The following is a 57,671-nucleotide window of genomic DNA, read 5'->3' on the forward strand; positions in this document are numbered from 1 at the left end:
TGCTCAAACAGCCGACTCTTTGCGCTTCTTCTAAGGCTGTTTCAATATCAACATTTTCCTGCGTCAGCGCTTGGACTTGAGCCGCCCCTTTGAGATATTTGGCCAAGTTACGCGCTTCGCTTGTTACCTGTTTCAGGGTATCCACATCAGGATTGGCAGCAATTTCTTTCTGGATAAACTTTTGGTGCGATTCTGGCAGTTTTTCCATTTCCTTCACCAATGGGGCGATGTAGCGCGGCGGAAGGGTGTTATCTGCGGCTTTTTCTCTGACAGATTCAGGTAATAAATCTGAGGACATAGCTGTCCATTCATCGCTGAGTTGACGCACTTCGCGCCTGGTGATGCGATCGCCTTTTTGGGCGGCTTCACTCACCATCTGTTGCACTTCTGGCGATGCTTTGGAGGTTTCAACAAATGCCCGTTTACTGAAGTTATTCACAGAACCGGGGTCGAGTTTACCGTCTTCAATCAGAGTATCGGCACTATTGGCCAGTTGAATCCAGGCGTAAGCTTGACTTTTGCTGATTTCCCGCTCTTTTAGCCATCGCAGAAAGCCAGTACCGCGCCCATCACCACCCACTTTCTCTCTGTCGCGGATAGCCCGTAAAATTCGTCCCCGCCAGATTTCAGTTTGCAAATCAAAGCGATCGCATACCTGCCAAGCTATTTCTAGCTGCTGTTGAAAATCAGACTCTAGAATCTGTTCATCTTCTGGATCGGGCAGTTCAAAGCTGATATCTGCTGGCTGTAGTAAAGCAGCAGCAAGGTCGTTGATGGAGTCGGTGTCTTGCACGATTGATGATAACTAGTGGATGCGATCGGCTTATTATGCCATAATCTGCGGACTATCACTTAAGGGGGAGTACGGTATTTTGAATTACTACACATATAGTAGGAAGGGGTAAACCACCTCAGTAAGGTCTTTAATTAATCAGAGAGAATAAAAATAAAACGATGAACCAGGTAGACTACCTCCGCATTAGTTTAATCGATCGCTGTAATTTTCGTTGTCAATACTGTATGCCAGAGGGAGTAGAACTGGACTATATTCTCAAGCAACAGCTGTTAACTGATGAAGAGTTGCTCACCTTAATTAAAGAAGTATTTATTCCAGTAGGCTTTAATCGGTTTCGTTTGACAGGGGGTGAACCCTTATTGCGTCCGCGTGTGGTGGATTTGGTCAGTGCGATCGCAACTTTACCCCAAACTCAAGACCTTTCAATGACCACCAACGGGTTTTTGCTGGCTCCGATGGCACAAAACCTCTACAATGCTGGTCTGCGACGAATTAATATCAGTCTAGACTCTCTTCATCCTGACACTTTTGACCAAATTATCGGTAATCAGGGCCGTTCTCGTTGGCAACAAGTTTGGCAGGGCATTCAAGCTGCCCACCACGTCGGATTCGACCCACTGAAGCTGAATGTGGTAGTGATTCCTGGCGTTAATGACCATGAAATTCTAGATTTAGCTGCCCTGACAATTGATAAACAGTGGCACGTTCGATTTATTGAATTTATGCCTATTGGTAATGTGGATTTGTTTGGCGATCGGGGTTGGGTATCTTCAGCCGATTTACGGCAACAAATCCGCGATCGCTGGGGCTTGACAGAATCTCAAGTTCGTGGGGCTGGCCCTGCTGATGTTTTTCAAATTCCTGGTGCGAAGGGGACACTAGGATTTATTAGTCAGATGTCAGAATGTTTTTGCGATCGCTGTAACCGGATGCGCCTGAGTGCTGATGGCTGGCTGCGTCCCTGTTTATTGAATGAAACTGGTCAAATAGATTTAAAAACTGCTCTGCGTTCTGGCACTAGCACCGCTCAATTACAAGAGCAGGTGAGGCATTTACTTGGAATGAAGCCAGAAATTAACTTTAAAGGACGCGATTCGGGGATTGTCGGTACATATACTCGCACTATGTCACAAATTGGCGGATAGTAATTGGTCATTTGTCCCTTGCAAATAACTAAGGACAAATGACTAAGGACAAATGACTATTACGCTTGTCGTGAGTAGTATTCCACCACAAGTAGTTCATTAACTTGTAGTGCCACCCATTCGCGCTCAATAACACTGTTGACTTTACCAACCAACTTATTTTTGTCAAACTCCAAATGACTGGGGAGGTTTGCCAAACCGGGATATTGCAAGTTAGCTTCCACCAACTTCCGTGATTGTGCCCGATCCCTGACTGCAATTACTTCTCCAGGACGGCATTGGTAGCTGGCAATATTCACCACACGACCATTAACAGTTACGTGACCGTGATTCACCAATTGACGAGCGGCTGGGATAGTCGGGGCTATACCCAAGCGGAAAACGGTATTATCCAAGCGCATTTCTAACAATTGCAGCAGGACTTGTCCGGTAGAACCAGTAACACGTCTGGCTTTCCGCACATAGCGGAGCAATTGCTTTTCAGTCAAACCGTAGTTGAAGCGGAGCTTTTGCTTTTCTTCTAGACGGATGGCATACTCAGAGCGTTTTTTACGGTTCTGACCATGCATACCAGGCGGGTAAGCGCGTCTGGCGCTTTTACGAGTCAATCCTGGTAGGTCGCCTAAGCGACGGACAATTCTGAGGCGTGGCCCTCTATATCGGGACATGAGTTTCCTTAATCTAATCCTGTTTAAACTTTACCCAAACATTCTATGTTGACATACCACTGATTAAAAATCAGGGGATTCTTGGTTTTTGAAGCTGCTTGCCTTGGTATGACGTATCCTACCAGAGTAGAGGCTTCAACTTTTGTGCTAGTTGCTTTAAGTCGGTACCGACGTACTAGCTTCCAAGCTTGAATTCCGACCTGTCACGCCGTACTTCTGCCAATAAGTTTTTTGTTTTTATTTAGTTTCGTAGGCTACTCAATCATCAGATTGGTGTACGCAGTATTCTTACTCTGAAATACTTTTTACGTTGCCTACTTATCTTTCAAACAGTTATATTAACACAATTTCCGGCACAATTAATTATGTCTATACTTTGCTCACGCTGAAATTATTGAATTACAGAGGATTTTTAAAATATTTGAGTTAGCATAACTTTGGGTGTTTGGAGAATGGCAATGTCAATGAGCAACAAAGCGGTTAATAGAGGTAAGAACAAACAAGCCAGTTCCACCTCCAGAAGTTTAATAGTACCAGTTTTGGCTATAGCTGGATGGTTGACAACGATCTTACCCAATCCAGCGATCGCTGCTTCCTACAGCAATGATTATAGTAACTGTGCAGGTCGTCTCCTAAAAGTGGGCGTAACGGCAGAAGCGGCATCACAAGCTTGTGCAGCTGCACTGCGTCCAACTGATTTGGCTGCTTGCGTGGTTAAAATTGATAAGGAAACCCAAATTGCTGCGACAGATGCACTTTCTTCTTGTGGGAAGGCCCGGCGACCTGAAGAGTTAGCTACCTGTGTAGTCGGTGTCAGTTTAAGTACTAAGGAAGAAGCTAATCCGGCAGTTTTAAATTACTGTGGACGTAGTTTGTTACCCGTGCGCTTTGGGCAGTGTGTGGTTGGCTTGCGTAGTCAAATCGATGTTCCTCCTGCTCAAGTCTTGGATACTTGTATTAGTGCTGATGATAGTGTTATCGGTGCTTCATCTTCAACACCACCAACCATCATTCCTGCGGGATCAAGTATCGAGACCGTTCCATTTCCAACGCAACAGACTGTTCCAGCACAACCGACTGTTCCAACGCAACCAGGCACTAATTAAACTACAGTGCTTTGTAATTGCTGAGAATATAGGTTAATTATTGATACTCCCCCGTTTATAAAACGGGGGATTCTTGGGTGAAAAGGGAGCTACTGCTTAACCCCTCGCCAAGAATCTTGACCGTATGCCCTACGGCTGCAAGTCCACGTTGCATCACTACCATAGCGGCAGCAACGTCTCTATCAGTTTGGAATCCACACTCACCACAAAGATGAATTCTCTGATTTAAATCTTTTTTGCCCGTGTGGTGGTTGCAGTTGGGACAGGTTTGGCTAGTGCCGTTAGGATTAACCTTGGCAAAATATACCCTTGGAGTTAAAACTAGCTTGACTGAACAATACCTTTGCCAATTTACGAGGGTTCAACGCCTGTAGAAACGTTATGAATCCGTCCCAAAGAAGTAATCTTGGCAAAAATCTGGGTTAATAAAATAGGCTCAGGCATTTCCGGAAGCATTTTTAAGATTTCACGGACATATCGAAAACCACGATAATGAGTCTTCAGGTCAATAATGCCAGAGTCGGGATTAAGGAGACGAAAATCCAAGAGAAGATGATGGGACAAGTTGACCATGAAAAATGCTAAATTAACAGCATTAGTCACAGCAGTTTGGCTTAAGTTCATGAAATCTTCCAGTCCCCAAAACTGCTTGGCATCACGGAAATTAAACTCGATTTGGAAGCGCAATTTGTAGTAATCTATTATTTTTTCGTAGGACAACTTTAGGTCACTAGAAAATAGAATTACATGACTACGAGCATGAGTTTTAAGATTAATTTTAACTAAAATAACTACATTTAGTGCTTGGGCAAATTCCTTGTGAAGGAGAGTGCATTGATAAACATCAGTTTGAATTTCATCCTCTATGCTACTTTTACGCAAATACTTATCAGGTATGTTATGGTAGTCAATCTTATCACCGTATTTACGACGAGAGCGTTTATGGGAGTCAGGATGTTGATATGGGATATACAATGCAGAATCGTGGCGCAACTTAGAAATTATGTGTAAGTTAACAAGACGTGCCATCTGCAAAGCATTATTGTTACCAAAATGCCCATCTAGCACTAAGTAAGTAAGCGGCACAAATCCAGCTAATAATTTGAACAGCGAATTAATCATCTTTTGAATTCGCACTAATTCAGATGTTAAAATCACCTCGGCTTTATTCTTATTCTTACTTCCTTTTGGTCGTCCACGCTTACGTTTTTCTTTAGGCTTTATTTCTGAGGCTAATGTTGAACTACTTTTTTCTACATCGCTCTTAATCACCTGTTCTATTTGAATGGGAAATGAGTGCCTTTGTTCAACACTTACTAATGATAATGTAAAGAAAGACAGTCCTAATATCGGTTTACTTACTAGGCTGGAAAAGAATCTATCCAAACCATAAGTTTTTTTACCTGATTTACTCACTACAACTTCATCTCCTGCAAGCAAATACACCTCATTTGCACGGAATAAATGCTTACGGAAAAATAGCCAAAACAACGTCGCCCAAGGTATTACTGTCTGAAAGAATCTTAATATCGTCCGATAACTACCACCAGTGCCTGCCCAACGCGAGATTCCCAACATCGTGACTCGCCCGCTCATCGTTAACATAGCCAGGATTATTTGGTTAAATTGCCGCATTGTTGTCGCGTTGATCTGCGGTAGCAGGCATTGTAGCAGTGATAAGATATCAGGCATGGGCTGCTTGTAGTGTTTGATTTATCGTTGTGAGAGACAATAAATCTACTACGAAATGCCCTACCTCTTCATACTCTTATTTTGGCAATGGTATTGCTGAAGAAACAATATTTATATAATAAAATCCGTCATAATTGCTTTACGCTTGCAAATTATGCAAACTAAATACTTACAATACAAAAGTCACAAGCAGTTTTGTGACTTTTATACTATTAGTACAGTATGACAATGTAAATAGACCAATCATCCCCCTACTTTTAAGTAAGGGACAAAAGCGGTGAAAAGCTTATAAAGTAAGCTTTTTGAGTTTTGCGTAGTGCTACTAGTCTTCTTTTTCACCAAAAACCGTCTGTAAGACGACTGCAATACCACCGTCTTGATGATATTTATCTGCCCAAGCACGGATAATTTCATCCAATTCTTCCATAGCTTGCTCCATTTTTTCAGGGAGAATATCAAGTTCTTCTAATAAGCGCATGGCATTTCGTCGCCGTTCTGCCCAATTTTTCATCATGCGGAAATACCGAGCGGTATCTTCTACCATGATGTAAGTGCGTTCTTGATCGTCTGCTGGGGCGTAAAAAGGACGAGTAAGTGCGTAGAAGGGCATTCCCCAAGGAGAATCTATGCGTGTTACTGTGCCTGAGTAGAGTAGACGACGCTTGATATGCTCACCTAAAGCTTCACTCAAAGGCATTTGGTGTTCGGTTGGCAAGTCTTCTTGCGATCGCCTGTGCAAAAACTCGATCAAATCCAGAAACTCAAAAGAGCTAACTAACTGGGCATCTGGTAAGTTACTTGGCAGTTTTTGCTCAATTTGTCTTTTTTCTTCACTTGTCAGACTTGTACCAGGTACGCGCGATCGCCCCGGTTGCCAAGGATACTTTTCTAGCCAGACGTAAGGCAATTGAATCAAATAGCGAGGTTCTTGAGAACCCAACATTTTTAACAGTTTGCCTTCTGTTAGTGCCTGTCTGACTTCTTCTACAATAATTTTTACTCGTTTCGGCTCTAAGTGGTGCAGATGCCCTGTCATTCGCAGGTTTTGTCCCTGCTCTAGATAGGTCATGTAAATTGCACACTTTGCTGCTGTTGCGGCTGCGTCTAAAAATGCCCCATGCCTGTGCCCACTCGTCCGCATGGCACTAAAAGCCAGATAAAGCATGATCTGATCCATCGCACTGGGGTCAAGACGTTTGATCAGATCTATGTCGTTACTCATATTACAGACAATTGAATAGCACGTTTACAGAGTTTTTAATCGATTGAGAATAAGGTAGTATACACCTGGCTGAAGCCTATTTTTCACTTCAGACTATATTAGTATGCGATAACCATGAAATCGGCGGTAGTGCAAACTACCATTTTCGCATATTTTCTAGTACACAGGCAGATTAAGTCGTTGTTACCATAACTGTCTCTGCATCTGACTGGAAAATTATAGATATCACTAAGTCCAGCTTGACGGCGGTTTACTTCCCAAAAGTTAACTGTGTTGCAAATAATCTACAAAGCTTTTAACTTCTCTGGGATTATTCTCATCTTTCAAGAGCAACTAGATCAAACTGCTTATACCTAATTATGGCACTATGCCGACTCGGAGTAAAAACTAGTTTGCGCGGTTCATCTGGGGTATTTGTTACTCGAAAAAGATGGTTTTATTCAGCTTTGGTGAATTATTTGTAGTACACAGATGGTCGGAGATCGTTGGGAGTAATCTCAAAAGCAACCGCTTACCAGGTGTAGCAACATTCAGAGGTTGAGCCAAATGGCTCGTTGGGAACTATCATTTCGTTCACAACCTCCTGTGATGTCTCGGCAGTATAAGCCGTTGGCTTGAGGGAAGATAGTAGACATCAAGTAGATCAATTAATTCCAATTTTAAAGTACCTATTGTTCTTTCAAATATCGCTTTTTATCATACCATTGTTTTCTGCTTTTGGAACAAAATTATGTGTTTTAAAGTTTATAAATTATGACTATTTAAATATTTTATATTCTGACTAAATCAAGATTTGATGATATTTCTCTTTTGACTTTTAAATTCAGGTCTTATTTATTTTATTGTGTTGATGATTTGACACAGAAAGCTGCGATTGATTCAGACTGAATCGCATAGCCATGAGGCTTTTTTGCTCGTGTTAATCAACGAAAAATTAGTTAATAGGCATATATATAATAAAACATATTGGATTCATTTTGATGATTATTTAGAGATTGTTTTTCAATGAAATTATATTTTTTTCATGAAAGAATTTTAAAATTCCATGATTTAACTAATTCATCGGCTACTTGAAAGCATATTTTGACAGCGCTGTTTTATATACTTGAGAGACTGTAATGGCGTAGATAGGTGTTACTAAAAAAAGACAAGAATCCGCAGGCAACTACGATATCAGCATCTTTCTCTAAGTATCTAGGCGATACCTACGGTGGGCTACGCCTACGCAGACTAAGTTGACTAGTACACAAAGGCATTAATAAAGATACCATCTCGTCAAACTCAAAAACATATAAACGAGGCATTTTGAATTTCGCCTTACTCGCAGGGCTTTTCGTAGGATAAAAGGACTGGCTGTTTTATGGGCGCGATCGCTCCATGTATTCATGTACCTTAAAAAACGGGTTACTCTCAACCCTTCTACGACTTTTTCATCTTCTAGTTCCAAAATATACTGCAATGGTCTTCACTCCTTGCAAATTTCCTGTTTGAGCAAGTACTTGCGCTCAATTGCTTGAGTCAGTACTACTCGTACTGCTTATATATACGTGTTTTCCCTATCTGTATCAGGCTAAATTGCTAAAAATATATTACAAGTCAAGTTATTTTGATTACTCTTCGCTCAACGAGAGTGGTTCTCAATTGCATGGAATACATACCTAAGGGATTTGCAAGAAAATAAGATACCAATTAAACGGGGAAAATTGTGATATCCCATTTAGGTAGAGTTTCGGAAGGTTGCCAGAAGGTTTGGTAGTGTTCTAACTCTTGTGAGAGAACCTTGATTCCTTTTTCATAGGTTGCTTCAACACGGTGAACAATGGGTGCAATCCCTTTCCAAGTCATATTGGAAGCCCACTTGATGGCAACTTCAATCGAATCCAGAATTGCGCCATTCCAATAGTTCTCTAGGGCTGCCCAACACCTCTCTATGGGATTGTACTTGCTATGGTACGGAGGATAGTAAATCAGTCGGATTCTTAAATTAATTGCTTGAGACAGTTCAACCATACGTTTGATAAACTGTGTGCGGTTACTGCGAGTTGCTGCACCACCATCAAGGTCAATCACCCATTCATCATAATCTTGGTAATCGTGTTGATTCTCATACCACCAAGCAGTTAAACAATCGACAATAAAATCACTGGTTTCAGCCGACTGACCTAAGTAAATCGTAAGCTTTTCACTGTGTGTGTTGAGAATGCCAAAAGGAACTAAGACTGCCTCCCACTGTGTATCGTGGTCATCCGCAGCTTTTGCTTCCAGTGTCCGAGCTTTACCACCTCTGGAAAGATTGCCAATCTTCACCTTGGCTTTAGTATCGATAGAGACTCGCAACGATTTGGGATTCTCATCCGATGCCTGATTTTCCTGAAACACATTGTCGAAAATGGCATCTGTTTGCGGAATCTTTTTCAAGGGCTTTGTTTTTTGTGTTTTTTTAGGCGATACCCCAAGCTATTAAGAATCTTCCCCAGAGTTTGACGAGACGGCAATTGACTGTGGTCATAACCTATTTCACTGATTAATGCTTCTCGTACCGCTCTGGCACTGATACGAGCATATAGAAAGGTCGATTGAAATTTTGGAGCTTGGGCTTGAGCATCTACCAAAGAACAAATATCTGCTTCTAAATTGGGCAGAATCTCAACACTATTATGTCGTCCCCTTGCATGATAGTTATCCACACAGACTATCCCTGTCCGCCGTTCATGCAAGCCAAGTTGTACACAGGAGCGATTCCATCCTAAAACTGTTTCTGCAATGCGTGCTGAACTATCGAAGTAATCTTCAGTAACTTTTGCCATGAAGTCTCTTTTACAGCTGCCAGTTAGTTTCTTGGCTGCATCTTTGAAGGTAGATTTTATGGTGTCGGTAAGCATGAACCCTGTGATTCCAATTCTAGAAATTCAGAGCAAACGCGGGCAGATCCGCGCCTCCTATTCTTCTAGAATGACTGGTATTTTATTTTCTTGCAAGCCCCTAATCCCCGGATTCGTGGGTTGGGTTGAGTGTAAGCGTTATCCAACAAAGCCTTAATAATGTTGGGTTTCGTTCCTCAACCCAACCTTCCTGTCTGTCCCATTAAATTTGAGAGATAAGAGAACAAACCGCGATCGCGCAGCGTCTCGCAGAGAAGGAAGAGGGAAAGAAGAGAAATTGAAGAATTTATCTACTCGTCAAAATTAATGACATGAACCACTACTGGTCTATCGCATTAGTTATGAGTGGTAAATACGTTTGTAGTGAGGACTTTAGTCCTCAAATATTCAAGCACTAAAGTGCTTACTACAAACCTATCAAAACTTTTGCGATAGACCACTACGCCAGTTTTAGTTTTTAGCCTTAACCCAAGCGTATTGTATTAAGTATTATCTGCACCTATCCGGCAGTCCTAAATTATCCGTGAAAAATTAAGATCCCCGAATTCTAAAAAGAATTCGGGGATCTTGGGCAGATTAGCGTCAGGATTGATGGTGAAAGTGATAGAAGGTAAACTAGCACCCATTACACCCAAACTGATTAAACTCGCCATTTAATTCGTGTTACTGGAGGGTTTCGCCTGATTTCGCATCGTTTCTAGGCTGAAAGCAGCTGCGCCAAAGGTTACTAACAACACTCCCAGAATTTGCACAATCTCTAAATTTTCTTGAATGATTAACCCAGCAAAAATCACGGTTAAAACTGGGATGCTACCACCGATAATCGCCGATCGCGAAGCACCTAGTTTACTGATACCAACATTGTTCAGCAAATAACCAGCAAGAGTCAGCACACCCAAGATAAATGCGCTTAAAACCAGTTCTAGCATTTTAGATGAGTCAAAAACTATCAAGTTCCAATTGCTTGGCAAAGGTAGCATCAAGCAGATAAAACTCAACAACAACATGGTAGCGAAGTTAATTAAGGTAAAAGTCACGGGATGCAGTTTGCTAGCACATACCCGCGTCAGAATTATGTAGGCAGCAAAAGCTACGCCGGAAAGAAGGGCGGTGCTGCCTCCTAGTGAAGGATTACCCATACTGGTGTTGGGAGAACCTCCTAAAACTAACAATTCACCGCAGCAAATGGCTGCGATCGCACCGAAGCGGAATGTGGTAGGCCGATCGCGGAACAGAAACCACGACAATAACCCACTAACCATCGGATAGATAAAGAACAGTGCGATCGCCATTCCAGTTGTGACTTGAGCGATCGCAATGTAGATTAGCACCTGAGACAAGAACAAAAAGCACCCACTCACAACCGACAATAGCAAAATCCGCTTGGTAGCTGTATTAGCTGCTGTGGGATTTCCTCGCACAGAAGCGGCCAAGTTTTCTAAATCTTGCCATAGTGTTGGATGCAACATGGGAGACAGCAATACCATCAGTGGTACTACTACCATAAATCGGAGCGTCAAAATCAACAGAGTATTGCCCAAAGTCGGCGGTAGCAGGCGTTCTACATCTACTACTCCAAAAATTTGGGAACCTTCATGGAAAATAACCTTGATGGCTATGTTGTAAAGCGACGATATCACTGCTGATAAGACAATCAACAAGAAACCGACTTGCAACTGCGAAAAGCCGGAAGAATTAGGCGATCGCGATTCTGAGGGTTTTGCTGGTGGTTGCGGCTCTAGCGCAGTCGAAGGTGGAGATTTGGGTTTGCTCTGCGACACTCTGCGGATCACAGAATTTGGTTCAGTAGCGTTTCTTCTTCGTAAGGGTTGAGGTTGTATTGCTTCTGGCTTTGGCACAGATACAATAGGAGGCTCTGGTGTTGTTTCGCTTTCTGACAAATCCTTATTGAGGACAGAAATGGGTTCAGAAGCGTTTTCCTGCGATGGCGGAACTACAGGAGCAGTAGGCTCTGATGTCGTTTCTCTTGCCGACAAGTCTTTGATAGGGACAGCAATCGGGTTCGCGGTGTTTTCTCTAACAACGGGAGATTCTGATGTTGTTTCTCTTTCCGACAAGTCATTGCTAGGGACAGAAATCGGGTTCGCAGCACTTTCTCTAACAATGGGAGGCTCTGATGTTATTTCTCTTTCCAACAAGTCTTTGATGGAGACAGAAATTGTATTCGCGGTGTTTTCTCTAACAACGGGAGGCTCTAATGTGGTTTCTCTTTCTTCTAAAAATTGATCCGGGATCGCGGAAATTGGCTCAGAGGAATTTTTTACTACTTCGCTAAAGGTTGGTGGGGATGTCTCAGAAGGATTGTTTTTTTCTGGCTCAGTAAACTGTATAACAGTAGGCTTACCTGCTGCTGGTTTGCGTGAAGTTTCTTCTATAGTTTTTTCTAGTTCTCCATGCAGGCGGTTAACAAACTCCGCCAAAATCGTTTCCCCTTGCTGTTGCTGGCTATACATCCGTGACAACTGTTGGGAAAGATTACTTTGATAGTTTTTTAGCTCCTGTTGCAGCGAGTTAAAAGTAACAGTAACGGTGTCATCCAGGCTGTCAAACATGTGTTCGACTTTTTCATTGATTTCACCTACTACATTGCTGCTCACTTCAGCGGACTTCAGCGCAGCTTGTTCGTAAGACTTACCCTCTATGCTTTGGTTAGCTAAATTTGTCAGAGAGGATTGCAGTTGTGAAGATATATGTTTTGCCAGAACTTCTGCCAGTTGACGAATTAAGACTTGCTGTTCGGTGATTTGGCGCACTTGTTGTAAATGCTCTTTTTCCTCTACCAAGCCTTGAATCTCATCGGATAACCGATTTTTTTCTGACTGAAGTCGCTTTACATCTTCCTGCAACGCTCTGAGGACATTCTGCTGAAGATTTTCTAAGTCTTCAACTACAGCCCAAAGAGCATTTTCTGCTGCTCTAGATAGCTCGCCTCTGACTCTTGGGTTTTCTGGTTGCTTCTCGAATCGCCCCATTAGCTTCTAACCTCTAACACCTTGACGATAAAGCTGCTTCCGGTACGCTTTATTGGCGCTCATCCTAATTTCCTGTATTTTGTCAGATAAATTAAAAATTTTAACAGCACTTCCGCATTTCAACGTAATTCTGTCATACTGAACACAACTTGGCAAAGCACCAAATGTACCTTGCTGCTTAATAATCAGTATTTTTTCAGCATTGATTAAGTATTTAGCCATTCGATTTTGGACTCCGGTTTTCCTCAGTCGAACGATTTTAGATTGTCGTATGGCTGTAACTAGCTTGAAATGATACCTTTTTTATTTTTGATCCGTTTCATGTACATCAATATAATATTTGCTAATGAGATTTTTACTTTTAAATAAATCTCACTCCAAATAAATATTTATCAAAACAGAATTCAGGAGTCAGAATGGGCTAAACGCCCCGCTACCGCTAACAGAATTAATTCTGTACGACTGGCGGATAGCGCAGCGTAAAGCCTTCTCTTTCAGAGACTCTAACGCGAATTCTGAATTCTGTATTCTTCTTCAGTGTTTTGCTACCAATAGTAATTGTCAAAGACTTGTAGATGCGTGTGCTTCGGCGGAAAGTTATCTGCCTTGCGAAACTATTTGTAAATTTCTGTGGAATGTAACTTGTGTGACAGTTTATATCTCTAAATGGAGATTAAAGTATCTTTCTGTGGAAATTCAAAGTTACGCTATCCCCTGCACAACATTCTAATGAATGAGCAGCAATTCTGCAAAAACATGCTTTTTTGGCATTGTTGCAGTCTAGGTTATACATTGAGTAGATTTAGTAGATGAAAAGTTAGGAAAAGATTAATAATTCTTAGCGGAATAAAATTCGGGCGATGCTAAAAATGGCAGCGCTAAGTAAAGCACTCACAGGGATTGTAATTAGCCATGCAGCAGCAATACCTTTTAGTGTTTGGAACTTAATCGACTTAATATTTTGCACTAGTCCAATACCAACGACACCGCCGACGAGAGCGTGGGAAGTGGAGACTGGTAAACCTAGCCGGGAAGCGATGAGGATGGTGGTAGCAGTAGCAAGTTCGGCACAAAATCCACTACTAGGTTGCAAGGCAATAATGTTTTCGCCAATAGTGGCGATGACTTTTTTACCCCAAACAGCTAAACCACCAACAATACCAGCACCGCCAAGGATTAAAATCCAAAGGGGAATGGTAAGACCATCTGTAGGTACGCTACCAGTGCGATTGATGTAGACGATCGCAGCTAAAGGAGCGATCGCATTTCCCACATCATTAGAACCGTGAGCAAAGGCGACAAAGCAAGCACTTAGTAGTTGGAATCGGGCGAATAATCTTTCTACAGGATTTGGAAGTATTTCTCCCTTGTCTCTCTTATCTCCCAATTGTCGCCAACTAATGATTGTGAGTCCAACAGCTGCTACTGCACCCGTTAAAAGCGGGATGTCATGAGAAGGGATTGTAAAACCAACTTGCTCAATTACAAAATTGGTTAGCGGTTCAGTCAGCGATGGTAATACAATTACGCCGAATACACCTAGCAGCGCAGTACTCAACCAGGGAATCCATTCTTGTAACTGGACTACTTGATTGGGTTGGTCTAAAATCCAGTGCTTGATTTGACTATAAAATAAAGCAGCGATCGCACCACTAATTAACGGCGTTAAAACCCAGCCAATGCTAATTAAGCCAATTGATGCCCAATCAATTGCACCTACTCCTAAAGCTACCCAACTAAATCCTGCGATCGCACCAACAACCGCATGAGAAGATGAAACTGGTAAACCGCGTGATGTGGCAATTTGCAACCACACACCACAGGAAATTAGTACCGTTACCATCCCAGTAACTAATATTTGGGGTGTAGCTGCGAATAAGGCGGGATTAGCAATTTTCGTTGCGAGAGTTTCCGTTACCTCATGTCCAAACAACACAGCACCCGTAAACTCTAATACCCCAGCGATAATTATCGCTTGTTTGAGGGTGACAGCTTTGGAACCTACAGAGGTTCCCATCGCGTTAGCGACATCGTTTGCTCCGAGATTCCAGGCGACGTAGAAAGCTAGTAGAGCGACGAAAAGTAGGGTAATAAGCATGTTGTTAGGGACAAGAGGAAAGTGAGAGAAATGAGGATGAAACTTGAGTTTTTAAGGGTGAACTTTGAACCTTTGAGCTTTGCCGTTGAACCTTTTAGCTTCGCCGTTGAACCTTTGAGCTTCATCGTTGAACCTTTGAGCTTCGTCGTTGAACCTTTGAGCTTCGTCGTTGAACCTTTTAGCTCCATCGTTGAACCTTTTAGCTCCATCGTTGAACCTTTTAGCTTCGTAGCTGAATCTCAGACAGAACTTTAAACTTCTAGTTTTAACACTCTCCTATCTCCCTAATCTTCCTTTTACGGATAAATTAAGATTTTATAAGTATCCGATGTGGGTGCGATCGCTTGCTCAACAGCTGCTGATAAATCTTTTAATGGATAGCGATCGCTAATCAAAGCTTTTACATCAATTCGCTGATTAAACACAATATCGGCTGATAAACTCTGAAGCCGATAAGATGAGCTATAACTGCCGATCAAGTCAATTTCCCGACGGTAGAGGATATTTGGGTTGATGGGAATTTCCACCTCATCAGGAAATTCAGCGAAAAATAAGATTTTACCGCCTTTGCGGGTACTATCAAGTGCTTGAAAGAAAGCTTTCTCACTGGGAACAGCCAGCAAGGTAACATCAACACCTAGTCCACCAGTTAAGGCAGAGATTTTTGCTGGTAAATCGGGATCGCGAGCATCAAAAGCCGCTTCTGCACCGACACTCAAGGCTTTATCAATTCTAGAGGGTAGTAAATCAGTAGCGATCGCTTTTGCTCCGAAATACTTCACCAACATAATGAACATTAATCCAATTGGCCCAGCACCAGTAACTAACACAGTTTGTCCTGGAGCAATTTGAGCTTTTCTCACTGCCTTCAAGCAGCAGTTAGTTGGTTCTACAAAACTTGCTTCTTCAAAACTAATATTATCCGGGATGGAAATTAACCCACCATTTTCCACAATATGTCCAGGAACCTTGACATAATCAGCAAAACCGCCACCACTGGCGTTAAAGCCGGCGGTAGTGGAGATGTTTTTGTAAACATCACACATAGAGAAATTATCATTTAGGCAGTAGGCGCAACGCATACAAGGGATGTGGTGCATCACTGCTACCCGTTGTCCAACTTGCCAACCTTTGACATTATTGCCTATTGCTGCGATCGTGCCGGCAGTTTCATGTCCAAAAATACGCGGCGGTTCATACAGTGGATAACGAATTTTCTTAATATCTGACTGACACAACCCCACAACCCGCACCTGTACCAGCACTTCATCTGGTTCCACAGTTGGGACTGGGATATCTTCGTAAGACAGTTGATTAACGCCTCTAAATACCTGTGCTTTCACGCTGTTTTTTCCCCACTCAACGATACTAGATGTAACATTAGTGGTGAACTTTAAGCTATCAGATTTGAGATTTCTGTGTTTTAGCTCGATAGAATTTTACGGGCGCATATCAGTATTTCTTTGCTGAGTAAATCAAATAGCTTTCTAAGAGATAAGGGTGTGTTAGGGCTTGCGTAACGCTGTATTATTTTTAAATATTTTCTCAATATTTTCTCCGAGACGCTAGCAATGACTATTCGCCATGCGACTGAAACTGACTTACCTGCAATTGTGGCAATTTATAATGCTGCAATTCCTAGCCGCATGGCAACTGCTGATTTAGAGCCAATATCTGTAGAAAGTCGCCTTCTTTGGTTTAAGGCGCGATCGCCTTCACAACGCCCGCTTTGGGTAATCGAAGTGGAGGGAATAATTGCTGGATGGCTTAGTTTCCAATCCTTTTATGGGCGGCCCGCCTATAATACGACTGCCGAAATAAGTATTTATATAGCCCCTCAATTTCATCGCTGTGGTTTGGGACGACAACTATTAGCACAAGCAATTAGCGAAAGCCGTACTTTGGGTTTAAATACCCTATTAGGCTTCATTTTTGCCCACAATCAGCCTAGTTTAAACCTTTTTAAAACATTTGGTTTTCAACCTTGGGGACATTTACCTAAAGTTGCCGAAATTGACAGCGTTGAACGAGATTTAGTAATCATGGGACTTAGAATTATTGATATTTACACAGATTAAAATCGTAAACTGTCCATGATTATGATTTAGTAGGAAGGAGTTTTTATTGTAATAAATTCTTTGTTTTAGCTAGTTTTAGCCAGTTGGGATATTCAGTCATCAGTAAATCATAAAGTTCTTGATCTGCTATAGTTTCTTATCTCCTGAGTGTTTTAAAGAACCATCTAATGATTGCAGGTTATTGTAGAAAATAAAGTATTTCTCATCGGGTATTTTAGCATTCGCGTCTAACATAAATACGGAAGCATCAATATCATAATTTTTTCCAGCTTGATTTGTTTGCCAACCCAAGCCAATAGCTACTTTCTTTAAACTAGGAGCTTCTTTAGAAAGATTAAATCTACCACCTTTGCTTAATTCAATTTCCATTTCATATACATCCTATAAATTTAATTTGTTAATTAATTTATACAAAAAAAAGGGGGTATTCATGACTCTTACCCCCTTTCTACTTATTACCTTTTGAGATAGCTACTAAGCAGCATATCCCTCTACAAAACTTTGTAGTCCTGATTTATAACCAGCACCGACAGCTTGGAATCTCCATTCCCCATCTTTTCGATAAAGCTTACCAAATTCAATTGCAGTTTCTGCGGAAGCATCTTCATCTAATTCATACTGAGCAATTTGTTTTTCTGTGGCGTTGTCATAAATTCTGATAAATGAGTTTCTGACTTGTCCAAAATTTTGCTTTCTTTGCTCTGCTTCATGAATGGTAACGACAAAAACTATTTCTTGAACCGAAGCATCAACTTTGCTCAAATCAATTTGAATTGTTTCATCGTCTCCAAGCCCTTCTCCGGTTCTGCTGTCTCCTTCATGTTTTACAGAACCATCTGGTGACTGGGAGTTGTTATAGAAAACAAAGTATTTTTCATTAGGAATTTTCCCGTTAGCACCTAACATAAAGATGTCTTTATGTTAATAACCAAGTGAAAGCTCGGAACCTAGAGCTTTATTATCAATAAGTTATGGCAGAACCAATATCTGATCGTCTGATACTGCGATCGCTGCAATTATTTACCAGAGTCAGCAAATGTAGAGATACAAACTTTTGCATCTCTAAACATTTTTTAACAACGCTGCAACTGCGTTAACAACACAACAACTTCATCAATTACTTGCCGCACAGCCGTTGCCGGTTGATCCGATTGATTCACGATAATACTAAAAACTAATGGCTCATATTTAGGCGAATTTATATATCCAGATAGAGAAACTACACCCGTTAATGTACCTGTTTTTGCTTGCACAATGCCCTCAGCAGATGTGTTTTGAAAGCGCCCTTTTAAGGTTCCAATTTTACCTGCTACGGGTAAAGATGCGCGATACACATATCCTGCTGGTGTTCTTGCCATTCCTCGCAAAGTTTGTACAAAAGCTTCTGGTGTCGCTAAATTCCGACGTGATAAACCCGAACCATCTACTAAAATATAATTTGCTGGATCAACTCCCAATTGAGTTAAACTCGCTTTGACAGCTTCTAAACCAACATCAACGCTAGTTTTAGTTTTCACTCTGGGTTTTTCCCCAGCTAATGCTCTCAATAGTGCCTCAGCATAAAGATTATTACTATTCTGAAGAGTTTCCATTAATAATTCAGATAAAGGTGGTGACTCTACAAAAGCTATTTCCTCTTGATGAACACCACCAGTTACCACTAATGTTTGTCCCAAAGAAATTTTTTCTGTTGCCAAAGCAGCACGGAAGCGTCGTAAGAAATAATAATTAGGGTCAATTACAGGCAAATCTATTAAAGACGGTTCAGAATTTGTTGTTAGTTGTCCTTGAATACGTAATGCTGTTCCTGATAATTCGCGGGTAATATTGACGTAAGTTGGTTGATTTTGGGCAACCGTTATTGACTGATTAATTGTCCGCCACTGTTTCGCCTCGCCAGGATCAATCCACACTACTTGTAAGGATTTACTCACAGCCTGCGGTACAAGTTTTAAGCTAAAAATATTTTGATTGAGAATAAAGCTGCTGACTGGTGCGCCATAGTCTGACTGCACATCTTCCCATTGCCAGGTGGGGTTAACAATATCTCCTTGAATATAACTATCATCAGCTATCAACCTCTGAATTTGAGTAATACCTTTCTGTTTTAGCTGCTGTGCTAATGTTTGCAGTTGAGTATCACTTAAGCTGGGATCTCCCCTACCGACAACACGTAAAACACCATTGCCATTCTGATAAATAGAGGTGCGAATCCGAAAATTAGCACCCAATTGCTGCAATGCAGCTGCTGTTGTCAGCAATTTGAGGTTAGAGGCGGGAATAAAATATTTCTGAGCATCCCGACTGTAAAGAGTTTGCCCACTTGACAGGGGTTGTACCAAAATTCCCCAGCGCACCCGACTAAATAAAGGACGATTGATTACAGCATCTATAGCTGTTCCCAGTTGGGTAGAGCAAATTGATTTTGTACTGGTTGTTGGCGCGACTTGGGTTTGTGCTTTCGCAATAGAACTAAATCCTATCTGGCTAGTGAAAAATATTAACAAAACACCCAGTGGTTGATTGAAAGTCTTAAGTCTCACCAATTTTCCTTATCCCAAAGATAGATATTTTTAGTTTGCTAACAACTTCTTTCCGGAGAGAGAAGAATTGGCTCAGTAAAGTTACTTAACTAGTATAGGGAAGATGTTCACATGTTTCATAGGTGGCCGATGTCTACGACGGGCTGCGCCTACGCACAAACATAATTTATGGGACTACAAAATAGAAACGTAAATCAACCTGCATATACAGAAATACGAAATCGAGGCAATGGTGTGAGTACATTTTTATCTGGTGTAGCTGTATTACTCTCTACTTTGGCTTTGGGATGTAGTGGCTATGTAGCTTATGAAGTTTTCACGTTGCGACAGACACTAAATGCTAGTAATACAGTCAGCAACACCATTCCCAGTCAAGTGCCAAGCCCTACAGCTACCACTTCTCCACAAGCAACGATCTCATCATCCCCAGCTACTGCTACAACTTCAACAATTAGCCCTGGTCAATTTGTGCAGCCTGCTTTTGGCAAAAAGGCAGAAGTTGAGTTACTTTCAGCAAAGCGAATTAAAGATCCAGAAACTGGAAACCGTGATGTGGTAAATCTGCAAATGCGGATTCGTCGCCTTGCCACAGACGGAGTTGTTGGTGATATTATATCGGTGGCTAGTACAACAGCCCGTAATGCTGAGACTAGCGTAACCTACAAAGGGGTTGCTCTCAATCGCTCAACAGGAAGCGTTTCTTTGTTTCAAGTACGCCCACAAGCCTCCGCAGATGCTTATATCTGGCTAAGAGTTCCCGATGGCGTTAATAACTTGGACATTTTTGTGCCAGATACAGCCGCATTTAAAAATGTACCAATTTCTAATTAGTGGTCTATAGAATTAATTTTGATAAAGTGCAAGATTCCCAACTTCTTTATGAAGTCAGGAATCTGAACAACTCAACTTAAACAAAATTATTTTTTACTCTAAATTAGCAACCCCAAATTAACGATAGTAGATGCTTGAGGCTGTAATTGAAAAAAGATTACTCCTCTTCCTCTTCATCTTCTCCGAACACTGCGTCTATCAGTTCTTGTGCCCGCTCGTCTGAAATCTTTAAGGCTTCCTGAAGCTCAGAGATATAATCTTGTTCCGCTTCGGGTACTTCCTCATCAATCCCCACCACTAAGATAGCTGTGATATATGCAGCTTCCCGATAACCTCTATTCGGTAAGGATTCGATGGACTGAGCGATTAAATCTTCTGGTTCTTCTTCTTCAATCAAGCTGACAACTTTTTCGGTCAATTCTTCAAAGTCTTCTTCAGAGTAATCTTCAAATAAGTCAACCCGACTCAGAAATTCACTTAAAGCATATTCTTCTGTTGAAGAAATACCTTCACCATCGGCGGCTGCGGAAAATAGTCCAAGGATTGCGATCGCAACTTCTGGTTCTAGAGCAACTGAACTAATACTACGACCTTTGGGCAACTTGCGTTTAGACATAATTATCCTCTAAAAGTTACGTGATATTTCAGGAAGTAAAATGCTTCCTAAAATTTAGGATTCCCAAAATAATGGAGAAAAATACATTGGTATAAATATTTCTTCATAAAAAATACGCAGAGAGACATCCCTCTGCGTATAAAAAAACTATTTAATTCTCAAAAAGCGTTATAGCTTTGTCCCACACTCAGCACAGAAGTTATGGGTAGGAGCATTTTTGGCATTGCAGTTACTACAGTAAACTGGTTCTGCTGCTGCTTTGGGCGATCGCTTCTGCAAGCCGACCATTTGAGCGTTGCTCTTACCAGGAACTACCATTGGATAGCAGTTTTCGTCTCTGGTGACGTGGACATTTAAGATTACTGGGCCTTTGTGTGCCAGCATTTCGGCGATCGCATCTTTTAATTGACTGCGATCGCTGATTACCATACCCTTAATGCCATAAGCTTGTGCCAATAACTCTACGTCTGGCATCCCTACTTCCATGTTGGAGCATGAGTAACGCTCACCATAGAAGGCTTGCTGCCACTGGCGCACCATTCCTTGCCAGCCGTTATTGATAATTATTGTCTTGACATTTATTCCATACTGTGCAAGTGTTCCCAATTCCTGTAAACACATTTGGAAACTGGCATCGCCACTGATACAAATGACTTCTTCATCAGGAAACGCTACTTTAGCGCCCATTGCGGCAGGTAAGCCAAAACCCATTGTTCCTAAACCCGCGCTAGAAATCCAGCGTCTTGGGCCGTTTTTGAGGAATTGTGCTGCCCACATTTGATGTTGTCCTACATCTGTGGTGTAGAAAGCGTGGGGTGCTTGGCTACTAACTTCTACAATCACTTCTTGGGGTGAAATGCTGTCGGCATGATGCGGCACTATTAGAGGATACTCTTCGCGCCAACGATTAACTAAATTTAACCACTCTTGGTTTTGATTAGGTGTAGCCTTAACGCCTGTTTCTTTGCAGCGACGCAACAAGTCTACTAAGACGTTCCGCACATCGCCAACGATGGGCACTTCGGGAACGCGGTTTTTGCCAACTTCTGCAGGATCGATGTCGATGTGAATGACTTTAGCGCGGGAGGCGAATTCGTCTAATTTGCCTGTAACGCGATCGTCAAATCTAGCGCCGACGCAAATCAGCAAGTCACAATCACTAACGGCAAAGTTAGCGTAAGCTGTGCCGTGCATCCCCAACATTCCCAAAGCGAGGGGATGATGTTCGTCAAAGCCACCGATCCCCATTAAGGTTGTGGTGACAGGGATGTTGAATAATTCAGCTAGTTCTTTGATTTCTTCATGGGCACCAGCTGCGATCGCACCACCACCGATATACAGTAGAGGACGGCGACTTTCAGTAATCAACTGAATCGCAGCGTTAATTTGCCGGGGATTTCCCTTCACGGTGGGACGATAACCGCGTAATTTTACTGAACCTGGTTTTACAGGTACATAGTCAAATTCTTCTAAAGCTACATCTTTAGGGACATCAATTAAAACTGGCCCTGGTCGTCCAGTGCTAGCGATGTGGAAAGCTTCGGCGACAATTCGCGCCATATCTTTGGGGTCACGCACTACATAAGAGTGCTTGACGATTGGTAGCGTAATCCCGTAAATATCGGTTTCCTGAAACGCATCTGTACCAATGGACGGACGTGCTACCTGCCCCGTGACTACAATCATTGGGATTGAATCCATATAGGCGGTGGCGATCCCTGTCACCAAGTTAGTTGCTCCTGGACCAGAAGTGCCAAAGCATACTCCTACTTTGCCAGTTGCACGGGCGTAACCATCTGCGGCGTGGGCTGCGCCTTGTTCGTGTCTCACGAGAATGTGCTTAATAGCACCAGTTGCTTCCACCTTATACAGGTCGTCATAAATTGGTAGAATTGCCCCACCAGGATAACCAAAAATATAATCAACGCCGTGGCGATGAAGGCTATCAAGTAGAGCAAAACCGCCAGATGCACGTTTGGGCACGACTGGGGGGCTAGAAGGACGAGACTGTTTGTGATTCTCAGTTTGTGGGAGACTAATTTGGGAGAGCGATTCTCCTGCGGAGACACTTCGTGAACGCACGGTCAAACCTCAGACTATAGCTAAAGTTAATGCTGGATTCTGTATTTAAGATTTCATTTTAGTTGAAAACTTCAATGAAAACCTGATTAATTTTTATATTCAATATAAAGATAGATTATTAGCCTACATTAATTAAATTACGTCTTGCAAGACATTGCGGGTATTTTTCCAAGCCCAAACACCGACAACAACAACAACAACACTCATTCCTACAAGCACAGTTCGCAAGCCCAGCACATCAGTTAATGGCCCAGTAATTGCTAGGGGTAACGCCAGAGCGATGTTTACGGCATGATTTTGAAAACCAAATACTTTACCGTGCATGGTAGATGGTGTTTGCTGTTGAATTAAAGTTTGCATGGGTACGCCAATTAGGGCAGCACCTATACCCAAAAATGCACAGAGTCCTAGCGCCAGTAATAAGTTGTGCGTAAAAGTGAACACCCCTAAAACTAGTGCCATCATCAAAAATCCAATTAAAGGTAAGGGTTTGTGATGCAATTTATCACCCCAGTGACCTAAAATCGCCGCACCAAATACCATACCAACCCCTGCTGCTGCTAAGAAAAAGCCAAACTGTTTTTCTTTTAAACCAAACTCTTCAGCTAATTGAATTGTTAGTACTGTTAAGGCTGCAAACACACAATATAAGGTTGTCAGTTGCAGCATAGCGTTCAAGATCAAAGGGTTTTTCTTGAGATAGCGCAGGCTTTCAGTGAATTCAGCCCAAGGGTTATTTGATGCCCGATGTTCCCTCAGTCGTTTGGGTTCTTTGAACTTAATCGGTTGCATGATTGCAGCCGACAATATGTATAATCCACCAACCACAAGCTCTTGACCGTATTCTTCTCCCATCCAGCTTTTCGCCAAACTTAAAATTGGCTCTCCGATAGCAAAGCCAACAATTAAAGCTCCCATCATCGTGCTGGTAAACAGCGCATTGGCTGCTAACAAATTCTCTCGCTTCACCAACAGGGGAATGGCTGCTTGCTCGGCTGGTGCAAAAAATTGCGTCACCGTAGAGATGGCAAAAGTCAGGATTAATAGAATCAGAAACTGTCTTGGTAACAAGGGAAGACACAGCGTTAATATTCCCCGCACAACATCTGAGCCAACCATAATTAGCTTTTTTGGCAAGCGGTCAACAAAGATACCACCAGCAGAGCCGAACAAAATTGCTGGTATTGTAAATGACAGCATCAAAGTTGAGTACATCGAGTTTTGTGCCAAGCCAGGAAGCGGTGAATAGTTCTCCAGCAGAGCAATCATCAAAACGAAGAAAACCTTATCTGCTAACTGGGACACCAGTTGCCCAATCCACAGGAGCATAAAACCACGGTTTTTTAGCAGTGCGCCAAACCCGTTATTAACAGCAGCTGGTTCAGTTGGAAACATTTAGATACTTTCTTGCTTTGGGTAGATGGGACATGGGGAATGGGACATTGGGCATTGGGTATGGGCTATGGGGTATGGGCTATGGGGTATAGTTTTTCTTGACTGTCCCCTGTACGCTATCACCTGTAACCTTTTCCCTTCCCCACTCCTAACTCCTAACTCATAATTCTATTGTCCGGACTAATTTGCTTCATAGCGCTTTAACAGCATAAGCAAAAACTCAGCTGCTGTCAGATAACCTTTGGGTGGAGAAATTTCAATGGATGAATCTACCCACCAGCCTTGTACAGCTTGGGAGGTAGATTCAGAGGGGATTTCCGTTAGACATCGCCACATAGACAAATGATCAACTGCTGGTTGTGCATAAAAGTTATTTTGCCCACAACCTAGCAAACAGGAACTCCAATGCGTGAAATAATCATGACTCATCCGATGAATCGGAAAATTACCCTGTAGTGGTACTCCCCATCCATCTATAGCAATAAAAGCTTTGACACTACCACCCAAGAGTTGCCACAAATGCGCTGCCCCTATTGCCCCCACTACGCCAGCACTAAAGCTAATGAATATAATTGGTGATTCTAGAGAGTTGCTTAGGCGATCGCGCAAAAACTGCAAAATGTGCAATGCTGATAAAACCGAAATATCTTTACCTGGATAAATCAGTATATTTGTGGGGTTGTGTGCGTTAGCGTAGCTCACCGCAGGTATCGCGCCATTAGAAACTAAATCTAACAATCCTACTCTAAAGCTTTCAGTTAACTCTGGTTCATGAATTCCAGGGCAAATAATTATACTCATTTGTCTATTCTGATTCGGCATTGGAAGATAATTCTACGGTTGGGTTAGGGTTTTTTGATGAAAATTCTAAATCACAAAGACGCGATAAATCGCCGTCTCTACAATAATCAATCCTTCGTTTTGACGGCGATTTATCACGTCTCTTGGCTTAACCGAACTGTATAATTTTTCATGCCACTTGCCCTGAGCGCCCCGCAGGGAAGGGATGCCCAATGCCCCACGTAAGTTTTGTATGTCTTTTGATGTATTATCTTGATTTACCCACCTATCCTATCCCCCTGGATGGGATAATAAGTTACAAGTAAGGAAGGGACATGTGTAAGCTATTCCCTTATTTTATATTTCTCTGCACTCTGGTTATATTGAGGAACTAATTGTGGTTGCCACGCCGGAAAAAGTACAACACACCCACGAGCATCTATCAGGTAAAGACCGTGTAGCCGTACTGCTTATGGGCTACGGCGAAGTCGAAAGCTACGAAGATTTCGCCAACTATAACGAACAGGCTTTAAATCTACTGACAGCAAAGTTCGCACCAGTACCGACCTGGATTTATCCCCCTCTGGCAAAGCTTTTGGCGCTATTTGACCGCCATGAGTGGGGACACACACACCACGATTTTATCTCCCCACACAATGCCATTTTTGAACAGCAGCGAGCTGGGATTGAGAAGAATTTACAAGAAAAATGGGGAGATAAAGTTCAAGTTTTCAAGGCTTTTAACTTCTGCGCCCCTTTCCTACCCAATCAAGTCTTGGCAGAAATCAAAAACCAAGGCTTCGAGAAGCTGCTAATTTACCCATTGCTAGTTGTTGATTCTATCTTTACCAGTGGGATTGCGATCGAGCAAGTTAATAATGCTCTCGTTGAGTTGGCTGATGGTGAGGAACACTGGGTTAAAGCACAGCGCTACATTCCTTCTTTCTTCAACGAACCAGCTTACATCGATTTGATGGCTCATCTGGTTGAAGAGAAGATTGCTGAGTTAGCAGGAGCTTATCTCCCTTCTCAAATCGGGATTGTATTAATGAATCACGGCTGTCCCCATAAAGCTAAAGGCTTTACTTCTGGGATTGCTGAAAGTGAAGCAATGTATGATTTAGTTCGGGATAAGTTGATTAATCGCTATCCGTTAATCTCGGTGGGTTGGCTCAATCATGACACGCCCTTAATTGATTGGACACAGCCAAACGCCGAACAAGCTGCAAACAACCTGATTCAGTTGGGTGCAAAAGTGGTAATTTTTATGCCAATTGGCTTTGCCACAGAAAACCACGAAACTCTATTGGATGTACACCATATCATCCATGCTTTAGAGAAACAGAATCCTGGCACGAACTACGTGCAAATGGCTTGTGTTAATGACCATCCAGAATTCTTAGCAATGGTGGCCCAATGGGCTGATGATCATATTGCAGAGTTGTTGTCAGAGCAAGCTTTGGCAGTTAATCCCCAACTCGCTGGAGATCACCATCATCACCACCATCATCATTAAGTTTTGAGTTTATCAGGGTGGGTCTAGCTTTGCCCACCCTACAACTAATTCACGCCCCGTAGCTTGCGAGTGTTATCAACTAAACTCTGAGCAAATTCATCAAATCTTTGAGAAAGCTTCTCATCTACGAGCTTGCCTTCAGGACTGAATGCACCCCAAGCTTGTCCGATCGCAATTTGTTCTGGAATTACCCAACCATGCACCCATCTGACAATTAGCCGTAGGTCATTTAATGCGTTACTATTTGACTGACCGCCCAATACGCTGATTAGTCCTGTCACTTTATCGGACAGTTGCTCAAAGCTCATCAAATCTAGAGCATTTTTCAGGACACCACTAACCCCACCATGATACTCAGGTGTCGCTAAAATTAATCCATCTGACTGACTGACAGTATCCTGTAACCGCTTCACATCTGGGTACTCTAGATACTCTTTTGCGCCAGTGCAAAATGGTAACTGCAACTGTCTTAAATCAAGAATTTCTACCTCTGCACCAAGGGCTTCTACCCTTTGCACTGCTACTTGTAAAGCAAGCTGCGTATAGGAGTTTGGCCTTAAACTACCAGCAATACCAACAATTCTCACCATAATTAACCTACAAACTATTAACTAGCTACTATCACCAGATTTCTTAAAAAGCGGAATCGTTATGACTATGCTTATCTTAGCGATTTGTGTCCGAATGTGTCAAATTAATATCTGCTGGAAAATTTGAGGATGAAAAAGTTAGGAGTTAGGAGCCAGAATAATTATCTAGGTTGCTCAAATTTATGTAATAACCGGAGAAACATGGGAATGCTTTTGTGTGGAAGTTAGACTAGATAAGAAAAGTGTAATTTCCAGTTATTACAATTTTTGGTAGAAGAATAGGCATAAAACCATAGCTCAACTTGTGCCAGCAGACAAAGGGTAATTATTATGACAAATTTGGGAAAAAAAGCATTGGTAAAAAGGCAGTCATCAAAGCGCGTTGCTTGGGTTGGTGCATTGGCAAAGCCCGCACTTCGGCTGCGCTCAGTGACCGCCGCAGGCATCGCAGCTAGCTTGATTATGTTACCAGGAATTTTCGGGAGTACCCCCGTCTTGGCACAAAAACCAGAGAGTACCTCTACTACCTCTACTACCTCTCTAAACTATGGTGATTTGCTTAAGAAAGCGAAGGCGGGAGAAGTCCAAAAAGTAGAGCTTGACGAAACCGAACAGCTAGCCAGAGTTTATCTCAAAGGGCAAAAGGAAAATACGCCACCGCAACAGGTAAGACTTTTAGCGCAAAACACAGAGTTAATTAACATACTCAAAGATAAAAATGTTGAGTTTGGCGAGGTTTCCTCTGCTAACAGTCGAGCCGCTGTTGGGCTGTTGATTAATCTTATGTGGATTTTGCCACTGGTAGCTTTAATGCTATTGTTCCTCCGACGCTCTACAAATGCTTCTAGCCAAGCGATGAATTTCGGCAAATCCAAAGCTCGTTTCCAAATGGAAGCCAAAACCGGAGTGAAATTTGAAGATGTCGCTGGGGTTGAAGAAGCCAAAGAAGACCTTGAAGAAGTTGTTACTTTCCTAAAACAGCCAGAAAGATTTACGGCTGTAGGCGCACGGATTCCCAAAGGAGTGCTGTTAATTGGCCCTCCTGGTACTGGTAAAACTTTACTAGCAAAAGCGATCGCAGGTGAAGCAGGTGTACCATTCTTCAGTATTTCCGGTTCAGAATTCGTGGAAATGTTCGTTGGTGTGGGTGCATCTCGCGTCCGCGACCTCTTCAAGAAAGCGAAAGAAAATGCCCCATGTCTAATATTTATCGATGAAATTGACGCAGTAGGTAGACAACGGGGTGCTGGTATCGGTGGCGGTAACGATGAGCGCGAACAAACCCTCAATCAACTGCTCACCGAAATGGATGGTTTTGAAGGTAATACAGGTATTATTATTATTGCTGCCACTAACCGCCCAGATGTCTTAGATGCAGCGCTGCTTAGACCAGGACGCTTTGACAGACAAGTGATGGTGGATGCGCCGGATCTCAAAGGTCGACTGGAAATTTTGAAAGTCCACGCGCGGAATAAGAAAATTGACCCTAGCGTATCATTAGAAGCGATCGCTCGTCGCACTCCTGGATTTACTGGCGCAGACTTAGCAAACCTACTCAACGAAGCGGCAATTCTGACTGCTAGGAGACGCAAAGAAGCTGTCACCATTTTAGAAATTGATGCTGCTGTGGATAGAGTGGTTGCAGGTATGGAAGGTACTGCATTAGTAGACAGCAAGAGCAAACGCTTGATTGCCTATCATGAAGTTGGACACGCTTTAGTAGGCACATTGCTCAAAGACCATGACCCTGTGCAGAAAGTTACATTAATTCCACGGGGACAAGCACTCGGATTAACTTGGTTTACTCCTAACGAAGAACAGGGCTTAGTTTCCCGTTCCCAACTCAAATCGCGGATTACTGCAACTTTGGGTGGTCGCGCCGCCGAGGAAATCGTTTTTGGTAAGCCAGAAGTTACCACAGGTGCAAGCAATGACTTGCAACAGGTGACAGGGATGGCGCGGCAGATGGTGACACGCTTCGGGATGTCAGAATTAGGCCCATTGTCCTTGGAAAATCAGAGTGGAGAGGTATTTTTAGGACGCGACTGGATGAACAAATCAGACTATTCTGAAGAAATTGCCGCCAAGATTGATTCACAGGTGCGTGAAATTGTCAACAACTCTTATATAAAGGCAAAAGAACTGTTGGAAGAAAACCGCATAGTTTTGGAGCGTTTAGTAGATTTGTTAATAGAAGAAGAAACAATTGAAGGCGATTCATTCCGCCAAATCGTTGTTGATAATGCCCAAGTAGCTGATGCACAATTAGCTGTACCTCATTAGACATCTGGGCAATAATTCCTCTTTCCTCTGTGTTCTCTGCGCCTCTGTGGTTCGATAAATTACTTTTAAACTCCTCAAGGCACAGAGAGAGCAGAGAGGAAAACAGAAATTTTAGGAGTTACCTTGAAAGAGCTAGTCCTAAAATAAGTAAGCAATCTCTGTGTAAAAAGTCAGAAGGCTACTTCAGCATTTCCACAAACTGGTACATAAAGTCTTACCACTGTCAAGCTTAGGGTATTGTATTATATAGCCCCAATCAACGTACTACAAGTGGAAATAGACATTATGAAACATAGATTTTGGGCAAGCTATTTGCTTGCGGCTTTAGCATTTCTTCCCTTAGAACCTGTGATTACTACACAGGTTTTGGCAACAGAGTCAGTTTTGCAACTAGCACAAGCCAAATCTGCTTACACGCAATATATGCAACTCGGCTATAACGAAACCAAACGTAGAAACTACCGAAAAGCTTTGGGATATTTTCAGCAAGCAGAACGGCTACGTCCTGGAGATAGATACGCTACTTCTGCAATTAGAAATGTTACAAGTTACATCCAACGCGGTAGAAATCGTATTGCCTTCGTCCCAGGTAGACCTGGTAGGGTAAGGTCAGCAGGAACACGAGGAAGTTGCTTTCAAACTGGACAAAATATCATTCCCCTGACACCGACAGATAAAGAAGCTCAACGAACCACAGCAGAGCGTCCCACATTATTTTTCTATGTTCCTCAAACCTCTACAACAGTACAAGCACTAGAATTTGTTTTGCGGGATGATGATAGCTCCGACCCATTGTATAAAGGAACTTTCAAACCTGTTGGGCAGAATGGTATTGTTAGTGTAAATGTACCTGCTAATCAGCCATCTCTACAAATCGGTAAAGAGTATAGTTGGACTTTTTCAATGATTTGTGATACCAACAACCGCGATAAAGACTCTTATGTAGAAGGTACAATAGTGCGATCGCAAGATGAAAATCTATCTCTTCAATTAAACCAACCAAACACAGACTTGGATCGTGCAGTTCTATTTGCAACTGCTGGATTTTGGGAAGATTCTCTCAGAACTTTAGCTAATTTACGCCGCCAGCGTCCTAATGATCCCGAAGTTCAGAAATATTGGGAAGATTTGTTAAATTCAGTAGAGATTAAAGAAGTTGTAAACAAGCCTTTATTGCCCTGTTGTACTGTTCAAAAATAAATTAAAAATTACTTAAAAACCCGGTTTTGATGGAGAAGCCGGGTTTTACCATTCATAGTAATTATGTTTTGAGACGCGATAAATCGCCGTCTCTACAAGTATTTTGGTCTTATATGAGAAGTATTAACGTTGCGTATTACGCGATTTTGTGTTACAAAAACGACGCTTATTTTTAAGTGTGCTGCGATCGCGTACCCACTCGCCAGAGGCGATCGCAAACAAGACAGTTAATCTGAGATATTGAACAATTAGTTTGTAATACTTAATATTAGAGAATCTAATAATTAGTATTACATGATATTGTGTTCATCAGTACATATTTTTTTGTATGCATCGTGTAGACTCTATTTGCGGAGTAAGATTGCTACATAAATTTATGGTAATTCGAGCGCCAAGCAGCAGCAACCCTAGTTTTGCTGTGGTATTAACCTGACTTACAGTTTGGTTATTTCATTCCATGTAGAGCAACTGAAGTCTACATTTTAGTTGTTTTGAAAGTATTCCATTATTACATTCAGTGTGGAGTTAGCAGTAAATGCTAGCCCAAAACTTTGTATGGAAAGAATTTTATCAATCTGCCATCTGAGTATTTTTTGGGTGGATGTCAGCCGTTGTGTCTACTCATCAGACACTTGCCACGTAGTTATTAAGGATTTTACAAACAGTTAGGAATTAGCGATCGCACACTGACGTTAGACGAAAAGCCATTAGCTATACGCAAATCAGCAATCACACTAGAGAAAACAAAAAAGCTTATGAATACAACACGCAAGTTTCGTTTAGGTGCATTCGTTCAAGCCACAGGTCATCATATATCCTCTTGGCGACACCCCGATGCACAAGCAGATGCTGGATTGAATTTCGAGCATTACAAGGAAATTACCCAGACTGCTGAATGCGGCTTGTTTGATGCAGTTTTCTTGGCAGATAGCCCAGGAGTCTGGGGTGGCTCTCCAGAAACTCAGTATCGCAATGGTAAAATTGCCCATTTTGAGCCGGTCACTCTTTTCTCGGCTTTGTCCTCCGTTACCAAAAATATCGGCTTCATTTCCACCGCCTCGACTACTTATGAAGAACCCTACACCTTGGCCCGAAAGTTTGCCTCGTTGGACTACTTGAGTAACGGCCGCGCGGGGTGGAATGTAGTCACTACAGGCAATGAGAACGCCGCTCGTAATTTCGGGCTTGAGCATCACCCGGAACATAGCCAGCGTTATGAACGCGCCGAAGAGTTTGTGGAAGTGGTAAAAGGACTGTGGGATAGCTGGGAAGATGATGCTTTTATCCGCGACAAAGAATCTGGTGTTTATTTCGATCCAGACAAGTTGCATACACTCAACCATAAGGGCAAATATTTTTCTGTAAAAGGCCCTTTAAACGTCGGTCGTCCGCCTCAAGGCTACCCCGTGATTGTTCAGGCCGGAGCCTCGGAATCTGGACGGGACTTGGCCGCCCGTACTGCTGAAGTGATTTTCACCGCTAATCAAACTCTAGCTGATGCCCAAGAATTTTATGCTGATGTGAAAGGGAGATTAGCACAATATGGGCGATCGCCAGACGATCTAAAAATTATGCCCGGTGCTTTCCCAATCATTGGCCGTACCGAAGCAGAAGCTCAAGAGAAGTACGAATTTCTGCAATCTTTGATTCATCCTGATGTCGCCTGGGGAATTTTAAAGAACTATTACAAAGGTGTCGATCTGTCGAAATATTCTCTAGATGATGTGGCTCCCGAACTACCCAGCGACACCAACACTAACAAGAGTCGTCTCAAACTAGTCAGAGATTTGGCGACTCGTGGCACTCTCACACTGCGTCAGTTGTATCTTTCTCTTGCCACCGCACGCGGACATCGCACTATCCTTGGTACTCCCGAAACCATTGCCGATCAGTTAGAAGAATGGTTCAACAATGGTGCAGCAGACGGCTTTAATATCATGCCGCCAATCCTTCCCACAGGATTAGATGAATTCGTTAACTTAGTCGTTCCCATCTTGCAAAAACGCGGATTGTTCCGTACCGAATACGAGGGTAGTACCTTGCGTGAAAACTTGGGATTGCGTCGTCCGGTCAATCGTTTTGCTGCAAAACAAGTGGATAAGAGCCTTGTGTTGGCGTAAATGAATTGTTTGCAGATGTTTAAGCCATACCTTTTAGATCGCACCTTCTGTAGATCGCCGCCCTACAGAATCGGAAATCGAACCGCAGAGGACGCAGAGGACACGGAGAAATAAGAGTTTCAGAGAGTTCTTGCGTAAGTTTTAACACACTAACCAGCATCCAACGCTGCTAGGAAAACCTTGTAATTTTTTAAAGGAAAAAACATGACTGAATATAGCCGATTAAAGACCTCACGCTCCGCCGCAATCAGAGCAACCCTTGATTATCCGGTAATCGATACCGATGTTCATACCAATGATTTCACACCGGCGTTTGAGGATTACATCGCTAAGTACGGCGGTGTGAAACTCGTAGATGAGTTACGTAAGACAGAAGCTTCTCGTCTTAACTCCAAGAGCAACGGTAAAGACTGGTATCAACAAACCCCTGAAGAACGTCAATATAACCGGACAATCCGATCGCCTTGGTGGGCGAGAGTTACCAAAAATACGCTGGATCTAGCTACTTACACCCTCCCCGAATTGCTCTATGAGCGTCAGGCGGAGCAAGGGTCAGACTATTCGGTGCTATTTCCAAATAATGTCCTAGCACCTGCTGGAGCCAGTGCAGAGAATCGTCAGGCACTGCAACGCGCGGTAAATCACTATCATGCTGATATTTACCGGAAATATAGCGATCGCCTGACACCGGTTGCTGGTATTCCCTTAACTACTCCCCAGGAAGGTATTGAGGAGCTAGAGTTTGCAGTAAAAACACTCGGTTTAAAAGTGATTAATATCACTGGCGGGGTGAAACGGCCGATTAAAGCGATCGCTGATAAATATCCAGCCGATAAATTCCCTGAAATCGCCAAGTATGCCTCTTATATCGATTTCTATGGGCTAGATAGTGAGTACGACTACGATCCCTTCTGGGCAAAGGTCGTGGAACTTGGCGTACCTGTCACCACCCATTACGGCAGTCAGGGTTGGACTGGACGCTCCTCCATCAGTAACTACATGAACAACCATATCGGTCACTTCGCCGATGGTTCGGAAGCATTTGCAAAGGCGTTGTTCTTCGGTGGCGTTACCAAGCGTTTTCCACAGTTGCGAGTAGCGATGCTCGAAGGTGGTGCAGATTGGGGTGCGCGTGTCTACATTCATTTGGTAGATCGTTTCTCCAAGCGCAATATCAAGGCACTGGAAAATTACAATCCAGCATTGACAAATGCCGATGAGCTATTTGAAATATTTGAACGCTATGGTGCAGAAGTTACTCAAGGGCATTCCCTCGATAAGGATGAATTGACTAAGACTGTACTGGGAGCTTCATTTAGCCGTCATAGCCGTGCGCCAATTGGTAGCGAATTGGATGATTTTGCAGCCGCAGGCATTGAAACAATTGAAGACATCCGCGATCGCTGGGTGAATAGTTTCTTCTTTGGTTCCGAATCTGATGATCGCACCATCGCTACGGCATTCAACGACAAAGCCAATCCCCTGGGAGTCAAAATCAACGCCATCTATTCCTCCGATGTTGGTCACTGGGATGTACCAGACCTGACTTCCCCGTTGGCTGAAAGCTGGGATTTAGTTCAAGAAGGCGTTATTTCCGAAGCCGACTTTAAGTCCTATGTATTCGCTAATCCCTACAAGTTTTACACCCAAGCTAACCCCGAATTTTTCAAGGGTACTGCGATCGAATCCAAAGTAGGTAACACCGAATTTAAACAAGTGGACAAGAGTTTGGTGGTGGCGTAAAAGCCGAGATGAGGGCGTGGGGGTAGATGAGGAGAAATAATCAATGCCCCATGCCCAATGCCCAATACCCCATGCCCAAATAAATTAGGAGTCACAACCATGTCTGTTGAACAACGCTCTCACAATAGTTCCTTACCTTATCTTTTCTCGCCTGTTTCTGATAATGCCAAGCAACCTGCACCCTTAGTACTGTTTCTGCATGGAGGACGCGATCGCGGTAATGATCTGAATGTGCTGCTGAAATGGGGTCTACCTCGTTTTGTAGATTTATCCGACTCATTACCTTATGTCTTCGCTGCACCCCAGATTCCGGCTGAACAAACTTGGGCAGATCGAGCAGATGACGTGCTGGCTTTGCTTGATGAACTGATCGCTTCCCAGCCCGTTGATCCAGCGCGGGTGATATTAGCCGGGTTCAGCTTAGGCTCGGCCGGAATCTGGCATATCGCGGCTTTGCATCCCGATCGCTTCGCAGGTCTAATACCTGTATCTGGACGTGTACCTAAAAGATTAGCAGAAAGCGAACTAGCCGTACTCAAAGACATTCCCGTTCAGATATTCCAAGGTGGACAAGACAAAAATTTGCCAATTGAGGACACGGAGCATTTTGTTGAGCGCTTACGCAAAGTCGGGGGGAAAGTTGATTTGACAGTGCTACCGGAAGGCGATCATTTTATAGCAGATGAAGTTTACAGAGACTCGAAATTGCAACAATGGTTAGTTTCACAGAGTCGTCGTCAGGCTTCTGTAGTGGCATCGAGCTAATTCAGTAATAACTGATGCCTTTGCTGGTTAATATTCCCATTATGCAGATCGCTTATGCGTTGCTAACTTCAAAGCCGATAACAATAGAATCACACCCAAGATTACATACAACCAAGAACTTGCTACATACCTCAAAAGGTTGCTGCCAACGAATGCTCCTAGTATTGAACCAGATGCCATTGAAACAATGAATCTTTGATCTGATTTCACTTCTTTGAGTCGTTGTTGACTTCTATATTTGAATAGACCCATGATGATTGTGGGAATGCTGATTGCAAGACTCAAACTTCCTGCTAATTTGATATCAATTGCAAACACCAGAATGATCGTAGGGATAATCAATTCACCACCTGCGACACCAAGCATACTGCTAAATATCCCAATCACAATTCCCGCTACAAAACCTATACCGATTCTCAGTAAGTCTGGAAGTTGCCAACTCTGAAAACTGAAAATGAGATTATGACCGATCAGTACGAAGCTCAGGAAAAATAGAAAAACGACAACAATCCGATTTAATGTTTGTTCGTTGATCTGGGTTGCATAGTGAACGCCAACATAAGAGCCAATTAGAGAGCCTGCCAGAATGTTGATGATTACTGTCAGGTTTGCAAAAACATTCTCAACACCAATAACGCCACTCCGAAAAATGAATGAAAAGGTAACAGTGACGAGGCTAACTATGAGATTGATAATAATTGACTGTAGAGTTCGATAGTTAAAAATGCTAACTAAAACTGGTAAGCGAAACTCTGCACCACCCAAACCAATTAGCCCACCAAGAATCCCAACCAAAGCACCCCAAGCAAACGCCCAAATATTCCGCATTTAAATCTCTACACCTACAACAGTCGCATTAGGGACAATTCTATGACCTTAGCAACTATCAATCTCGGTAAAACTGGATTAACTGTTTCCCGCCTTTGTCTTGGCACCATGACTTTTGGATTGCAGACTGACGAAGAAACTTCTAGAGATATCCTCGACACGGCAGCCGATGGCGGAATCAACTTTTTGGATACAGCCGATGTTTATCCACTTGGCGGCGGGCTTACCACTGCTGGCCGTACCGAAGAAATCGTTGGGCGCTGGCTCAAAGGCAAACGCGAACATTTTATCTTAGCTACCAAGTGCGTCGGCCGGGTTGGCCCTGCACCTTGGGATCAGGGTGCTTCGCGCAAACATATTCTAGATGCGATCGATGCTTCCCTACGACGTTTGGGAACCGACTATATCGACCTGTACCAATTGCACTCCGATGATGCTTCTACTCCCCTTGATGAAACCCTGGAAGCGCTAGACGCAGTAGTTCGCGCTGGCAAAGTGCGCTACATCGGCGTTTCCAACTTCTTAGCCTACCGACTAGCCCGTGCTTTGGGTCGTGCTGAAACGCGCAATTTAACCAAGTTCGTCTCAATTCAGCCCCGCTACAACCTGTTGTTCCGCGAAATTGAGCGAGAACTATTGCCCCTAGCCAAAGAAGAAGGACTGGGTATAATTTCTTACAATCCGTTAGCGGGTGGTCTGCTTACTGGCAAACACAATTTTACTCAAGGCCCCACATCAGGTACGCGTTTTACGTTAGGTGCTGCCGCAGAACGTTATCAAGAACGCTACTGGCACGATCGCGAATTTAATACTGTCGAAGAATTACGCACAGTCGCCGATCTCGCCGGATTGTCCCTCACCACCTTAGCAGTAGCTTGGGTTTTATCTAATCCCATTATCACAGCCCCCATCATCGGCGCTAGCCGTCCACAACAACTTGCTGACAACCTCAAAGCAGTAGAACTAAAACTCGACGACAGTTTGAAACAAAAGTTAGACGATCTAACTGCCGAATACCGCAGGGGAGATTCTCTTCGTTAGAAATTAGAGAAACAAGTACGCAACAAATAACTAATGACCAATGACCAATGACCAATGACCAATGACAAATGACCAATGACAAATGACAAATGACAAATCAGAAATATCTCATGGATAAAATAGCTAGGATTAAACGCCGTCGTTTTCTCCATTTTGCTACTTCAGGGCTATGTGGCTTTTCTATGGCATATCTATTAGGGAGTTGTAGCGATCAAAGCGAACAGTCTTCTTTGCTAAACAGTACTAATGCCAGTGAAAGTTCCCTTGGAATAAAAACGAAAGTTCTCCGCATGGGATATCAAAGTGCGGGGGATCTCTTCAGAAATCGGAAAGTTTTAGAGAAACGCTTGGAGCCGTTGAGGATTAAGGTGGAATGGGCACAATTTGTCCAAGGGCCCCAACTTATGGAAGGGATGGCTGCAAAAAAGGTTGATGTGGGATCTGTGGGAGAAACACCACCAATTTTTGCACAAGTGGCTGGGTCAGAACTTGTTTATGTAGTAGGTAAACAAAGAAACCAAAGGACAGGGACAAGTAGTGTTATTGCCGTTCCACCGGAATCTCCCCTTCAGAAGTTTGAGGATATTAAGGGCCAAGAAGTTTACTTTCAAAAAGGCTCGGCATCGCATTACTTTATTATCAGAGCGTTGCAATCTATCGGCTTGACTCTCAAAGATATTAAAATCAGAAGTCTTCCCACAATCGAGGCACGGGCTGCTTTCCTCGAAGGTAAAATTCCAGTTTGGATGACAGGATATCCCCACTATGCGATCGCTCAAAAGATGGGTCGAATTCGAGTCCTCAAAGATTCTGTTGGACTAGATTCTCCTGGTGCTTACTATATCGCTGACAGAAAGTTTGCCGAAGAAAACCTTGGTTTGCTAAAAATTATCATTGAGGAGCTTAATAAGCTCGACAAGTGGGCAGAGGCAAATCGAGGTGAAGTTGCCAAGTTGATGATCTCTGAACCAAAGCTCGATCCAGATGTGGTGGAAATAGCAATGTCTCGTCGTACTTTTGTCGGACGTAGAGGACTTAGCCCGGCGCTGATAAAGGAACAACAACGTGTGGCAGATTTATTTTTTGATGAGGGTGTAATCCCAAAGAAAATAAATATTCAAGATGCGTTACTCCCGCCTGATATCTATACTGCAATCACCCCACCAGAAATTATGATCTAGTGATGTATTGCAGGGAGCAAGCTTGAAAGTCTTTTGGTGTTTTTTCTCATTTATTTATGTCTTAACTTATCTGTTAACTACTATTAATTCCTGCTAAAAGACACACATCAAACTTGTGATTTGCATAATCTTGGATGAGCAAAACATCCATCCCTAAAAAAAAATCCTTCTAACTAATGTGCAAATTTAATGTCCAAAAGTTTATTAATTAAACGAGTAAATAAGTCAGCTACAACCAAACAGCAAAAGTTTTTAAACAGTGCTGCCAGAAGTCCCTAATACCACCGGACGGCTTATATAGTCGTCCATTTTTATCTTGCAGAACAGCCAAAATGATGCTAGTGGATCGACCTTCATGACGAAAAAGACCAGACAATTCAAATCCTTTCAACGTGCTGCTGATGCACCAAACCTACCATCAACTCCATTCAGGTTCATTTTGTATTTCGTTAACCAGTTTCGCTGGTGGTATGTGTTAATGGTGAGCCTGGAGATGGTACACGCAACCTGTGGCGTTATGTTGCCTTATGCCATTGGTGAGATCATCCGAGGTGTGACGAAATCAACGGGCGACAGCCAGCCCATTTTTGATGCCATGAGGCAACCCCTGATGCTGTTCATCGCCTTGAGTGTGGGTGAAGTAATATTCGGGCGTTCGGCTGGACTCTTGCAAACTATCCTCCATCCAATCCACCGACAACATATTGTGCGATCGCTATATGCCTACTTGCAACACCATTCGCATCGCTACATGAGCAGCAGTTTTTCCGGGGCATTGGCACATCGGATTAGCGAAACTTCTCTGGGTGTTACTCAGACGATGCAAATGTTAATTACTGAATTTATGGCAGTAATTGTTGTGTATATCGTCGCCACAATGTTACTGTATCGCGCTTATCCTCCCCTGGCTGCACTCGTGGGCGTGTGGGCAGTTCTTTTCATCAGTATTTCGTTCTGGCTGGCAACTCGCTGCCGAATTTACTCTCGGAAAGCCGCAGCCGCAAGAAGTGAGACAACTGGCATCATCGTAGATACAGTAACAAATCTCACCAGTAGCCGATTGTTTGCTCGTTTAGGTTTTGAACGACGCTATTTGAATGAGCAATTAAGCCGCGAACTCAAACAGGTGAGAAAGTCCAATTGGTACTCGGAGCGAATTCGCTGGTTTCAGTTCATCTCGGCAGCCATTCTGAAAATCAGCACTCTGTATTACTCGCTCTTTCTCTGGAGTCAAGGAAAGATCGCTACTGCTGATTTCGTCGTCGCAACTAGCCTGTCGCTATTGATCATCATTGAAGCCCGGAATTTGAGCCGCCGCTTTCTGGAATTTTTTGAACATATCGGCAATGTTGCCAATGGTGTGTTTACCATCGTTCAACCCCACGAGTTGGTGGATCGCGATCGCGCGATCGCACACCCAATTACCCAAGGTAAGATTGAATTTCGCCGGGTGAATTTCAATTACTCGGATGAAAAGAAAGTTTTCAACAACCTTTCTGTCACCATCCAAGCCGGACAGCGTGTCGGACTGGTAGGGTTCTCTGGTTCTGGAAAATCCAGCTTTGTCAATCTAATTCTGCGTTTGTTCGACCCCCAATCTGGACAGATTATTATTGATGGGGTCGATATTCGAGACATGACTCAGGATGCCCTACACGCTCAAATCAGCTTGATTCCCCAAGATCCATCTCTGTTCCATCGCACTTTGCTAGAAAATATTCGTTATGGACGCTTAGATGCAACCGATGAGGAAGTGTTCGAGGCGGCGCGAAAGGCTAATGCTCACGATTTCATTATCCAAAGTCAGGATGGTTATAATTCTCTGGTGGGCGAACGCGGTGTCAAGTTATCTGGAGGGCAGAGACAACGCATTGCGATCGCTCGCGTAATCCTCAAAGATGCGCCGATCCTGATTTTAGATGAAGCCACCTCTAGCCTCGATTCAATCACCGAAAAAGCGATCCAAGATACCCTCGACTTAGCAATGAATGGGAAAACGGTCATCGTGGTAGCTCATCGACTATCTACCATCGTCCATCTAGATCGGATTTTGGTGTTCGATAAAGGTCGCATTATTGAAGATGGTTCCCACGCTCAACTACTGGCACTTGGCGGTGCTTATCACAGGTTATGGAAAATGCAAGCAGGTGGATTTATCCCGGAAAATCTCGACGAAGAACGCATACATGAGGTTCGCAGTGGCACAGATAACGTTCAAAAGGGAATGATCGCTTGACATTTGCTGCTACTTGAGATTTAATTTCAGATTTAATTCAGGAATTGTGCGGGAAAGAGTCTTTGACACTCCTAAAACTTATGACTTCAGATATCAAACCCATTTTTGATACCCTGGCTGACGAGGAATCTGCCATCAACTGGAATCGTTTGCTGGTCGAAATCCTGACCGCTTTCGACTGCTCTACAGGTACTATCCATACCCTAGATCGGGAAAGGCAGTTACTGCACCTAAAGGCTTACCAAAGCATTCCAGAATTTCTGTTGCCTAAAATGACGGTAATTCCTATCGGCAAAGGAATGGCTGGTGTCGCCGCCGAACGTAAGCAATCCGTACAGATTTGCAACCTGCAAATTGACGAACAGGGGGTGGTGGCCAGACCCTCGGCAAAAGAAACTAAGGTAAAAGGCTCCATCACAGTGCCATTTATGCTAGATGGCCGATTGTATGGAACCTTGGGCATTGCCAAGTCGATTGCTTATGAATTCACTCCGAAAGAGGAAGAGATATTAATGGAGATTGGAGAGGCCATTAGCCGGAAAATCGTTAGTTAACAGGATTAGCAACTTTGCTAAACTGATTTACCAGACTTTCTTGGCACTACTTCTGACTAATGGTTTCTGGTGTGATGGCTGCATATTGTTCGCTACTCAGCATCGCTTCCTTGATATTGATTGGTTTAGGAATCACTTTTTCTGTGGCAAACAAATCTGCAATTTTCTGTTGATTTTCCATGATTTTTGGCGTAATGGGTCTTAAGCCATAAGCTCGCCTTTCAATCATTGTTGCTAAAATATCTTCATCAATTTTGAGATGAGGAATAGTCAGCTTTACAACTTCTGCTCGGTTCTTTTCACCCCATTGACCTGTGTTATCTATCTCTTCAAGAACTAATCGTACTAATTTTGGGTTTTCTGTGGCAAATTTTCGCGCAGCCATGTAATATCCGCCCTGAGTAGAGATGCCGCTAGCATCTCTCAAAACACGAGCATTTGCCTTTTTTTGTGCTACAGCTAAATAAGGGTCCCAAGTTACCCAGGCATCTATTTTGCCTTGAATAAAAGCATCACGGGCTTCTGAAGGAGGGAGGCTAATGGCTTGAATATCACTATATTTCAAACCAGCCTCTTCTAAAGCTTTTATTAATAAGTAATGGGAAGCAGAACCTTTTTGGAAAACTACTTTCTTACCTTTGAGATCAGCTAAAGTGCGAATTGACGAATTATTTTGGACGATAATTCCACTTCCTTTACCTGTGCTGGGTTTATTACTAGCAACATATACTAAAGATGTACCAGCAGCTTGGGCAAATATCGGTGGAGTTTCGCCTACAGAACCAATATCAACCCTACCTACATTCATTGCTTCCATCAGTTGCGGCCCGGCGGCAAATTGTGCCCATTCGACGGAGACACCTAAAGGCTGTAAACGCTTTTCTATCAATCCTTTAAGTCTGACCAGATCCCCAGAGCTTTGATATCCCATACGGACAGTTTTAGTTTTAAAGCCAGTGGTTTCATTCCCTGCATTTGGGGTTGTAACTGAACAACTAATTAAGGTAGTTGAGATTGTTAATAATCCAGGTAATAGGAATAGTGAAAAACGCTGAAAAATATTAACTCGTGGCTGTTTGAAGGCGGTAATCATGGACGTGATACTTTGTTTTTATTTGGCTAATAGTTACCGATGCTCAGTAGAGGTGCATCTGTATATTGGTGTCAACTTAAATGCCAACCCTTTTAAAACTTCATTTCCAGCCAGAGGCTAGAAATGTTCCTCATTGGTTAAGCATTCTAAAACGAGACTGAACACCTGTGACATCTGTTCGCCTCTACTGCGTATTGCTCTTAATGTAAGTTCAATGAAACTCTTCTAGACTTGAACTAAAGTTCAAGTTTCTCTTTGCATCTGGGAGGGACGGTTTTATGTCGTAAAATCTCTTAGAGGTTTTTTGATTTAGATTGTTAGGCGAACACCACATAAACCGTCAAACATTACATTACTCTTAACCCAAAGATTTAAACTTTTTGAAGCTGAAGGTTCTTCTGGAAAAGTTCTTGAACGTTTTTCCAAGCATCGGCAGCAGCTTCGGCATTGTAGCTAGAGCGATGGTTGCAGAAAAAGCCATGTCCTGCACCAGAGTAGCGAAATATAGCATGAGGAATCTGATTTTTCTTCAATTCAGCCTCAATCTGCTCCGTTTGTTCTAAGGGGATTCCTTGATCGTCAAGGCCAAAGAAGGCGTAAATGGGACCCTTGATATCAGGAGTGCGGGTGATGGTTGGTTCACCACCACCGGGAGTTGAGTTGGGAATACCGCCACCATAGAAGGAAGCTGTAACTTTAATATCTGGTAAAGTGGCAGCTAGATAAACTACATGACCACCAAAGCAGAAACCAATGGAGCCGATCGCATCTCCTTGCACATTTGGTAAGGTTTTTAAATAGGCGATCGCAGCCTTAATATCACTCAATATTTCCTCGGCTGTTGTCTGTTCCTTATATCCTCTTCCTTGCTGGACATCTTCAGGGGTGTATCCACCCTCAAAACCAGGGGCGGTGCGTTGAAATAAAGTCGGTGCGATCGCAACATACCCTTCTTTGGCAAATTTCTCAGCAACTTCTCGAATGTGAATGTTAACCCCAAAAATTTCCTGAATCACGATAACGGCTGGGAAGGTTCCCTTTTGTGCGGGTTCCGCTAAGTAAGCATCGATTTGCAAATCCCCGTTAGGAACTTTAACTTGAGTGGTGCGAATTTCTGTGTTTGTCATCGTAGGGATTAGCCTGTAATTACTTTGAGAACGAAATGTTTTGTGGTAAGTTTTGTACAAAATACTTAAACTTTACCGATTTACCGTAGTTTATAGAGTAGTATTTCACAAACAATGTCCAAAGGCAAGTCCTTATTTAAGAAGGAAATAGCTTACCGGGAATAGGGAATAACTTTTTTCTGTCCCCTAAATTCTGAGATATCCCAACAGGAGAATGAAAATGGCGCTCAAAGCAGTTCATCATATTCAGGCAACTTATCCTCTTGAGGTAGAGGATGCAATGCTATCTTTCTACAGCAGAATTTTGGGATTGACTGAAATTTCCAGACCTGATGCGGTCAAAAACGATTCAGGAGCCTGGTATCAGGTGGGAAACATTGAATTGCACGTTAGTAGAGAGAAGAACGCCAATAACCAAGTATCTAGAAGACATTTTTGTTTCCAAGTCGATGACTTGAACACCTTTGAGAAACACCTAAAAGAGTATGGGGTAGAAATTATTCCCGATCAACGACCACTACCAGGATGCGTGCGGTTTTTCATCCGCGATCCCGGTGGGAATCGCATAGAGATTGCAGAGTTCGTCAAGAGTACTTAGAAAGTATATTCTTTAGACATAGGAGTGAAAATGAATGTAGAGACGTAGCAGTGCTACGTCTCTACAAGGATTCTGGATAACGCATATTTAATTTCTGGAGATGTCTTTTATATTTTTATTGTCTAAGAATATGCACAAAGCAGCACCAACATCCTGAAAGATGAATAAAAATACTTGTATTGAAGATAGCGATCGCTATCTTCAATACAAAACTAGTAACTAAGCTGTTATGCAAATAAGATTGCACATCAACTGGTGAGGTTGTCCTTTGTCAATTGTCCTTTTTGCTTGGTAAACACAAATGACAAATGACTAATGACTAATGACAAATGACTAATGACGGTCTACACGGAAAATATTGCAATATGTATGCGCGTTAGCTTAGTGAGGTATTGTATTCAAACAAGAATCCCTAGCTAGCAACTAAAAAATTATAAACGCAGAGATGATCCAACTTAGCCCAGAACACTTGCAAACTATCCGCGCCCATGCCGAAAGCGCCTATCCGGAGGAGTGTTGCGGTATAATTTTAGGCTATTTGGCTAATGAGGGCAAAATTGTAGTTGAAGTCATACCAACAGAAAATGCCTGGAATACAGAAGCGGGTGCTGAGTTCTCAGGGGAACGCACAGCAGAAAGTAAAAGACGGCAATATGCGATCGCACCCGAAGTTATGCTAAAAACCCAAAAGGAAGCACGTAATCGCTCACTGAACATCGTCGGCATTTTTCATTCCCACCCAGATCATCCTGCTATCCCTTCAGAATGCGATCGCTTATATGCTTGGCAAGGATACTCGTATATAATAGTTACCGTCCAAAACGGTAAAGCTGGAGAACTTCAAAGCTGGAGCCTTGACGATCGTCATCAATTCCAAGCAGAGACAATTGAGAATATAAAATAACTGGCTTAGTTCAAAGACAGTCACTCGTAGCGGTTTTAGCCGCCACCACGGATAGAAAATTCATCTTCCCCACTCCCTATCTCCATAAGAGATACAGTTTTTCGATAGGATTAATATTCCGCTCTCCCAGATCATAACTGCTATGCTCAATCCCAATCTGGATGAAATCCAGTTGACCAAAGACGATTACGAACGCTACTCCCGACACTTGATTTTACCGGAAGTAGGACTAGAAGGACAGAAGCGCCTGAAAGCCGCCAGTGTACAGTGTATAGGTACAGGTGGACTAGGTTCACCACTACTTTTATATCTGGCGGCGGCGGGTATTGGACGCATTGGGATTGTCGATTTCGATGTTGTCGATACTTCCAATCTGCAACGCCAAGTCATCCACGGGACATCTTGGGTGGGTAAACCCAAGATTGAATCGGCAAAAAACCGCATTCACGAGATTAACCCCTATTGTCAGGTTGATTTATACGAAACTCGCCTGACTTCCGAAAACGCCCTAGAAATCCTTGAACCTTACGATATCGTCGTAGATGGGACTGATAACTTCCCCACTAGATATCTAGTTAACGATGCCTGCGTATTGCTGAATAAGCCCAACGTCTACGGCTCAATTTTACGCTTTGAAGGGCAAGCTACTGTATTTAACTACCAAGGTGGGCCAAATTATCGTGACCTTTTCCCAGAACCACCACCACCAGGAATGGTTCCCTCTTGTGCAGAAGGTGGCGTACTCGGTATTTTGCCAGGAATTATTGGTTTAATCCAAGCAACCGAAACTGTCAAAATCATTTTGGGGCAAGGTAATACTCTAAGTGGACGATTGCTGCTATACAACGCCTTAGATATGAAATTTCGGGAGTTGAAACTACGTCCTAACCCGATTCGCCCAGTAATTGAAAAACTAGTAGACTACGAAGAATTCTGCGGGATTCCGCAAGCTAAGGCAGAGGAGGCAAAACAGCAGTTGGAAAGTCAAGAAATGACTGTTAAGGATTTGAAGGAATTACTAGATAGCGGTGCAAAGGATTTTGTCCTACTGGATGTCCGCAACCCCAATGAGTACGAAATTGCCAAGATTCCTGGTTCGGTGTTAGTACCCTTACCAGACATTGAAAATGGCAATGGCGTTGCGAAGGTGAAGGAAATATTGAACGGACACCGCTTAATCGCTCATTGTAAGATGGGCGGGCGATCGGCAAAAGCCCTCGCCATCCTTAAGGAAGCCGGGATTGTCGGCACAAATGTTAAAGGCGGAATTACCGCTTGGAGTCGAGAAGTCGATCCTTCAGTTCCAGAGTATTAACAACAGAGGCAGGAGGCAGGAGAAATACTGCTCCGCCTCTGCTCTGTTTTATACCATGATCGGAGCGAGTTTGCGGTTTAAGTCTCCCATTCGCTCATCTCCTGATGACCTTTTTAGAATTAAAAATTAAAAGTTAAAAATTAAGAAAAAGAATAATTTTTAATTAATTTTGGTACAAAGCCAACAATAATATATGACGCAGTGTTAGCAAGTCCACATACTCCTTCCTTACAGGACGCTGCGCGAATAGAGAAGCTACGCGCAGCGTCTCATAGATAGCGTCTTAGAATTTTTAATTAATAATTTTTAATTTTTAATTGGAGCGAAGCGACTTGACTACCTCAAAATCTCATTTCAATATTTTATGGGTGCAAGTTTGGGTATTGGCAGTGGTGCAGGGAGCAATTACCCTCACCTGGTTAATTTATAATATATATTTGCCACAACTTTTGACTCAGTTTGGTTTTCCCGCCTCGCTTGCAGTTGCCTTGGTGCTAGTCGAAAATGCCTTGAGTGCGTTGCTGGAACCATTGATGGGCGGACTTTCAGACCAAGCTAGGCGCTGGGTAGGGACTCGATTTCCCTTCATCTCAGTAGGTATGATTCTGGCATCGGCTTTGTTTATTGCCATACCATGCGTTGTGAGTTTGATTCCACCTACTACTGTAATGCGATCGCTCTTACCTATAGTATTGGTAGCCTGGGCATTAGCAATGACAATATTTCGTTCTCCAGCAATGTGCCTCTTGGGGATGTATTCTACACCAGCCCAGTTACCTTTAGCAGTAAGTGTTGTCACTTTAGCAGGCGGTTTGATTGGGGCTTTTAGACCGATAAGCCACAAGTTTATTCTCAGCTTAGGGCCAGTTTATACTTTTGCGATCGGTTCTTTCGTCATGCTAGGGGCGGCCGCTGTGTTGCGATTAGTCAATCCTCCAGAAGCACCTGTGGATAGACACCAAATAGAAGTAGTAAAGTTGCCGTTACAAAAATTGGCTTTGATTTTAGTAACTGGTTTTGGTGTAGCGTGGGGTATCCGATTTCTCTTTGATGTTTTGGGTAAAGTACTAAAGGCCCAACTGAATACTGATAATATTGATGTGCTTATGGTGTGGATTGGATTAGCGATCGCAATTGCCAGCATACCAGCAGGAATCTTCGCCGTCAAAATTGGTAATCGTCAAGCAATGCTTTGTGGGATCTGTGCAATCATTCTCTCGTTACTGATAATGATATCTGTGGGCGCACAAATTCCGATAATTGCGGTAATCGTTGCTAGCTTTAGTTTAATTGTCAATGGGGCAATTCCTTTTGCTTTAGAACTAGTACCTCAGCGATGGGCGGGATTAGGAATTGGGATGTATTTTGGTGGATTCGCTCTAGCCATGAGTTTGTTTGGTGTCATCTTTCCCAAGTTACAAGCAATAACACCTTTTATCGGTGCAACTGGGGGTGCATTGGCATTTTTCCTAGCTGGTGTTTGTATTGCGGTAAGTGGCATTTCTGAAACGCAGAGGAACGCAGAGGTTTAACGCATAGGCGCTTCTCTACGAGACGCTACGCGAACGCCTTCCCGCAGGGTAGGGACGCAAAGTTATGCTCTGCGTCCCTCTGTTGATGAAATCTGACAAATCTTAATTACGAATGAGTTACAGATTTAACTTGACTCAACAAATCGTGCAGTTTTTCGCCTTCAATGACTTCTGTTTCTAAGAGTTGAGTTGCGATCGCTTCTAGCAAGTCTCGATTCTGTCTAAGAATCTCTAGGGCTTGTTCGTGGGCTGTTTCCACGATTTCCTTAACTTCGCTATCAATGGCTTTGGATGTGTCTTCACTCACCGCCCGTCGGGGATTAGCCCCACCATTACCCAAAAACATCGATTGTTGTCCTTGTTGGTAAGCTAATGGCCCTAAGACTTTGCTCATACCATAAGATGTTACCATCCGTTCTGCCAAGTCAGTTGCTCGTTGCAAATCGTTGGAAGCACCTGTGGTAATACTGTTAAACACAACCTCTTCGGCGGAACGTCCACCTAATAGAGTTGCAATCTGACCCCGCAATTCCTCTTCATTCATCAAAAAGCGGTCTTCAGTTGGTAATTGCAGAGTGTAGCCCAAAGCAGCCATCCCACGGGGAATAATCGAAATCTTTTCTACGCGACCGTTTCCTGTGGTTAGCGCCCCGACCATTGCGTGACCAACTTCATGGTATGCAACAATCTTTTTCTCAGTCTCGTTCATGACACGACTCTTTTTTTCTAAGCCGGCGACTACTCGCTCAATTGCTTCAGCGAAGTCTTCTTGAGCGACACTTTCACGCAGATTACGAGCTGCTAATAATGCGGCTTCGTTCACCAAATTCGCTAAATCTGCGCCAGCAAAACCAGGAGTACGAGTAGCGATCGCTTTTAAATTTACATCATCTCCTAATTTTACCTTTTGAGCGTGAATCTTGAGAATTGCTTCCCGACCAGATAAATCAGGACGGTCTACCAACACTTGGCGGTCAAAGCGGCCTGGACGTAGCAATGCAGAGTCAAGGCTTTCGGGGCGGTTGGTAGCTGCTAGGACAATCACCGTTGCATCCCCAGCCGCAAACCCGTCCATCTCCGTTAGTAATTGATTGAGGGTCTGTTCTCGCTCATCGTTACCACCGTAGAAGCCGTTACTGCTACGAGACTTACCGATCGCATCTAATTCATCAATGAATATAATACAAGGAGCTTGTTTTTTAGCCTGCTCAAACAAATCCCGCACTCTGGAAGAACCCACGCCGACAAACAATTCCACAAACTCGGAACCAGAGATACTGAAGAATGGAACTCCAGCTTCCCCTGCTACGGCTTTCGCTAAAAGTGTCTTACCAGTACCAGGAGGGCCAACTAACAACACACCTTTAGGAATTCTCGCGCCAATTTGCGTAAACCGTGCTGGGGTCTTGAGGAAATCTACAATTTCTACTAACTCAGTTTTTGCTTCTTCTACGCCAGCCACATCTGCAAAGGTGATTTTAGCTGATTCGCCTTCAACGTAAACTTTAGCTTTGCTCTTACCAATGGAAAGCGCACCTTGAGGGCCACCGCCGCCACCACGTGACAGAAAGAATTGCCAAATACCAATAAAAATCAGTGGTGGAATCACCCAACTTAAGAGGGTTGTAATCCAAGTATTTTTGGGTGGAGGTGTAGCAGCAAACTCAACTCCCTTTTCTTCTAGCAGTTTGGGTAACTCTAAATCAAAGATTGGTGTAGTTGCAAACACTGGGCCAGGCTCGGCATTTTCTGTTTTTAGTTCGTAGAGAATCTGGTTTTGACCAACAGAAACGCGATTAACTTCCCCTTCTTGTACTTGATGAATAAATAAACTATAGGGAACACCAGTAGGGCCAGAAGCAAATAAACCAGGCAAAAATATATTTAAGAGCAGGAATAGCCCTGATACTGCCAGTAAGATATTAGCAATGATCCGAAACCGAGGTGATTTAGGTTGTTCTTTAATTGCCATAGATGTTGTTACCAATCCTTAGAATGAAAACTATTGAGAATGTAACTTTATGGAAAAATTAGATATTTCCAGTCTAAATAATTCAAGCAGCTAGCTTATACTGTTTCCAACCAATCAAAAATTTGGGCTAACTGGTCTAGCGTTACCAGTCCATACTGCCAGAGGGTCATAGCCAGGAAGTTGGGGGTCTGCTCACAATGTCGCAAAGCAAGAGAAATTGCTCCACCCGAAATACCCAACTCTTCCTCTAAAAAATGCACCAATTGATCTGTAGCTTTCATTGCAATGTTAAATAATGTTAAATAAGTTTTATTTCTGAGAAAGTTTGACTTGTGTGATGCAATGTCCAGGTTGCATCGCAAAGTTGTTCAATTTGTCTTAGATCCTTAAGGATACTACCTATTTTCATAATTTCTCCTGTTTAGCAATGTCGCAGCATTTTTTTATTTATGTAACTAAACTTAACAATTTAATTAATCTTTGGGAACTAACAAGCAAATACGGTTTACCGTACTCAAAGGCTTAATACCAATGGAAATGAGAAAATTTAATGGACAGAACGCCGTTAAAGAAGACGCAGGGATTGTGAGAAGCGAAGAGAAATCCCCTGTCTCCTCTCCCATATCCTGACTTTTCACGTTATATGGAAAAACCCACCAAAAACCTAACCCAATACGGTTCGGTTAAGACAAGAGACGCGATGAATCGCCGTCTCTACAATAATCAGTCTTTTGTAGAGACGACGATTTATCGCGTCTTTGCGATCTAGAATTTTCATCAAAAAACCTTAACCGAACCGTATTGCTTGCGATCTCACTCAATGTGCAAATTAAATGCTTAACAGCTTATGTTCCTTTTTCAGCAACAAAACTAACTAATACCACAGGCTGATAGTTTTACAGCTAAAGCATTCGAGTATCGCCACGGTTGAGAACCACCAATCCAAATACGTGAGGGGAGATGACCGATTGGTGCTTTGAGACTAAAATTAAATTCCGAGTTCGCAGAAGTATAATTGTATATATGCCAACCAACTTGTTTACAAAAAATTCCATAGTCTCCATTTACATTTTTGTAAATAAGTGTTTGCACACTAAAACCGAAGCGTCCATGACTGTAATTCACCCATAAATGGTCAATAGTCTGCAAATGTTGGCAGGGAAATTTATCAACTTCACTACTCAATATATAGCTACCTCTAGGCTTGGCTAGTGCCTGACACATCAGTTCCCAAGTTTCGCTATCTGCTAATTGCCATTTTCCTTTTGCTAATAAATCATGCAAAGGCTTATAATCAATAGTAGTTAATGTATGATAATTAGAAATATTTAGCAGTTTTTTTGGTTGTTCTTCTAGTGTCTGTAACGCTTCTGTGGCAGATTGAAAGCGTTGCGAAACGGCATTTTGTAAAAGTTTATCTAATATTTGAGAAAGGCGATCGCTAACAATATTGTTTGCTGGTAAATGTTCTTGCCATACCCAGCGATCGCTAACAATATCGAACAAATCAAAGGGAGAAATAGCAGTGAGTAAGTAAATACATGTTACACCCAAGCTGTAAAGATCGCTAGCTGGTAATGCTTTTCCCCGCATTTGTTCTGGAGCAACATATTCTGGAGTACCTACTATTGTGCCTGTACGAAGTTGCCTGGTATTCGTGGCGAGTTTAGCAATTCCAAAATCTATTAAAACCAAATCTCCTCGAACAGAACGGCGCATAATATTTTCTGGTTTAATATCTCGGTGAATTACTTGCCGGGAATGGATAAATTGCAGTGTGAGCAATAAACTTTTTAATATCTCCCATATTTGCGGTTCTTTAAAAACGCCTTGTTGTTGTAATTCCTGAGCAAGTGTTTGGCCATCAATTAATTCCTCGACGATATAAAACTTTTTATTTTGTTCAAAGTGTGCTAATAACTTGGGTATTTGAGAGTGTTCTAGTTCATTGAGACGAAGTGCCTCTTGGTTAAATAGGCTGACTGCCTTGTGCCAAACCTCAGTATTTTCCTCTTGGAAACATAGCTGCTTAATTGCACATTTTGGTTTAGCTGGAAGATGTTCATCAATAGCTAAAAACGTTCTCCCAAAGCCACCGCACCCAATGACAGCAAGCGCGCGATATCGCTGCTTAAGTAACAATTTCTGACCACAACTATTACAAAAACGAGAACTGTCAGAATTTTGCGGACGCAAGCAGTCAATATTGGTACAGTAGCTCATACTATTTGTTGCAATTGCTATATATCAAAGTATTCCCATGCGATCGCCATAATTAACCCGTAGTTTTGTAGCGACTGTCTTAAAAGTCAAGCGAACGTTAACAAAAAACCGGGACTCTTAACATTGACGCAACTGGGGAACGCAGCGCTAGATTCTGCGGTGGCTGGTACGGGCAAAAAGACTTGTGGCTCTTGGTTAAGATGGTAGCAGCCCGCACCAGCCACTCCGCTTCGCCGCAGAATCTTCCCCAGTTGCTGGATTTCCCGTGGAGATAAAAAGAGCATAAAAGTTGACCCAAATGCCGCAATGGGATCATCGGGGGACTATTCCAAAGTATAAAAACGTTGAGTTGTGATTAAGCGTTGGCAATGGGTTGTAAGTTGTCAGTTACACGCCAAGGCAAATTATCTCGAACCATTGCATTTAGAATGACTAACATTTTATGAACGCAAGCAGTGAGAGCTAATTTTTCGATTTACCACGTTCGACGAGGCGCTCATAAAGGCGCTTTATAACCGGATTATGACGCATAGCAACAACAGCACCCATATAAAGAATGGCACGAACATGAGCGCGACCGCCATTAATCATGCGCTTACCTTTGTGTTGACCACTATCATGATTAATTGGTGCAACACCAACTAAGCGAGAAATTTGTTTGGCAGTGAGTTGACCCAGTTCTGGTAAATCCGAAACCAGAGTTGTCGAAATTACTTGACCAATACCAGGAGTACTTTTTAAGTAAATTAACTTTATCAATCCATTGAAGATTGTTTTGCGTCAATTCGGCAATTTTTTGATTGAGTTGTTTGAGGTGTTCTTCCAGGTATTCAATATGAGCCTCAATATCTGCCAAGGCTTGACCACGAGTGCGTGAGCGGCGATTCTTTTCGGCTGTCTGCATCTCCACTAATTGTCGTCTGCGACTAATTAATTCCGATAATTGACGCGCCATTTCGGATTGAATGGCTAAAACTTGGGGTTTCATCGCTTCGCCAAAATGTGCCAATATTTGTGCATCAATGGCATCAGTTTTGGTAGCTTACCCGTAGCTTTCGCAAAATCTCGTCCTTGACGGGGATTAATTAATGCTACTGGTAAAAGTGCAGCTTGCAATTGGATTACTAGTTCAGTTTCTAATCCTCCGGTTGCTTCTAGTACAATCAGATTTAAACTATAGGATAAGAGTAGCTCCACTAGATTTGATATTTCTGATTCTGTATTTGCCACAATCATAGCTTTACCCAGAGGACGGATATAAACATCTAATGTGGCTTTACTCACATCAATACCTACCCATTGAGCAATATTTTCCATATTTCACTCTCACGGATTGTGTTTGTTATAGTTGATTCTTATCCCCTTGATTACACTCATCCTTGCACGATACGGACTGTATAATCTAAACATCAGTATTTAAATTTTTGCCCCTGGCGACTGTTCGAGTTCTGTCAAAGAGATTATTGTAGTGACCCATGCTACAAAGCGGTCTTTCTTGACCAAGGTTGGGACGGTCTACTACTCTTTCTAAGATACAAGGTTGGGTGCAGCGATAGCGTAACCCAACATAAAATTTGGTGGTAATGTTGGGTTGCGTTTCACTCCACCCAACCTACATCAATATATCTTTTAAAAAACTCTAGGTTTCAACATAGATGAGGTTTATATGTTGGTTTTTGTGCCACAACTTTTGGCATAGGTGGGGATGATTTGCAAGTATTCTTAGTTCTTGGCTCAGTTGGCTTATGTCTGCGTTTAGAATTTTGTTAAGCGATCGCATTTTTGCCTAAAATTCTTCGTGGGTAAAAGGGTGAGAGCATAATTCCTCTTGCTACTTTACCAAGGATTACCAACCATTGTGAATCCAGACCAATAATAAGGATGGGTAAGTAATTGCTCCCCTTCATCAGCACTGTTAGTAGGTAAAGACAAGTTCCCCACTACTCCCAAACCTTCTAATTGACCATTTTTAACGTAAATTTCCCCTTTGGCCATAGCTACCTGAGCCTGTCTGAGGGCTTCTGCCTTAATTGGAGCTGTCCTCAAGTTTTGATAAAATTTCGTCATCAAGGCTGCTGTACCAGCATCATTAACCGACCAAAGACTAGCAACACTAGTTTTCACGCCTGCCAGCACTGCTAAACCTGCAAATCCAAGCTCTGACTCTTCATCTCCTAATGCTGTTCTACAAGCACTCAGCACCAGCATTTCAACTTCGGGTTCATTAAAGCGCAACTGTCGTAATTGGTTCAAGCGTAACTTGTCTTCCCACAGTTGAATATAAGAATTACTCAAAGCGCCGGTAGTAAAATCGGCATGGGTTGCCATGTGAATAATCCCAAAAGGTTGTTGACGGCGGATAGTTTTGAGATTTTCTAAGGTAGCTTGCTTGTCTAACAATAATTTGCCCTGCCAAAGTTTAGACACCAGTGTTGATAACTCCAGAGGAACTGCTGGTAAAGGCTCTTGTCCTTGTGTACTCTGAGAAACCCCTAGCGCTAAAATTTGAGATTTTTTAATGTCTTTATAAAGAGTGTTAGTCAAGCTGATACTGGGCATCAAACCAATGCTATATTTTTCTACTAGAAATCCCTTGCCATCATGAAGTGCTGCCATTGGGGTTGAACGTAACCCAATATCTGGTAAAAAAACTAAATTATTGATTTCTCTTGCTCGTAAATCTGCCTCTAGTGGTGCAATTATCCAGCGATAAAGTTGTTGAGATGGACGCAAATAACCGGTGCGGCGACGGTTTTGTGGACTAACTATTTGGTCACGAAACTCTTGAGCTACTTGGAGAACTTTGGCTCTGGTCGTTTCTGGGATGCGCTTGCGGATGGGGTCGCCTTTTCCAGTTACTACGACTATTTCCAGTTGGTCGCTATTCTGCTCTGCTAGAGTATTTAATTGTTTAGTAAATTTTTGAGATTTGCCCAAATTTCTCTCTGGTATTATCTCCACAGGAACAAAACTGATGTAAATAAATGCAGGTTTAACACCAGTCGCTTCTTCAATTTTGCGAGCAATTTCTTTGGCATCATCTAGTGTTTTAATTTTAGGAGTCGGGATGCCTAAATGGTCGGCAAAATCATCTGTGAATTGATCTTCGGGTGTGGGATCGGTATTAATAACAGGGTTATCAATCTTAGGATTATTGGGGCCAGGGACATTCGGTTTATCTGGAGTGCATTGGAATGAGCAAGGGGGAGGATTTGGGGTATCATTCCGGGGAGGAATCTGACTGACGTTGATTCCTATCTGTACAGGTGCAGAAGACGAAACGCGGTCATTTGCACTAATTACAAAGGCATTTAGTGACCCATTTACATCAGTCGGAGGGGTATACACCAAAGTATCGCCGCTAGATAAGGTAGTTACACCAGGAATGACGGGAAGTCCATTTACAGTCAGATTTCCTGTATTCACTGCATTAACTTGGATGGAGGTGATGTCATTATTAGCATCGCTGACCAGTGCAGCCAAGCTAGAGAATGTCAAGGTAACAGGTTGATTGGTCTGGGTGTTGGGTAGCGATGAGTTTGCCGTTAATACAGGCGGAGTGTTGACGGAAGTAATGGTGATGCCGGTTGGGGTGCCGATCGCATTTCCACCAGTTGGCAATACTGGAAAGTTACCCGAAGCGATGGTTGTACCGCCACCCACATCAATTGTTCCGGCTGTACCATTAGTACTCGTCGCATCACCCACAATAAATGGCACATTACCTGGGCCACCATCATGTCGAATTGTAACAGTACCTCCGGCGATGCTAGTGGTTACTCCTTCTCCAGAATCGAAAATTCCGCCGGTGGCGATGGTAGTACCTACCCCTATTCCTTGAACTAGTCCGTTTGTCAGCACTTGCACATTGCCACCTTGAACAGTGTTGCCATTAACAAAATCCGTTGTGGCCTGTGTGTTGATGTTGTTAAAGCGAATTGTGCTGCCAAAGGGATTGGTAGTTCGTAAAGTAACGTTGCCACCTGTAGCACTTGCAGTCCCATCCACTCCGGTGGCGCTGGCTGAGGTATCAATGCCACCATTAACGGTGATATTCTCTGTGGCAGTTAAGGTGACTGCGCCAGCCGTGCCAGTAAAATCGCCACCTCCGGTCTTGACTAGATATGAGTTAATCGCCCCAGTGGTAATACTACCTGCTGTAGTTGTTGCGACTATATCGCCAGCCGTACCTAAGCGAGTGGCATTACTGGAAAAGGAATCGATAGTATCAGTGAGGATATTGCCTGCCGCAGTCAAAGTAACTGTTCCTGGGATGCCACCACCACTAAAGAAACCACTATCGCTGGTGTTGATCTGATTGAGGGTAATTCCACCATTACTACTTATGACTTGAACATTACCTGCTGAATAGCCTTGTCCACTGGCAATAATGTTGCCTGCACTAATATTGCCTGTCGCAAACAAATTTACATTCCCGCTTCTAGCGAAATTACCAGTTGTGTTTAGATTTCCTAGTAATAAGCTGGCTCCCAAAATGTTAATGGCTCCTCCGCTTGTCTGGATTGTGTTGGTAGGGTCAACAAAGTTTACAGAACCGCTTTGTGAGTTTAGGCTGAAGCTACCACCGCCCAAGGCTAAAGTAGCAACACCATCGGTAGTTACTGTTGGTGTAGCTCCGGTGATGTCATTGATCGTAATATTGCCTGTAGCTTGTAAGCTGATATTCGCACCCGAAGCTGCGATCGCACCCCATGAAACTGTATTCGCCCCAATATCTGCATCGCCAAAGGCAATATTGCCAGCTGTAGCATCAAAAGTACCTACTTCACCATCGATAATAGTCAATGTGCTGGGGTCTAATAATAAAGTGCCAAAGCTGCCATTAGGGGCTGAAGCATCTACTAAACCGTTGTAGGTTAAGAAATTTTTGCCTGATACTTCTACAAAACCACCATTGCCAGAATTCGCTCCTCCACGAGCCGAAATTTTACCAAAATATTGAGTTGTGTCGTTACCCCAAACAATTACCCGTCCGCCGTTTCCATTCAAATTGCTATCAGCATTAATGAAGGAGTTGGAATTAACATAAGTTTGATCTGCGTTGGGTAAAGTTCCCTTACCTTGGTAATCGCCGCCAATTAATACAGTACCGCCGCCATTGGTTCCAGAGGCATTAATATTGGCATCAACCAGCGCAACTTTTTTACCCAAAGCAGTTACCGTACCGCCTATTTGACTTGATACATCCACTTTGCCTGAAACAATTGTTGTGCCTGGTGTTGTGGGAACCGTCACATTAGATTCTGTTAATTTTACAGTCCCATCAGGATTGGCAGTTAACCCAGTGTTACCAACTGTGAGCAATTCAGGTATTGAGGCGATGGGAATTGTCCAGTTATTGGGTTGATTGCTACTAGAGGCGAGGGGCTGAATTTCCAGACTCAGCAAGTTTCCTGGCTGACTGAGACGCACCCAATTTTGCCCTGGTACGGATGTGATCGAAATCTGCCCTCCCGGTGCCGAAAGTTGCCCGGTGTTGACTACAGTACCACCCAATATATTCAAATTTTGCCCAACACCTACTGCCAAATTTCCAGCATTTGCGATCGCTCCTGGCTGGTTCATACTAAAGGCAAATCCGTTGGGGGTGCCAACTAAAGCAGCGTAGTCATTAACACCAATAGCGTTGAACCAACTACTGCCAAAACCAATGCCATTGGCTGTTGTCACCGTGAAAGCACCAGGCACATTTAAGCTGGCGTTTGATCCAAAAATAAATCCGGCTGGATTCATCAAGAAGAGGTTAGGATTGCCACCTGTTACCTGAATTAAGCCATTGATAACCGAGGCATTCCCGCCTGTAATACGACCAAGGATATTTTGCAGCGCCGGACTAGCTTGAAAGTTGGCGATTTGTTCTGGTGAAATTCCAAATTGTTGAAAGCTGTGAAAGAGGTTAACA

Annotated in this window: 46 protein-coding genes and 2 pseudogenes (2 of these 48 cut by a window edge); 20 read left to right on the forward strand and 28 right to left on the reverse strand. The window is 42.9% G+C overall.

The annotated features are described in order from the left end of the window. A protein-coding gene (locus FD724_RS01510; protein WP_012408405.1) for a hypothetical protein crosses the window boundary here: on the reverse strand, positions 1 to 793 show its 5' portion. Its footprint begins 239 nt before the window's first position; 793 of the gene's 1,032 nt are visible here — the first part of the coding sequence; the start codon lies at positions 791 to 793; its stop codon lies beyond the left edge, outside the window. A 161-nt stretch (positions 794 to 954) separates the two neighbouring features. Between FD724_RS01510 and moaA the strand changes: the two genes are divergently transcribed. Continuing rightward, the gene (gene moaA, locus FD724_RS01515) at positions 955 to 1,941 is read left to right on the forward strand and encodes a GTP 3',8-cyclase MoaA (RefSeq protein ID WP_114080894.1); all 987 of its coding nucleotides are present in this window, start codon (positions 955 to 957) and stop codon (positions 1,939 to 1,941) included. Positions 1,942 to 2,000: 59 nt separating this feature from the next. Here moaA and rpsD read toward each other — a convergent pair whose 3' ends face one another. Then, positions 2,001 to 2,609, reverse strand: a complete 609-nt coding sequence (gene rpsD / locus FD724_RS01520) for a 30S ribosomal protein S4 (protein WP_094349733.1) — start codon at positions 2,607 to 2,609, stop codon at positions 2,001 to 2,003. 452 nt (positions 2,610 to 3,061) lie between these two features. Here rpsD and FD724_RS01525 point away from each other — a divergent pair, with 452 nt between their 5' ends. Then, positions 3,062 to 3,715 (forward strand): hypothetical protein, encoded by a 654-nt coding sequence (locus FD724_RS01525; protein ID WP_114080893.1) that lies wholly within the window; start codon positions 3,062 to 3,064, stop codon positions 3,713 to 3,715. A 55-nt stretch (positions 3,716 to 3,770) separates the two neighbouring features. Here FD724_RS01525 and FD724_RS01530 read toward each other — a convergent pair. The 8 genes and pseudogenes from FD724_RS01530 to FD724_RS01565 all read right to left on the reverse strand — a co-directional run. Next, positions 3,771 to 3,953 (reverse strand): annotated as a pseudogene (locus tag FD724_RS01530) (RNA-guided endonuclease TnpB family protein); the annotation flags it as partial. Between the two features lie 113 nt (positions 3,954 to 4,066). Further along, on the reverse strand, positions 4,067 to 5,407 hold the full coding sequence (locus FD724_RS01535) for a transposase (protein ID WP_179071337.1): 1,341 nt from the start codon (positions 5,405 to 5,407) through the stop codon (positions 4,067 to 4,069). Between the two features lie 322 nt (positions 5,408 to 5,729). Then, a complete protein-coding gene (hetR, locus tag FD724_RS01540) occupies positions 5,730 to 6,629 on the reverse strand; it encodes a heterocyst differentiation master regulator HetR (protein WP_012408409.1) in 900 nt (299 codons plus the stop codon). Between the two features lie 1,689 nt (positions 6,630 to 8,318). Continuing rightward, the gene (locus FD724_RS01545; RefSeq protein ID WP_179071338.1) at positions 8,319 to 9,047 is read right to left on the reverse strand and encodes a transposase; all 729 of its coding nucleotides are present in this window, start codon (positions 9,045 to 9,047) and stop codon (positions 8,319 to 8,321) included. After that, on the reverse strand, positions 9,044 to 9,511 hold the full coding sequence (locus FD724_RS01550; protein ID WP_179071339.1) for a hypothetical protein: 468 nt from the start codon (positions 9,509 to 9,511) through the stop codon (positions 9,044 to 9,046). Before FD724_RS01550 ends, FD724_RS01545 begins: the two co-directional genes overlap by 4 nt. A gap of 653 nt (positions 9,512 to 10,164) precedes the next feature. Further along, positions 10,165 to 12,504 carry an EamA family transporter gene (locus tag FD724_RS01555; protein ID WP_179071340.1) on the reverse strand — a complete coding sequence of 780 codons (2,340 nt, stop codon included), beginning with the start codon at positions 12,502 to 12,504 and terminating at the stop codon, positions 10,165 to 10,167. 6 nt (positions 12,505 to 12,510) lie between these two features. Further along, on the reverse strand, positions 12,511 to 12,726 hold the full coding sequence (locus FD724_RS01560; RefSeq protein WP_114080890.1) for a hypothetical protein: 216 nt from the start codon (positions 12,724 to 12,726) through the stop codon (positions 12,511 to 12,513). Positions 12,727 to 13,342: 616 nt separating this feature from the next. Beyond that, a complete protein-coding gene (locus FD724_RS01565; RefSeq protein WP_179071341.1) occupies positions 13,343 to 14,602 on the reverse strand; it encodes an inorganic phosphate transporter in 1,260 nt (419 codons plus the stop codon). Between the two features lie 36 nt (positions 14,603 to 14,638). On the opposite strand from FD724_RS01565, the gene FD724_RS01570 reads away from it, so the two are divergent. After that, positions 14,639 to 14,857, forward strand: coding sequence for a hypothetical protein (locus FD724_RS01570; protein ID WP_179071342.1), 219 nt, complete (start codon positions 14,639 to 14,641; stop codon positions 14,855 to 14,857). 41 nt (positions 14,858 to 14,898) lie between these two features. Here FD724_RS01570 and FD724_RS01575 read toward each other — a convergent pair whose 3' ends face one another. Next, a complete protein-coding gene (locus tag FD724_RS01575; protein ID WP_179071343.1) occupies positions 14,899 to 15,945 on the reverse strand; it encodes a zinc-dependent dehydrogenase in 1,047 nt (348 codons plus the stop codon). A gap of 228 nt (positions 15,946 to 16,173) precedes the next feature. Here FD724_RS01575 and FD724_RS01580 point away from each other — a divergent pair, with 228 nt between their 5' ends. Continuing rightward, positions 16,174 to 16,680 carry a GNAT family N-acetyltransferase gene (locus FD724_RS01580; RefSeq protein ID WP_179071344.1) on the forward strand — a complete coding sequence of 169 codons (507 nt, stop codon included), beginning with the start codon at positions 16,174 to 16,176 and terminating at the stop codon, positions 16,678 to 16,680. 126 nt (positions 16,681 to 16,806) lie between these two features. Here the strand turns inward: FD724_RS01580 and FD724_RS01585 are convergent, their stop codons facing one another. The 3 genes from FD724_RS01585 to dacB form a co-directional block, all read right to left on the reverse strand. After that, entirely contained in the window at positions 16,807 to 17,049 is a 243-nt protein-coding gene (locus FD724_RS01585) for a TerD family protein (RefSeq protein ID WP_179071345.1), read from the reverse strand. A gap of 105 nt (positions 17,050 to 17,154) precedes the next feature. Continuing rightward, positions 17,155 to 17,586: a TerD family protein gene (locus FD724_RS01590; protein ID WP_179071346.1), complete on the reverse strand. Its 432-nt coding sequence runs from the start codon at positions 17,584 to 17,586 to the stop codon at positions 17,155 to 17,157. Between the two features lie 167 nt (positions 17,587 to 17,753). Next, positions 17,754 to 19,223 (reverse strand): D-alanyl-D-alanine carboxypeptidase/D-alanyl-D-alanine-endopeptidase, encoded by a 1,470-nt coding sequence (dacB, locus tag FD724_RS01595; protein WP_256874419.1) that lies wholly within the window; start codon positions 19,221 to 19,223, stop codon positions 17,754 to 17,756. A gap of 234 nt (positions 19,224 to 19,457) precedes the next feature. Here dacB and FD724_RS01600 point away from each other — a divergent pair, with 234 nt between their 5' ends. After that, the gene (locus tag FD724_RS01600) at positions 19,458 to 20,054 is read left to right on the forward strand and encodes a hypothetical protein (RefSeq protein ID WP_179075373.1); all 597 of its coding nucleotides are present in this window, start codon (positions 19,458 to 19,460) and stop codon (positions 20,052 to 20,054) included. A gap of 157 nt (positions 20,055 to 20,211) precedes the next feature. Here the strand turns inward: FD724_RS01600 and FD724_RS01605 are convergent, their stop codons facing one another. The 4 genes from FD724_RS01605 to FD724_RS01620 form a co-directional block, all read right to left on the reverse strand. After that, positions 20,212 to 20,670, reverse strand: a complete 459-nt coding sequence (locus tag FD724_RS01605) for a tellurite resistance TerB family protein (RefSeq protein ID WP_114080883.1) — start codon at positions 20,668 to 20,670, stop codon at positions 20,212 to 20,214. 168 nt (positions 20,671 to 20,838) lie between these two features. Next, positions 20,839 to 22,752 (reverse strand): biosynthetic-type acetolactate synthase large subunit, encoded by a 1,914-nt coding sequence (gene ilvB / locus FD724_RS01610; protein WP_179071347.1) that lies wholly within the window; start codon positions 22,750 to 22,752, stop codon positions 20,839 to 20,841. A gap of 132 nt (positions 22,753 to 22,884) precedes the next feature. Then, the gene (locus FD724_RS01615) at positions 22,885 to 24,147 is read right to left on the reverse strand and encodes an MFS transporter (protein ID WP_179071348.1); all 1,263 of its coding nucleotides are present in this window, start codon (positions 24,145 to 24,147) and stop codon (positions 22,885 to 22,887) included. A gap of 180 nt (positions 24,148 to 24,327) precedes the next feature. Continuing rightward, a complete protein-coding gene (locus tag FD724_RS01620; protein WP_179071349.1) occupies positions 24,328 to 24,948 on the reverse strand; it encodes a hypothetical protein in 621 nt (206 codons plus the stop codon). Positions 24,949 to 25,324: 376 nt separating this feature from the next. Between FD724_RS01620 and FD724_RS01625 the strand changes: the two genes are divergently transcribed. Next, positions 25,325 to 26,443: a ferrochelatase gene (locus FD724_RS01625; RefSeq protein WP_114080880.1), complete on the forward strand. Its 1,119-nt coding sequence runs from the start codon at positions 25,325 to 25,327 to the stop codon at positions 26,441 to 26,443. Between the two features lie 44 nt (positions 26,444 to 26,487). On the opposite strand, the gene FD724_RS01630 is transcribed toward FD724_RS01625, so the two are convergent. Beyond that, positions 26,488 to 27,033 carry an NADPH-dependent FMN reductase gene (locus tag FD724_RS01630; protein ID WP_179071350.1) on the reverse strand — a complete coding sequence of 182 codons (546 nt, stop codon included), beginning with the start codon at positions 27,031 to 27,033 and terminating at the stop codon, positions 26,488 to 26,490. Between the two features lie 330 nt (positions 27,034 to 27,363). Between FD724_RS01630 and ftsH the strand changes: the two genes are divergently transcribed. From ftsH to FD724_RS01655, 5 genes are all read left to right on the forward strand, one after another. After that, positions 27,364 to 29,316 (forward strand): ATP-dependent zinc metalloprotease FtsH, encoded by a 1,953-nt coding sequence (gene ftsH, locus FD724_RS01635; RefSeq protein WP_179071351.1) that lies wholly within the window; start codon positions 27,364 to 27,366, stop codon positions 29,314 to 29,316. 285 nt (positions 29,317 to 29,601) lie between these two features. Next, positions 29,602 to 30,516, forward strand: coding sequence for a DUF928 domain-containing protein (locus tag FD724_RS01640; RefSeq protein ID WP_199346234.1), 915 nt, complete (start codon positions 29,602 to 29,604; stop codon positions 30,514 to 30,516). A gap of 755 nt (positions 30,517 to 31,271) precedes the next feature. Further along, positions 31,272 to 32,636 (forward strand): LLM class flavin-dependent oxidoreductase, encoded by a 1,365-nt coding sequence (locus FD724_RS01645; protein WP_179071352.1) that lies wholly within the window; start codon positions 31,272 to 31,274, stop codon positions 32,634 to 32,636. 204 nt (positions 32,637 to 32,840) lie between these two features. After that, a complete protein-coding gene (locus tag FD724_RS01650) occupies positions 32,841 to 34,379 on the forward strand; it encodes an amidohydrolase family protein (protein WP_179071353.1) in 1,539 nt (512 codons plus the stop codon). A 99-nt stretch (positions 34,380 to 34,478) separates the two neighbouring features. Further along, entirely contained in the window at positions 34,479 to 35,144 is a 666-nt protein-coding gene (locus tag FD724_RS01655) for a dienelactone hydrolase family protein (protein WP_179071354.1), read from the forward strand. 39 nt (positions 35,145 to 35,183) lie between these two features. Here FD724_RS01655 and FD724_RS01660 read toward each other — a convergent pair whose 3' ends face one another. Next, positions 35,184 to 35,972 (reverse strand): sulfite exporter TauE/SafE family protein, encoded by a 789-nt coding sequence (locus FD724_RS01660; protein ID WP_179071355.1) that lies wholly within the window; start codon positions 35,970 to 35,972, stop codon positions 35,184 to 35,186. 42 nt (positions 35,973 to 36,014) lie between these two features. Here FD724_RS01660 and FD724_RS01665 point away from each other — a divergent pair, with 42 nt between their 5' ends. The 4 genes from FD724_RS01665 to FD724_RS01680 all read left to right on the forward strand — a co-directional run bounded on the left by FD724_RS01665 (position 36,015) and on the right by FD724_RS01680 (position 40,984). Next, positions 36,015 to 37,013 (forward strand): aldo/keto reductase, encoded by a 999-nt coding sequence (locus FD724_RS01665; protein WP_179071356.1) that lies wholly within the window; start codon positions 36,015 to 36,017, stop codon positions 37,011 to 37,013. A gap of 89 nt (positions 37,014 to 37,102) precedes the next feature. Further along, the gene (locus tag FD724_RS01670) at positions 37,103 to 38,194 is read left to right on the forward strand and encodes an aliphatic sulfonate ABC transporter substrate-binding protein (protein WP_256874420.1); all 1,092 of its coding nucleotides are present in this window, start codon (positions 37,103 to 37,105) and stop codon (positions 38,192 to 38,194) included. 355 nt (positions 38,195 to 38,549) lie between these two features. Next, on the forward strand, positions 38,550 to 40,430 hold the full coding sequence (locus FD724_RS01675; RefSeq protein ID WP_179071357.1) for an ABC transporter ATP-binding protein: 1,881 nt from the start codon (positions 38,550 to 38,552) through the stop codon (positions 40,428 to 40,430). Between the two features lie 44 nt (positions 40,431 to 40,474). Beyond that, on the forward strand, positions 40,475 to 40,984 hold the full coding sequence (locus tag FD724_RS01680) for a GAF domain-containing protein (protein WP_218651492.1): 510 nt from the start codon (positions 40,475 to 40,477) through the stop codon (positions 40,982 to 40,984). A gap of 46 nt (positions 40,985 to 41,030) precedes the next feature. Here FD724_RS01680 and FD724_RS01685 read toward each other — a convergent pair whose 3' ends face one another. Further along, positions 41,031 to 42,077 carry a sulfonate ABC transporter substrate-binding protein gene (locus FD724_RS01685; protein WP_179071358.1) on the reverse strand — a complete coding sequence of 349 codons (1,047 nt, stop codon included), beginning with the start codon at positions 42,075 to 42,077 and terminating at the stop codon, positions 41,031 to 41,033. A 371-nt stretch (positions 42,078 to 42,448) separates the two neighbouring features. Next, a complete protein-coding gene (locus FD724_RS01690) occupies positions 42,449 to 43,204 on the reverse strand; it encodes a dienelactone hydrolase family protein (protein WP_179071359.1) in 756 nt (251 codons plus the stop codon). A gap of 220 nt (positions 43,205 to 43,424) precedes the next feature. Here FD724_RS01690 and FD724_RS01695 point away from each other — a divergent pair, with 220 nt between their 5' ends. The 4 genes from FD724_RS01695 to FD724_RS01710 all read left to right on the forward strand — a co-directional run bounded on the left by FD724_RS01695 (position 43,425) and on the right by FD724_RS01710 (position 47,553). After that, positions 43,425 to 43,802 (forward strand): VOC family protein, encoded by a 378-nt coding sequence (locus FD724_RS01695; RefSeq protein ID WP_179071360.1) that lies wholly within the window; start codon positions 43,425 to 43,427, stop codon positions 43,800 to 43,802. Between the two features lie 445 nt (positions 43,803 to 44,247). Beyond that, positions 44,248 to 44,706 carry a Mov34/MPN/PAD-1 family protein gene (locus FD724_RS01700; RefSeq protein WP_179071361.1) on the forward strand — a complete coding sequence of 153 codons (459 nt, stop codon included), beginning with the start codon at positions 44,248 to 44,250 and terminating at the stop codon, positions 44,704 to 44,706. A 142-nt stretch (positions 44,707 to 44,848) separates the two neighbouring features. Continuing rightward, the gene (gene moeB, locus FD724_RS01705; protein ID WP_179071362.1) at positions 44,849 to 46,021 is read left to right on the forward strand and encodes a molybdopterin-synthase adenylyltransferase MoeB; all 1,173 of its coding nucleotides are present in this window, start codon (positions 44,849 to 44,851) and stop codon (positions 46,019 to 46,021) included. Between the two features lie 332 nt (positions 46,022 to 46,353). Continuing rightward, positions 46,354 to 47,553, forward strand: a complete 1,200-nt coding sequence (locus FD724_RS01710; protein ID WP_179071363.1) for an MFS transporter — start codon at positions 46,354 to 46,356, stop codon at positions 47,551 to 47,553. A 106-nt stretch (positions 47,554 to 47,659) separates the two neighbouring features. Here FD724_RS01710 and ftsH4 read toward each other — a convergent pair whose 3' ends face one another. Together ftsH4 and FD724_RS01720 are read right to left on the reverse strand one after the other, a co-directional pair. After that, positions 47,660 to 49,525 (reverse strand): ATP-dependent zinc metalloprotease FtsH, encoded by a 1,866-nt coding sequence (ftsH4, locus tag FD724_RS01715; protein WP_179071364.1) that lies wholly within the window; start codon positions 49,523 to 49,525, stop codon positions 47,660 to 47,662. A 95-nt stretch (positions 49,526 to 49,620) separates the two neighbouring features. Beyond that, positions 49,621 to 49,806, reverse strand: coding sequence for a DUF2949 domain-containing protein (locus FD724_RS01720; protein WP_114080862.1), 186 nt, complete (start codon positions 49,804 to 49,806; stop codon positions 49,621 to 49,623). Positions 49,807 to 50,168: 362 nt separating this feature from the next. Between FD724_RS01720 and FD724_RS40535 the strand changes: the two genes are divergently transcribed. Beyond that, a complete protein-coding gene (locus FD724_RS40535; protein WP_256874421.1) occupies positions 50,169 to 50,294 on the forward strand; it encodes a hypothetical protein in 126 nt (41 codons plus the stop codon). Between the two features lie 101 nt (positions 50,295 to 50,395). On the opposite strand, the gene FD724_RS01725 is transcribed toward FD724_RS40535, so the two are convergent. The 4 genes and pseudogenes from FD724_RS01725 to FD724_RS01730 form a co-directional block, all read right to left on the reverse strand. Beyond that, entirely contained in the window at positions 50,396 to 51,748 is a 1,353-nt protein-coding gene (locus FD724_RS01725) for a serine/threonine-protein kinase (protein WP_179071365.1), read from the reverse strand. Positions 51,749 to 51,834: 86 nt separating this feature from the next. Beyond that, positions 51,835 to 52,032: a hypothetical protein gene (locus FD724_RS40255; RefSeq protein ID WP_218651493.1), complete on the reverse strand. Its 198-nt coding sequence runs from the start codon at positions 52,030 to 52,032 to the stop codon at positions 51,835 to 51,837. Between the two features lie 71 nt (positions 52,033 to 52,103). After that, positions 52,104 to 53,065 (reverse strand): annotated as a pseudogene (locus FD724_RS40260) (IS110 family transposase). A gap of 519 nt (positions 53,066 to 53,584) precedes the next feature. Continuing rightward, positions 53,585 to 57,671, reverse strand: partial view of a CHAT domain-containing protein gene (locus FD724_RS01730; RefSeq protein WP_179071366.1) — the 3' portion only. Its footprint extends 935 nt past the window's final position; the window shows 4,087 of its 5,022 coding nt (coding positions 936-5,022); the start codon falls outside the window, past its right edge; the stop codon is at positions 53,585 to 53,587.

The organism is Nostoc sp. C057, from assembly GCF_013393925.1.
Classification (GTDB): Bacteria; Cyanobacteriota; Cyanobacteriia; order Cyanobacteriales; family Nostocaceae; genus Nostoc; species Nostoc muscorum_A.

Bases quoted from the DNA above. Each gene is read 5' to 3' on its own strand.
- moaA (WP_114080894.1), top strand. From the start codon at position 955: ATGAACCAGGTAGACTACCTCCGCATTAGTTTAATCGATCGCTGTAAT.
- ftsH (WP_179071351.1), top strand. From the start codon at position 27,364: ATGACAAATTTGGGAAAAAAAGCATTGGTAAAAAGGCAGTCATCAAAG.
- FD724_RS01675 (WP_179071357.1), top strand. From the start codon at position 38,550: ATGACGAAAAAGACCAGACAATTCAAATCCTTTCAACGTGCTGCTGAT.
- FD724_RS01565 (WP_179071341.1), bottom strand. From the start codon at position 14,602: ATGCTTATTACCCTACTTTTCGTCGCTCTACTAGCTTTCTACGTCGCC.
- FD724_RS01560 (WP_114080890.1), bottom strand. From the start codon at position 12,726: ATGGCTAAATACTTAATCAATGCTGAAAAAATACTGATTATTAAGCAG.
- rpsD (WP_094349733.1), bottom strand. From the start codon at position 2,609: ATGTCCCGATATAGAGGGCCACGCCTCAGAATTGTCCGTCGCTTAGGC.
- FD724_RS01665 (WP_179071356.1), top strand. From the start codon at position 36,015: ATGACCTTAGCAACTATCAATCTCGGTAAAACTGGATTAACTGTTTCC.
- FD724_RS01535 (WP_179071337.1), bottom strand. From the start codon at position 5,407: ATGCCTGATATCTTATCACTGCTACAATGCCTGCTACCGCAGATCAAC.
- FD724_RS01630 (WP_179071350.1), bottom strand. From the start codon at position 27,033: ATGGTGAGAATTGTTGGTATTGCTGGTAGTTTAAGGCCAAACTCCTAT.
- FD724_RS01580 (WP_179071344.1), top strand. From the start codon at position 16,174: ATGACTATTCGCCATGCGACTGAAACTGACTTACCTGCAATTGTGGCA.
- FD724_RS01650 (WP_179071353.1), top strand. From the start codon at position 32,841: ATGACTGAATATAGCCGATTAAAGACCTCACGCTCCGCCGCAATCAGA.
- FD724_RS01555 (WP_179071340.1), bottom strand. From the start codon at position 12,504: ATGGGGCGATTCGAGAAGCAACCAGAAAACCCAAGAGTCAGAGGCGAG.
- ftsH4 (WP_179071364.1), bottom strand. From the start codon at position 49,525: ATGGCAATTAAAGAACAACCTAAATCACCTCGGTTTCGGATCATTGCT.
- FD724_RS01525 (WP_114080893.1), top strand. From the start codon at position 3,062: ATGGCAATGTCAATGAGCAACAAAGCGGTTAATAGAGGTAAGAACAAA.
- FD724_RS40255 (WP_218651493.1), bottom strand. From the start codon at position 52,032: ATGCTCTTTTTATCTCCACGGGAAATCCAGCAACTGGGGAAGATTCTG.
- FD724_RS01700 (WP_179071361.1), top strand. From the start codon at position 44,248: ATGATCCAACTTAGCCCAGAACACTTGCAAACTATCCGCGCCCATGCC.
- FD724_RS40535 (WP_256874421.1), top strand. From the start codon at position 50,169: ATGGAAAAACCCACCAAAAACCTAACCCAATACGGTTCGGTTAAGACA.
- FD724_RS01670 (WP_256874420.1), top strand. From the start codon at position 37,103: ATGACAAATCAGAAATATCTCATGGATAAAATAGCTAGGATTAAACGC.
- FD724_RS01695 (WP_179071360.1), top strand. From the start codon at position 43,425: ATGGCGCTCAAAGCAGTTCATCATATTCAGGCAACTTATCCTCTTGAG.
- FD724_RS01645 (WP_179071352.1), top strand. From the start codon at position 31,272: ATGAATACAACACGCAAGTTTCGTTTAGGTGCATTCGTTCAAGCCACA.
- FD724_RS01605 (WP_114080883.1), bottom strand. From the start codon at position 20,670: ATGTCTAAACGCAAGTTGCCCAAAGGTCGTAGTATTAGTTCAGTTGCT.
- FD724_RS01550 (WP_179071339.1), bottom strand. From the start codon at position 9,511: ATGCTTACCGACACCATAAAATCTACCTTCAAAGATGCAGCCAAGAAA.
- FD724_RS01690 (WP_179071359.1), bottom strand. From the start codon at position 43,204: ATGACAAACACAGAAATTCGCACCACTCAAGTTAAAGTTCCTAACGGG.
- FD724_RS01590 (WP_179071346.1), bottom strand. From the start codon at position 17,586: ATGTTAGGTGCTAACGGGAAAATTCCTAATGAAAAATACTTTGTTTTC.
- FD724_RS01660 (WP_179071355.1), bottom strand. From the start codon at position 35,972: ATGCGGAATATTTGGGCGTTTGCTTGGGGTGCTTTGGTTGGGATTCTT.
- FD724_RS01655 (WP_179071354.1), top strand. From the start codon at position 34,479: ATGTCTGTTGAACAACGCTCTCACAATAGTTCCTTACCTTATCTTTTC.
- FD724_RS01725 (WP_179071365.1), bottom strand. From the start codon at position 51,748: ATGAGCTACTGTACCAATATTGACTGCTTGCGTCCGCAAAATTCTGAC.
- FD724_RS01620 (WP_179071349.1), bottom strand. From the start codon at position 24,948: ATGAGTATAATTATTTGCCCTGGAATTCATGAACCAGAGTTAACTGAA.
- FD724_RS01615 (WP_179071348.1), bottom strand. From the start codon at position 24,147: ATGTTTCCAACTGAACCAGCTGCTGTTAATAACGGGTTTGGCGCACTG.
- FD724_RS01720 (WP_114080862.1), bottom strand. From the start codon at position 49,806: ATGAAAGCTACAGATCAATTGGTGCATTTTTTAGAGGAAGAGTTGGGT.
- FD724_RS01585 (WP_179071345.1), bottom strand. From the start codon at position 17,049: ATGGAAATTGAATTAAGCAAAGGTGGTAGATTTAATCTTTCTAAAGAA.
- FD724_RS01570 (WP_179071342.1), top strand. From the start codon at position 14,639: ATGAAACTTGAGTTTTTAAGGGTGAACTTTGAACCTTTGAGCTTTGCC.
- moeB (WP_179071362.1), top strand. From the start codon at position 44,849: ATGCTCAATCCCAATCTGGATGAAATCCAGTTGACCAAAGACGATTAC.
- hetR (WP_012408409.1), bottom strand. From the start codon at position 6,629: ATGAGTAACGACATAGATCTGATCAAACGTCTTGACCCCAGTGCGATG.
- FD724_RS01685 (WP_179071358.1), bottom strand. From the start codon at position 42,077: ATGATTACCGCCTTCAAACAGCCACGAGTTAATATTTTTCAGCGTTTT.
- FD724_RS01640 (WP_199346234.1), top strand. From the start codon at position 29,602: ATGAAACATAGATTTTGGGCAAGCTATTTGCTTGCGGCTTTAGCATTT.